The sequence below is a fragment of the Maricaulis sp. CAU 1757 genome, assembly GCF_054482675.1.
In genome coordinates this window covers 15550-72537 of record NZ_JBTLRI010000002.1, presented here as the reverse complement: position 1 = coordinate 72537, position 56988 = coordinate 15550, and the positions used below count along the sequence as shown (strand labels likewise).

Sequence of the window (56988 nt, the reverse complement as noted above, 5' to 3'; positions counted from 1 at the left end):
GTGTCCCGCAGCGCCGCCCGGCTGGTTTGGGTCAGGCGCACGCGCTGGCGCTGGGCGTCGATGGCATCGGGAAACCAGATCGTGTCGGCCAAGTCAGCCTCGTTTCGCTAAGTGGCAAGGGGTTCCGCGCCGGGTCACCGCTGGGCCGGCAGGCAGGAAATTCAGAAATGGTCGGCGCGGATGACCTGCGTGTCGGATACCGTGACGATACCGATCTGGCGGCTGACAAGGGCGTAGACTTCGTCGAGCACGGGCTCGAGGTCGGCCGCGTCCATCACCGCGAACAGGACGAACATCTGGCCGCTTTCACTGATGGCACCGCGTCGGGTCCAGCTGCCATTGCGCCCGCGCCCGGAGACCGCCGGACACACGGTGAAACCGGAAATCTCCAATTCGTCCAGCTTCGCCGTCAGGCGTTCGAGCATCGGCGCCTCGATGACGATCTCAAGTCGTTTCTTTGCAGTCGTTTTCATGCTCGCCTCACACCAGCGCCCAGGACGCCACCGCGTAGTAAAGCGGAATCCCGAGGATCAGGTTGAACGGAAAGGTTATGCCGAGCGACAGGGCAAGGGACAATGCCGGCTTCGCCTCTGGCAGGGCCAGCCGCATCGCTGCCGGCACGGCGATGTAGGAGGCACTCGCCGAGAGCGTCATCAGCAGCGCGCCATCGCCGGGTGAAAGGCCGATCAGGCGGGCTGCGAGCAGACCGGCAGCGGCGCCGATCAGCGGCATGTAGAGACCGTGCACCAGAACCGGCAGGCGCAGCTCGCCGGCCTGGGATCGCAGGCCCCGCCCGGCAATCAGGCCCATGTCCAGCAGGAAGAGGCAGAGCACGCCGCGGAAGATGTCGACAAAGAAGGGCTTGGTGACCTCGTAGCCGGACGGCCCCGTCGCCCAGCCGATGGCAAACGCGCCCACCAGGAGCAGGATCGAGCCGTTGAAGGCGATCTCCCGCACCATGCCGCGCGACTCGCCTCCCCCCTGGCGCGGACCGGCCAGGGTCAGCCCGGTGAAGATGGCCGGCGCTTCCATGGCCGCGGCGACCGCCACCATGAAGCCGGCGGCCACAAAGCCCAGCGCCACGCCGGCATCGCTGGCCGCGATGAAGGTAACGATGGAGATCGAGCCATAGTGAGCGGCAATGGCAGCCCGGTTGGTCCGGTCGAGCCGGCTGGTCAGGCCGAGCAGCAGAAAGCTGGCGAACGGCAGGGCGGCTGACAGTACCAGGCCCGCCAGGACGGCAAGCGCGGCGGCACTGAGCGAGGCCGAGGCCATTTCGACCCCGCCCTTGAAGCCGATCGCCATGACCAGGTAGATCGACATCGCCTTGGCGACGGATTCCGGGATTACCAGGTCGGAGCGGACCAGTGCGGCGGCGAGTCCCAGGGCGAAGAAGAGAATGGGCGGTGACACCAGGTTCGCCGCCGCCAGTTCAAACAGTCCCAAACCGTCTCCCTCCCCTTATCACTCGCCCCGTCTGCCGCGCCGCGCTGTTCAGGCTCCTGCCGCAGCGTCCGCCAGGGGCACGCTGCGGAAATCACCGTCTTCGCCCAGCCATTCAAGAACGCCGTCGGCGATTCCAAACCGGGCACCGTCCAGTCGCAGATCGCCCGACTCGGCGCGCGCGGCCACAAACGGATAGTTGAGCAGGCGTTCTATCGAGCGACGAATGGAGCACAGTTCCACCTTCTCGGCGACTGTTTCCGGGTCCGCATTCTCCGGAAGGCCCGAACGGGCGTCGGAGAGCGCCGCTTCAAGCGGCTCGATCCAGCGGTCGATGAACAGGGATTCCGGATCACGCTCGCCGGACACGCAAGCCTGCACACCCCCGCACTGGCGGTGCCCGAGAACCAGGATGTTGGGGACTTCCAGCTTCTTGACGGCAAATTCCAGCGCCGCGGACACGCCATGATGCGACCCATCCGCAACGAAAGGCGGCACGATGTTGGCCACGTTGCGCACGACAAAGAGATCGCCGGGATTGGCGGCGAAGATCTGGGCCGGATCGACGCGGCTGTCACAGCAGGCGATGACCAGGGTATGGGGCGCCTGCCCCTTCGCCAGTTCAGCGTAAAGTGACCTCTGGGCGGCGTAGCCCTCAGTGCGAAAACGACGATACCCATCAAGCAGGGTGCGCGGGGGCTGGGCCGGCATGGATACTCCTGGCTACATTTGAACCGGAGCGTTTGTAATGCCTTGCCCGGGCGGATTAAAGCCCGCCGTCTCAGCGACCAGAAAAATGGCCGGAGCGGGATCGCTCCGGCCACCAGGTTTTGCCGACTGGGGGCTTGTCCTTCCGGGAGGGGAAAGGACGGCGTCGGCAGGTCCTGTCAGGCTTTCAGCCTACCCGCACTGGGCCAGGGCCAGGTTGGCCGCCACTTCGTCCTCACCGGAGGACGCCGCCTCGGCCGCCTCGAAGCTGGCCACGGCGCTGTCGCGGTCGCCGTTGAGCCACGCCACGACACCGCGATTGTTGAGGGCGCGCCAATTGTCATCATCCAGCTCGAGGGCGGTGGCACAGGCCTCGGCGGCCTGGTCGAGCTCACCGCTGCCGGCATAGGCGGCGCACAGATTGGCCCAGGCGGCCCGCTTGTGCACCGGCGACATCCCGGACGCCGCGACTTCCTCGCCGAAATGGATGGCTTCCGGCCATTCCCCGCGTGTCACCGCATTGTACTGGGCCCGCACAACACCATTGGCAGTGCGATGGGCGGCGAACACCGGCTCGGCATCGCACGACTGGGCCAGGGCCGGAGCGGCCGACATCAGGGCGGCAGGAGCCAGGGCCAGGGCGGCCGCTACAGTCAGGATACGCATAATCTTCCCTCCGAAGTAAACGGCGTTCACGAATAGAACAAAGTTACGCGAATGGAATTGACAAATTCAGGATGGCAAGAATACAAATTTGAATGGAAGACTGGTCCGATTATCTGGTGTGCCTCGCCGTGTCCGAAGCCGGCAACCTGACCGCCGCTGCCCAGGAGCTCGGCGTCAGCCAGCCCACCGTGACGCGGCGCCTCCAGCATCTCGAACAGCGCTTCGGCGAGCCCGTCTTCGAACGTGAGAACGGGGTCTCCAAATTGACCCCGCTGGGCCGCAAGATCGTCGCCCACGCCATTCGCATGCGCGAGGAGGCCTCGGCCATCGAACGGGCTGTCATCGCCGAGGACCAGTCCCTGTCCGGCCTGGTGGTGATCTCGGCTTCCGAGGGTATCGGTGCCGACTGGCTGCCGCGCGCCCTGGTCAGCTTCCAGCAGGCCAATCCCAATATCGGCATCGAGATCTCGATCAAGAACCACCCGGCCAATCTGGCCGATCGCGAGGCCGACATCGCGCTGCGCTGGAACGGGCCGGGCAAACAGCAGAGCCTGGTCGGCCGGCGCGGCGCCACGGTCGGTGCCGGGCTGTACGCTGCCTCCAGCTATCTGGACAAGTTCGGCCGGCCCGACAGCGTCGAGGATCTCGCCGACCATGCCGGCGTGGCCTGGTCGATCGGCGATTATTTCGGCTGGCCCTCGACTGAGGCCGGCGCCGCCGTCCTGCCCAACCGCATCGCCTTCAAGGCCAACAGTCCAGCCAGCCACGTCAAGGGCCTGGAGGCCGGCTACGGCCTCGGCGTCACCTCGCACCGGCTGGCCCGCCGGTCCGATGCCCTTGAACGCGTCCTGCCCGAATTCTCATCAGCCCTCGACCTCTGGGTCGTGGCCCACGAAACCGTGCGCCGCTCGGCACGCGTGCGCGCCACTTACGACCACATCATCGCCCAGATGAAGGCCGACAGCGCCTATTTCAGCGATGGCGACGAGTCAAAATTGTAGAACCCGGTCAATTTCGCGGCCCGAGTTAACGGCGTGAAAATCCGAGGCGTGTAGTCTCCGCACCACGATGGGGACGAATTACATGTGGCGACGCTACTGGCCTGAAAGTGACAGTGAACGACATGTCGACATCGCGTCACAGCGCGCATTGTCGGCCTTCTGCAGCTTTGCCGGCCTGGCGGGCGTCGCGGTCACATTGATCAACTTGCGACAATTGCCGGACTACGCTCTCGCAGTGGGCCTGGGCGGTGTCATTTCCGTGCTCTGCCTGGTCTGTCCGCTCTGGATCAATCGCGATGGCGATTTTCGTGGCCGCGCCCGCATTGTCGGCTTTGTCACCCTGACCCTGCTGGCCGCCCTATCCTCGCTCAGCAATAATCTGGTGACCCCGAACAACATTCTGCTGGCGCCTGCTATACTCACCTTCACACTCGCCGTCGGCTGGCGCAGCGGGCTCGCCGTGCTGGTGGCGGTACTGGGCATTTACGGGTGGAATTATGCCCATACGCCGGCGCCGCTGCTGGCCATTTCGGACTATATCGACTTCACCACCATCCTCACGGCGCTGGTAATGAATGCGGTCTTCATTTTCTGCGGTGCCCTGATCTTCCTGCGCGAAATGACCCGCGCGGCCCGTGAACTGGAAGCCGCCAAGCGCGAGGCGGAAGCAACAATGCGCCATTTTCGTCAGCGGGCCGCCACCGACGCCCTGACCGGGGTGGCCAATCGGGGCGCCCTCGACGAACTCCTCGAGCTCCAGTTCGAGCGACACCAGTCAGGCCGGGCTCCGCTCAGCGTCATCATTCTCGACCTCGACCATTTCAAGCAGGTCAATGACCGCTACGGTCATGCCGTGGGGGACCAGGTTCTCGTGGAAGCCGCGCGACGCGTCGAATCCTGTTTGCCGGCCACCGACACCCTGGCCCGTCTGGGCGGCGAGGAATTCGCAATTGTCCTCCAGGACACCGGACATCGCGGTGCCGCCCGCCTCGCAGAAACCCTGCGCCTGGCCATCGAGGACATGAGTGTGAGGTCCGGCGATCAGCAATCGGTCCGCGTAACCGCCAGTCTCGGCCTGGCCAGCACCGAGGACAATCCGCGTCCGCGGTCCGTTGCCGAATTGATGGAGCTCGCCGACCAGCGCCTCTACCACGCCAAGCGAAGCGGTCGAAACCGCGTCGTGGCCTGGATCCCTCCGGCCGCCACGGGATACGCCCTGAGCGCCTAGAGCGCGCTCCCGTTCCTGCAAGGGAATCCGCCCTCGCAGGCAACAGCAACCGCCTTACCCCGCCGGCGGCGCCGGCACGGCCAGTACATTCATGGCAATCGATATCCGCTCGCGCGGTCCGTTATGCGGGCGCACCGCGTGCATCATCCAGGACGGGAAAATGACCAGCTTGCCCGGCTCCGGCGCGACGTGCTGCTGGGACAGCTGTTTCTGGCCCGCCTCGTCGCAATAGACGAGATCCGGCGCCACCATGCGCGGGGTCGGGAAACGCGGGTCCTGGGCCACGAACCGGCCGCCCTCGCTGTCTCCGCCGTCATCGACATAGAAGCTCGCCGACCAGAAAGAACCGGGGTGGCAGTGCAGTTGGTTGGAAGCGCCGGCCGGCGACATGTTGGCCCACATTTCCATGCCCATCTCGTAGCGCGACTGGCCCTGGGCGGCCTGGATGTCGCGCGTGAAGCGGCCACACACCTGCATGGTGGCCCGCGCCAGCGCCTGCGCCGCCTCGCCGCCCCAGGCCAGCATGTCCGTGTCGGAATGCCAGCCATGGATATTGGAGCGGGCGATGCCCGGCGATTCCATGCGGCGCGCCTGTATGGCGCCCTTGAGCGGCTTGATCCAGCTTTCCGCCTCGGGCAGACGGACCTCGATCAGGGGCGTGGCGAACAGGGAATGGACCCGGATGTCCGCCGCGTCGGTGTCAGCTGTCATGCGGGCCTAGTCCTCGTCGCCATAGATCGCCACCACGGGGTCCGAGCCGGCTGACTGGCGCGCCCGGTACATGCCCGGCGTGTTGAAGCTCCAGGCGATGTCGCCGTCGGCCGTCAGGGCCACGATGCCGCCATCGCCCCCCATCTCGGTGAGCTCCTCGCGGATCACCCGGTCAGCGGCGTCCTGCAGGCTCATCTCCTGCAGCTCGACATAGGCACAGATCCGGCTGGCCACGGTGAGGCGGATGAAATACTCCCCCGTGCCGGTCGCCGAGACGCCACAGCTGTCATTGTTGGCATAGGTCCCGGCGCCGATGATCGGGCTGTCGCCGACCCGCCCCCAACGCTTGGCCGTGGTGCCCCCGGTGGAGGTCCCCGCGGCGATGTTGCCGTCGCCATCGCGGGCCACCACGCCCACCGTACCAAACCGGTGCTCACGCGCATCGCGGCCCAGTTCGCCATGATCGACCGGCTCCGGCTCCGGCGCCCCTTCCGGACGCGGCGGCAGCTCAAGACCCTGCGAGATCAGCGCATTCTCAAGCGAAGCCCAGCGCCGCTCGGTGAAGAAATAGGCCGGCTCGACGATTTCCAGCTCCTGTTCGCGGGCGAAGGTCTCGGCCCCCTCGCCCTGCAGCATGACGTGCGGCGATTTCTCCATCACCGCCCGGGCCAGCGAGATCGGATGGCGCACCTGGGTAACCCCCGCCACCGCACCGGCCTGCAGGGTCGCCCCGTCCATGATCGAGGCGTCCAGCTCATTGCGGCCCGCGGCCGTGAACACCGCGCCGCGTCCGGCATTGAAGAGCGGGTCGTCCTCCATGCCATGGATAACCGCCTCGATGGCATCCAGCGCGCTACCGCCCTGCGCCAGCACGGCCTCGCCGCGTTCCAGTGCCGCGTGCATGGCGGCGCGATATTCCGCGTCGCGTTCCGGCGTCATGGCATCGCGCTCGATAACGCCGGCGCCGCCATGGATGACCAGCGACCAGTCCACCGGGATTTGGGCCTCGGCCGCCGATGATGCAGCAGCGCCGAGCGCGCCCAGCGCGACGGCGGCGGACAGGATGAAACGCGTCATGGAAATCTCCCCGATTGCTGCGGCGAGCTTTGCCCTCCAGGCCGCGCTTGGCAAGGCGGGAAAGCGGCGCACGAGGTCCGGCCCGCGCCTAGCTGTCGGTCAGGATGCGGACCCGCGCCCGTGTTGCCCGACCCTGCGCGTCAACGGCCACGACCTGGTAGAAGCCCGGCCCGGCTGGCTGCCAGACCGGTTCACCCAGCGGGTTCAGGGCGACCCGTTCGCCGTCCGCATACCAGGTGAGCTCGGAGCCGGCCTGTGCGGCGAGAACCAGGCCGGTCCCCTGCCCGGCGGCCCACACTTCTGACCCGTCCGGTGGAAACAGGATGTGCGGCGCCGCATCACGGGCAAAATCGCGCATGCTGTGGGGCAGAGGCCCGGAGGCCATGTCAATGTCGAGACGCTCGACCCGGCCCGGCAGGACGCCGTCAATCCCGTCGACGAGGCGGAACAGGAGTGGCAATGCCGCCTCGCGCCCGGTCGCCCCCTGGAGCGCCGCCCCATCGGCCCGACCGGTCCACACCACGACGGTGAAATCACCGGCGACCCCGGCAGCCCAGGCATCGCGGAAGCCGTAGGAGGTGCCGGTCTTGAAGGCGATGTCCGGTGCCCCCACGGCAAGGTGGCTGGGCATGCGCCCGCCCGGGTGCGGGGCCCGGCGCAGAATGTCGAGGATCTCGTCCGCCGATTCGGCGCTCATCACCGACTGGCCGGCGGCCAGTTCCGGGGCGTCCTCGAACCAGCGCAAGGGCCGCGCCACGCCACTATCGCCCAGCGCCGCGTAGAGAACGGCAACATCGCGCAGGGTCAGCCCGGCGCCGCCCAGGGCCACGGCCAGCCCGCTGTCCAGCCCGGCCTGGCGACGGCGCTGCGGCGCCGTGCCGGCGAAGTCCAGTGCCGCGTTGAAGCGCCGGGCACCGACCCCGTCCAGGGCCGCCACGGCCGGCACGTTGAGAGAGTGCTGCAAAGCTTCCGCCACCGTCACCTCACCGCGGAAGCGGCGGTCGAAATTGTCCGGCTGATAGCCGGCGAAGCGCTGCGGCAGATCGGCGATCCGGGTCCCCGCCGAGGCCAGGCCGTCATCAAAGGCGAGCCCGTAGATGAAGGGCTTGAGCGTCGACCCCGGCGAGCGCGCCCGGTCGGTCAGATCGATCCAGCCGCCGGGCCGGTCACGGTCGGCCGATCCGGCCATGGCGCGCACCAGCCTGCCCTCGGTTTCCACCACCATCGCTGCCACTTGGATGTCCGGCCCGGCCTCGACCGCGGCGCGCCGGACAGCGGCTTCCAGCATCGTCTGCAGCTCGGCATCAAGGCTGGTCACCAGATCGCGCGCCTGCGGGCGCTGACGCCGCACGGTGTCGGCGGCATGCCAGGCAAGAGCCGGGAAATCGGCGCGTGCCGGGACCGGGTCGCCGGCGGCATCCCGGGCCGCTTCGGGGCGCGCCAGTCCGGCCACTGCGAGGCGCTCCAGGACGCGGCCCCGCGCCGCCCGCGCGGCGTCCGGCCGACGGTCGGGCCGACGCGCTTCCGGCGATTGCGGCAGGGCCAGGAGCAAGGCGATCTCCTCGATCGTTAGCTCGCTCGGCTCACGCCCGAAATAAGCCCAGCTGGCGGCCCGCACGCCTTCCAGATTTCCGCCATAGGGAGCCAGCGTCAGATAGGCTTCCAGGATTTCGCGCTTGTCCAGGCGCAGCTCGATCTGCAGCGCCCGCAGCATCTGGATCAGCTTGGCGCCCAGCGTCCGCGGGCGCGGCTCGATCAGGCGCGCCAGCTGCATGCTCAGGGTCGAGCCGCCAGAGACGATGCGCCCGGCCGACAGGCCGTCGCGCGCTGCCCGGGCCAAGGCCACGGGATCAACGCCCGGGTGATACCAGAATCGCGCATCTTCATAGGCCAGCAGGGCCGTGACAAAGTCCGGGTCCAGCGTGTCGAGATCGGCAGCCAGGCGCCAGCGCCCGTCCTCGACCGGATAGGCGCGCAACACGTGCCCGTCGCGATCGCGCACGACGGTCGACAGCTCGCGCTCCAGCGGCGGTGGCAGGAGATAGTCCACGCCGAGCGCCGCCACCACGAGGCCGAGCCCGGCGACGACACTCCAATAGGCCCGCCCGAGGCCGAGCCCACGGCCGAAACCGGGCGCCGGCGCATCGCGCCCCGCACCGCTGTCCTGCCCGCCTTTGCCCAGCCCGATCATGGTCCTGTTGTCACCCCGCCTCTCCTGTCCCGGCGCCTCAATCGCGCGCCGCGATGACCACCTCGCCGGTCGCCGTCCGTGCGAACACGTCTGGCCGGTACATGTCTTCCGCCATCATACCGGGAAGCACATAGGTGCCGGGTGTGACGGCGCGCACGAGATAGGCCAGGCGCTGCATGCGCTTGTGGCGCAAATCGACTGCGGCCACGAAACGGTCGTCGCGGCTCTCCGCCATCTGCGCCGTGTCCAGGGCCTCGATCCAGCTATACACCCCGTCGCGGCCGACCTCGTCCGGCCGCACCACGGCCTCGATCTCGAAGCCCGCCGGCAGCAGATCCACGATCACCGCCGGCACCAGGCGCTCGCTGTAAGGCGAGATTTCCAGCTCGATCAGCAGTCGGTCGCCCTGGGTCACGCGGGAGGGGTCGACCTCGCGCCCGTCGACATGCCAGAGCCGTTTGCGCACTTCCAGTCCTTCCGCCGCCGGTCCCGGCGCTTGGCGGGTCTCACCATGCACGATCCGCGTCAGCCAGGCTGATCCGTCGCTTCCCACCGTGAACTCGATCCCCTCGCCCAGGGCCGAGGCCTCCAGCTCGAAGCGCATCGCCCCTTCGCTCGCGACCGGCGCCAGGGCGCTGTCGACCTCAACCGCCTCGGCACCGCCCGACAGGGCATGCGCCGCCATCAGCAGGAAAGCCTTTTCCTGGATCATCAGGCGGTCCGGCTCCGGCAGGTCGGTGGCGACAAGCTCGGCCAGGCGCTCGACCCGCTCGGTCTGTCCGGCCTCCGCTGCCAGCGCCAACAAGCCGGCCAGGTCACGCCTCGGCGACTGGTAATAATCGCCCTCGTTTTCATACCCCAGCGCCGCTTCCGCCGCGTCGAAGGCGCTGTTCATGCGCGCCCGGTCGCCGATCAGGTGCAGGCCCATGGCCAATTGCGCTAGGGCCAATGGACTGCCGATCTCCGCGAGCCGCTCGTCATGCATGTAGCGCAGCCGCGACCGATCCGCCTCGCCGGCCCGGGCCAGCACGTAAAGCGCATACGCCGCGCTGCGGTCGGCTAGGCGCTCCTCGGTGTCGCTCTGGCCCGGCCAGCGATACACCGTGCCGTCATAGCCGGTGGCCCGCCACATCTCGCGATTGGCGATGTGACGCAGCGGCCTGTAGGCGCGTTCCAGCGCCGCCTCCGGTACCGTATAGCCGGCCTCGCGGGCGCGGAGCAGGAAGTCGACCGCATAGGCGCCCAGCCACGGGCTGGCCTGTCCGTCACCCAGTCGCCACAAGCCGAACGCTCCGTCCGCGCCCTGGCGGTTGAGCAGGCTGCCCACGGCCTCCGAAACACGGGCTCGCGCGCCCGCGACCTCGTCCGCGCCGGAGCGTGCCGCGGCAGCGCCCGAATACAGCAAGGGCAAGGCCTGGCTGGTCTGCTGTTCGGTGCAGCCATAGGGATAACGCTGCAACGATTGCAGCAATGCCGCCTCGTCCAGCGGCGTCGGTGCGAAGCTCACACTGACCTGCGTCGATCCCGGCAGGTATCCCGCGATCACATCCGGCGTCAGCCGATAGGTCTGGCCCGCGGACAGGCGCCGCCGCTCGACTTCCGATGACGGCATCCAGCCGGTCCGGACCTGGATCGGATAGGATCGCGTCACGGCGAAACCGCCCGGCCCCTCGACCGCCAGCGAGACCTCTGCCAGCCCGGCGTCGCGCGCCGCCAGGTCGAGTCGGCGATCGGCCCGTTCATCTTCGCCCAGGTCGAGCGAGACCTCGGCATCAGTCGCAACGGCCCCGCTCGCGCTCATGCGGGCCACATAGGTTCCCGCCGCGCCATCGACATTGTCGATCGTCAGCGTCGCCGTGCTGGCATCGCCCGGTGCCAGGAATCGCGGCAGCACGAGTTCGGCCGGCACGTCATCGCGCACCGTCATCGGCTCGGCGGCCTGGCCCAGCGCCTCCTGCGTCCACGCCACGGCCATCAGGCGCAGCTCGCCATTGAAGTCGGGAATGTCCAGCTCGACCGTGGCGGTCCCGTCGCGGCCGACATCAACGAGCCCGCTGAACAGCGCCACTGTCCGCGTCGGCACCACGGTCAGCCCGGCCCCGCCGATCTGGTCACCGCCGGAGCGTATGGCCGCCGCCGCGCCCTGGTTTGGGTCGAGCAGGCGACCGTAATCATCATACATCTCGACATCGAGCGCCGTCTTGCCGAAGAAATGCCCGAGCGGGTCCGGCGACGCGAAACGGGTCAGGGCCAGGATGCCCTCATCGACCGCGGCCACGGTCAGGTACACCTCTTCCATGCCCGCCCCGTCAATTTCGACGTCAAGCGCCAGCGTCTGGCGCGGCAGGGCCCGTTCCGGCGCATTCAGGTCGAGCTCCAGGGTGCGGTCGCTGACATCAACGGCCAGATAGCTTACCCCGACCGCCCGGCGCGGCACCGGCCGGTCGACCGGGTCGCGCGGCGTGAACACGGAAACCAGTGCATAGGCGCCACCGCCCCAGTCCTCGGTCACTTCGAAGCTCAACTGGGCCCCGCCCTCCGGGATCTGCACGGCCCGTGTCTCGATCACCCGCTCGCCGGCAATCACCACTTCCGCCTCGCCCGGATAGGGCGGCAGGATGTTGATCGTCACCGTGTCACCGACCACCACCGGAGCCCCCGGCCCCGACACCGCGACCCGGTCAGGCGCTTCCAGGCCCGGCTCCGCGCTGGCGCCCCAGCCGACCCAGAAATCCTGGCTGGCCGACATGCCGGTGGCGTCATGGCTGACGAGGAGCTGGTAATTGCCCCAGTCGAGCTGGCGCAATTGCAGACGTTCGGCACCGCCGCCGTCGAGATTGAGAACGCCGTCCTCGACCTCGACCACGTGCCGTGACCGGCGCCAGCGCCACTGGCCCTCCTCGGTTCGGTACCAGTCGTAATTCCAGTCGATGCGGACCAGCTGCCAGTTCACCTCGGCGGCCCGGGCCTCGCCCGTCGGTGTTACCGCGACCACCTCAAAGGCCGGCGCCTCGTCCCGATCGGCCCGACCGGCAAAAGCCGGGTCGAGCCCGAGGTAGAGCTCGGCCGGGCGATAGGCGAGGCGGACATCATCGGCGACCGGCCGGCCACCCGGCTCGATGGCCGAGATGACCGCGCGCAGGCGCAGGGGCTGGGTTGCCCCTTCGCCCGCCCCGGCCGGATCAAGCCGCACCAAGGCCCGGCCCGCACCGTCTGCGACCGTGCCGTCCAGTTCGATGCTTTCCTCCCGGAAAGTTTCATCGCCACGCCCAAAACTGAAATCCGGCCAGGCCTCGAAGGGTGACGGATCGACCTCGACGCGCATGCGCGCCTCGACCGGCAAGCCGGCTCCGGGCGCGCCGTACAGGAAGCGCACGCGCGCTTCGACATCCCGCACATGGCCGGCCAGAAGCGGTGTCTCGCGGTCCGTATCGAGCTCCAGCGCCACACGCTGCGGCACGAAATCCTCGACCGAGAAGCGCACCGAACCGACCTGGCCGTGCCCGTCCAGACTGGCCTCGATGCGCCATTCGCCGCGCGCCGCGGCGTCGGACAGGTCATAATCCCAGACCACGCCACCGGCTGCGGCCGCGGTCTCCAGGCGCGCCCGCGCCACTTCGATCCCGTTGGGTCCGAACACGGTCAGCGTCACCGGTCGATCCTCGATGGCCACCGCCTGCGCGTCACGGACCAGACCGCCCAGATACACCGTTTCGCCGGGCCGGTAGATGCCGCGATCAAGATAGAGATAGGCATCCGCCGCGTCCGGTCGGTCCCGGCCGCCGATGCCCTGCGCGCTCAGATCGACCGGGTTTCGCGCCAGGTCGAGCACGGCGAAATCTCCGTCCGGCCCGTAAGCCAGCAGCAGCCGCGGCGCCAGACCGCCGCTACCCGCCAGCAAGGGGGCCGCGAAGCGCGCATGCCCGCTGGCATCGGTCACCGCTTCGGCCAGAACCTGATTGCCGTGCGCGATCAGCTGGACTTGGACATTGGCTTCCGGGCGCGCGCTGTTCAGCGACCTCACCGTGAAATCCAGCCCGTCAGCACCGCGATAGGCAGTCAAGGCAAGATCCGTAATTACCAGCCAGCGCACGGCCTGGGCCGGGGTGCTGCTCGCCTCGGCCTCGGCCGCGGCATCGGTCACTTCGACATAATAGGCGCCGGGGCGCAGCTCATCGATTGCCGCGGCGATCGGGAAAACCGTGGTCACCGGCGTGTTCGGTGCGCCTTGCGTGGTCATCTCGCCTTCCCAGAGGAGACCCCCGATATTGCGCCCGTCCTCGGAATCCGGGATCCAGTTCCAGTCGCCCTCCAGGCCATTGAAGCCGGCGGTAATCGAGCGGAAGGCCAGGGCCCGATCGGTGACCCGGTAGAGGCGAATGTCGACGGCATCGACATTCACCGTTTCCAGTGCCAGACCGTCCGCATCGAGGCGCGGCAGGATGACGCCGTCACCCGCGAATCCGACATAGGCCGGCCGGTCCTCGAAGGCGATGTCGACGCGCTCTTCGGCGGCCAGTTCCGAGCCGTCCGCCGCCGGCAGTCCGGCACGCAGGCGAACGCTCTGATGCTCGGCAAAACCGAGCCCGCCAATGCACAGGGTCTGGCCGCTCACCGACAGCGCCACCGGGCGGCGCGGTTCGACCACGACATAGGCGGAATAATCGACCTCGGGGTCGAGCGGTGCGGTAAAGCCTAGGCAGACCTCCGGCGTGTCGCCATCGACGCTCAGCTGGTAGCGCTGGAAGGCAAAGGCGAGCGGGGCGTCGGGCGCTGCCCGCGGTGCATCGGCCGGTCGCGTTTCAAAACTGGCTGTCGCCTCGTCTGGCGCCGAGCCGTCGGGCGAACCGCCATCATTGCCCGAACACGCCACCAGCACACCGGCCAGGGCCAGCGCCACGCCTGCATCACGCCAGCTTAACATCACAATCCCCCTGATTAGGATTGCAACCATAAGCCCTTACGCGTTGCAACGCACGGGAAAACAGGCTCGCTGCGGGGATTTCCGGATTCCCGGAGGCAGGCAATCTCGGCCCTCCCTCTCAGCCATGTAACGCGCCCGTGTTTTGCCCGTTATCAATCAGATCGATAGTCCCCAACCAACCCGCGCGAAAGGAAGCTCACCTTGCCCCGTCCGCTCCATATCGCTGTCCTGCTCTGGCTGACCGCCACGGCGCCGGCCCTGGCCGAGGACTGTCCCGCAAACTTTGGCGCCGGCGGCGCCAGCAATGCCGACATCGTTCACCGGTTCTACGACATGGCCTTCAATGACCGGCAGGTCGACCGGGCCGCCGACTGCTTTCTGGGCGAGACCTACATTCAGCACAATCCGTACGTGGCCGACGGCCGCGACGGCTTCGTCTCCGGACTGTCCGGGTTTCTCGCTCGGCATCCCGAGCTGACCACGGAGATCCGACGCACCATTAGCGAGGACGATCTGGTCGTGGTGCACGTGTTCTTCCGCCACCATCCGGAGGATCGTGGCAGCGCCGTCATCGACATCTTCCGCCTGGAGGACGGCCGAATCGTCGAACACTGGGATGTCGTGCAGGCGATCCCGGCGCAAAGCGCCAATCCCAACTCGATGTTCTAGGCGACCTACAGGATTGTTCTAGGCGACCTACAGGATTGTCTGCCCGGTCTTCTTCCAGTCGGCCAGGAAAGCATCCAGCCCGGCATCGGTCAGCTTGTGCCGGGCCAGCCCCTTGAGCACGGAAGGCGGCACCGTGACCACGTCTGCACCGATCAGGGCACACTGCTCGACATGGGCAGCACTGCGGATCGAGGCGGCAAGGATCTCCGTCTCGAAGCCGTAATTGTCATAGATCACCCGCAGGCTGGAAATCAGCTCCAGCCCGTCCACGCCCAGATCGTCGAGCCGTCCGATGAAGGGAGACACATAGGTCGCGCCGGCCTTGGCCGCGAGCAGGCCCTGATTGGCCGAGAAGCACAACGTCACATTGGTCTTGATGCCGTCCGAGGTGAGCGCCTGGCAAGCCTTCAGCCCGTCCAGGGTGAGCGGCAGCTTGACCACGACATTGCCCGCCAGCCCGGCCAGCTTGCGGCCTTCCGCAATCATCGTGTCCGCATCAGTCGCCGTCACCTCGGCGCTCACCGGCCCGTCGACCAGCTCGCAGATCTCGGCCACCACATCGAGGAATTTGCGTCCGGACTTGGCGATCAGAGAGGGATTTGTGGTGACCCCGTCGACCAGGCCGATCTCGGCCAGTTCGCGGATTTCATCGGTCTCGGCGGTATCGACGAAGAATTTCATGGCATCATCCCCTCGGCATCGGATCGGTTCATATCAAGACCAGACCTAATCGGCGTCGCGGTCCCGGCAAAGCTTCTTGGCCAGCCCGACGCTCCACGACGCTCAGCCGGCGGCGCCATAGGCTTGCTTCAGCCAGGCCTCGACATCCGCGTCGACCTCGTCCGGGGCGCTCAGCCGCACGCGATGCGTGACCATGGCATTGAAACTCCCGGCGGCCTCGAGCCGTCCCGCCGGCTCGACGCCTTTCAGGTTCAGGCCGAGATCGACCCGGGTCTTGGTCGATGGCTGGACCAGTCCGAACTGCTTGGCCCGGCGAAGCGACACATAGGCTTTCTTCGGCGCCAGCTCGACATCGTCACCCAGGTCCTGACAGAGCCCTTCGAGGCGCTCGTAGATCGGCTTTAACCCGGCCTTTGCGCCGCCATACTGGGTCGCCACCAGATCATCGCCGGCCGCCGGCGCACTGACCACGCCGCCACGCACCTCGTGCGCCACCAGATTGGCGAAGCCGTGTGTCATGTCGTGCTCGACCTTGAGCCATTTGACCATGTCACCATGCTTTTCCAGCTTCTCCCGGCGCACCAGCGCGACCCAGTCGGCCAGCGGCTTACCGGTTTTGGCCGGCATGTTGGCGATCATCGAACGGGTCATGTCTTCAGGTGACTGGGCCATGACAGGCCTCCCCTCTTGCTCGCCCCAAGCGGGCCACCGCGACCTCCGACTGTCAAGACGGATCGGCTTGCTGCAAGCGATTGGGCGCGCTAGCGTCCGGCCAAGGGAGATTGCCATGTCAAAACACCACTCGCATCGCTTCGTCCTGCTGGGTGCCACAAGTCTCGCCATGCTGACGGCCCTCACCGCCTGCTCGCAGCCGGTCGAAACGGAGACCGAGGTCGGTACCGATACCGAGATGGAAACCGGCACCGCCATCGATGATGCCGCAGGGCCCCGGCTTGCCGAGGACACCACCCGGCCCGCTGACGGCGTCACGCCCCCCGAGAATGACCGCGAACTGGCCGCCGTCGACATCCAGGAATGGAACGTGCCCTGGGAGGGCCGCCCGCGCGATCCCTACACGCTGGACGGCGAGACCGTCTGGTTTGTCGGCCAGGAAAACTCCTACATCGCCACCCTCGACGTCGCCGACGGCAGCTTCGACCGCATCGATCTGCGCGACGGTGCCGGACCACACAACCTGATCGTCGGCGAGGATGGTCGCGTCTGGTATGCCGGCAATCGCGACGCCCATATCGGCATCTATGATCCGCAGAGCGGAAGCTTCGACTATGTCGAGCTGGAAGGCGACGGCGTCGCCGATCCGCATACCCAGATATTCGACGACGAAGGACATGTCTGGTTTACCAGCCAGCGCGGCAACACCGTGTCCCGGCTCGACATGCAAAGCCGCGACTACGTCACCCTGGATGTACCGACCGCCCGCGCCCGTCCCTACGGCATCGTTCAGGCCCCCGACGGCACCATCTGGGTTGCCCTGTTCGGCACCAACAAGCTGGCCTCTGTTGATCCGCAGACCATGACCCTGACCGAGCACCAGTTACCCGATGACAGCGCCCGGCCGCGCCGCATCGGTGTCACCTCGGACGGACATGTCTGGTATGGCGATTACGAGAATGGCCGCCTCGGCCGTCTCGATCCCGCCAGCGGCGAAATCGAGGAATGGCCCCTGCCCTCGGCCGAACTGGCCCGCCCCTATGCCATGGCGATCGACGGGCGCGACCGGGTCTGGCTGGTCGAGACCGGCATCGAGCCGAATTACCTGGTCGGCTTCGACCCGGCCCAGAACGCGTTCACCTCGGTCACCGCCATCCCGTCGACCGGCGGGGTTGTCCGCCACATGCAATACCTGCCGCAGACCAACGAGATCTGGTTCGGCTCGGACATGGGCACGATCGGTCGTGCCAGCCTGCCCGACTAGGTCTCGCCGGTCGCCATGGCAGCCATTCGCCGGATGAAGGCCTCGGTCTCGTCCGGCGTCACCACGGGCGGCATGTGCCCCCGGCCCTCCAGCGTCTCCAGAACGATGTCGGGAAGCGCCGCCTTGAGCGCCTTGATCTGGGTTTCGGCATGCAGGATGCGGTCCTCCTTGCCGTACAGCATGCCGACCGGACAGGTGATGTCGCCATAGCGCTTTTCCTGGTCAGGCAAATCCTCGGCCACCGCCATCAAGTCTGTCGACGCGGCATAGAAGGCTTCCGGCCGCAGGGTCAGCACGCCGCCACCGCGCAAGGCGAAATCGTCCGGCGTCGGGTCCGGGCCGAAAATCACCGACAGCGTCTTCTCACTATTGCGGATCGACAGCGGCACCGCCAGCGTGCGGGCAATGAAGCGGCGCACGCCGGAACTGGCCACCACCAGTCCCTTGAACGCCCCGGCCGGCTCGCCCGGCAGGGAAACGAGCGGCGAGATCAGGGCCAGTCCGGCGGTTTTCTCCGGGTGATGCAGGGCCAGCGACAGGGCGATCGCCCCGCCCAGCGAATGCCCCACGATGAGAGCCTTTGCGATGCCTTGCTTGTCGAGGAATTCGGCGATCATGCGCGCCTGTTCGGGAATACGCGCCAGCCGGTCCTCGGCCCGCCGTGAATAGCCGCACCCCGGCCGGTCGATGGCGATGACACGGTGGTCGGCGGCCAACCGGTCGACCAGCGCATAGGTGAAATTGTGCAGATTGCCGCCGAGCCCGTGGATCATCACCAGCGGCGGCCCCTCGCCCTTCTCGACGAAATGGATATGTCCGCCTTCGACCTCGCAGAATTCTCCGGCCGGCGGCGCCGTCGCCTCCACCTTGCGAGCGACCCGGGCGGAAAACACGGCAGCTCCCAGCGACGCCAGTGTCACCAGAACGGCCAGTACCAGCACCACAATGACGATTGTCATCAGCATTCAGCTCTCCCCGCCTGTCGGCGCCTCGCGGCTCAGCCAGCGCTTCATCATCGTCCAGTAGCCGACCGGCCATAGCCGCTCGAACAGCGCCGCGCCATGGGCGTCCCGGCCAACCAGGATACGCGCCGCGCGGCGCTCGACCCCGCGCAGGATGATCTTCGCGGCTCGGTCCGGCGGCATGACCAACAGGCGCTCGGCCTCGCGCCGGCCATGCTCGACCTCCTCCGCGCTGACCGACTTGGGCAAGCGGGCCCGCGCCGCGATCGCGGTGTTGACCCCGCCCGGATGGACCACGCTGACCCGGACACTCGACCCGGCCAGCTCGTGGCGCAGCGCGTTGGAGAACCCGCGCACGGCAAACTTCGACGCGCAATAGGCCGTCTGCCCGGCCGGGGCGATGATGCCGAAAATGCTCGACACATTGACCAGCGCCGCCTCGTCCGCAGCCTTGAGGGCCGGCAGGAAAGCCCGTGTCATGCGCACCACGCCGTAAAAATTGATATCCATCAACCAGTCGAAATCGGCCGGCGCGACCTGCTCGAACTCTCCGCCCAGGGCAACGCCTGCATTGTTGAACAGAAGATCGATCGCCTCATGCCGCGCCGTGACCTCGCGCGCGAGTGCCTCGATCGCCGCCGCGTCGCCGACATCGACGACCCGCGTCTCGACCCAGTGGCCCGGCCGCTCCAGCTCCGCCCCGAGCCGGCTCAGCCCCGCCGCATCGATGTCGCACAGGATGAGGTTTGCGCCGCGCGCCGCCAGTTCCGTGGCCAGGGCCCGGCCGATCCCGCTCGCGGCACCGGTGACCAGCGCGATCCTGCCGTCAAACCGGAAGGGCCGGCTCATTCGGCCGCCGCCCGCTCACGCGGCGGCGTGGCCAGTTCCACCGCCTCGCCCGCCTTGGCGAAGCGCATATGGCCGTCTTCCAGCTTGCCATAGCGAATCGTCATCATGTCCTTGAGATAATTCTGATAGGTCTGCCAGGGTGCCTTGCTGCCCTGCTGCGGCAGCCAGCTCAGCGCCCGTTGCACATAGCCGGAGGAGAAGGTCAGCATCGGCGCCGGCTCGATATCATCAGGCACTTCCGCGACCGCGACCTGGGTTCCCGTCTTGGCCATATGGTTGAGCATGCGGCAGACCCGCTCGAAGGTGAGGTCGACCTTGAGCGTCCACGACGCATTGGTATAGCCGAAGGCCAGAGCCAGGTTCGGCACCCCGCCCAGCATCATGCCACGATAGGTGAAAAGGTCGTGCGGGTGCAGCATCTTGCCGTCCAGGCTCATGCTGGCTCCGCCGGCCAGTTGCATATCCAGCCCGGTCGCCGGGATGATGATGTCGGCCTCGACGTGCGCGCCGGATTTCAGCGCGATGCCGGTTTCGGTGAAACGCTCGATCTCATCGGTCACAATGTCTGCATCGCCCGATTTCAGCGTCTCGAAGAAGTCGCCGTCGGGCGCCAGACAGAAGCGCTGGTCCCACGGCTTGTAGTGTGGGGTGAAATGCCGCTCGACGTCGAAGTCCTCGCCCAGCTCGTCCTTGACCAGCTTGATCACCTGGCGCTTGACGAGGTCCGGCCAGCGCTGGGCCATCTGGTAGAAATAGATCGCGAAAGCGATGTTCTTGGCCCGCGACAACATGTAGGCGGTCTTCTCGGGCAGGATCTTGCGCAGCCCGTCGGCGATCCCGTCGCGCGACGGCCGGGCCGCGATATAGGTCGGCGAACGCTGGATCATGGTCACATGCTCGGCCGCTTGAGCCATGGCCGGAACCAGCGTGATCGCCGTCGCCCCGCTGCCGATGATGGCGATGCGCTTGCCGGCATAGTCCTTGCCCTCGGGCCATTGCTGCGGGTGGATGATCTCGCCCTTGAAGTCCGTCATCCCCGCGAACTCCGGCAGGTAGCCGTGTTCATAGCGGTAATAGCCCGAACACAGGATGACGAAGCGCGCCGTCAGCTCGACCTTTTCGCCTCCCTCGCGTAATGCCTGGACACGCCACACACCGGCAGCACTGTCCCAGTCGGCATGCTTGACCCGGTGCTTGAAGCGGATATGGCGCACGATATCGCCGTCTTCGGCCGTGTCGCGGATATACTGGCGGATGCTTGGCCCGTCGGCGAACACCTTGCCTCCGGTCCACGGCCGAAAGGCATAGCCGAACGTGTACATGTCGCTGTCCGAGCGGATACCCGGATAGCGGAACAGGTCCCACGTCCCGCCCAGGTCGGCGCGCGATTCCAGGATCGCGTAGGTGCGCTCCGGCGAGCGCATCTGAAGGTGATGCGCGGCCCCGATGCCCGACAGCCCGGCGCCGACGATGATCACGTCCAGGTCCGGTTCGACAGGTGATGCCCCGCCTTGGGATGCCGCGATACTCATGCCTTCACTCCTCGTCATTCCGGTCGAGTGAACCGGAAACAGCGCACGCCTGGAAAAAGTGAACACCGTTTTCTTATGATGGCAAGGCTCCCCCTCTTTTCCTGACGTCCTAATTGTCGCAATCTGTTCATCGAGTTTGCGCATGGGGCCGGACCGGATTGGTTCGCGGGGAAGCCAGTGACAGACACAGCCACGCAGGACCTGGCCGGCGCTGCTCACGCGCCAGAAGCCCTCGGCAAGCCACCAGCAGATCTCGAGGAAATTCTGGCGGCCGTCCCCGGCATGCTGGTCGTACTGGAGGGCGCCGAACACCGGCACCGATACATCCAGCATGGCGGTGACCCGGCCTATGTCGGCCGCGAGGCGCTCGGCCGACCGATGGCAAAGGTCTTTCCCGAACTGGTCGGCCAGGGCCTGTTCGAACCCCTCGACGGGACTTTCCGAACCGGCCGCCCCGGCGGGCCGCTGCGCCTGGAGTTGCGCCTGGCGACAGGTCCGGACCGCACCTCCATCCACCGCTGGTTCGAATTCCACATGCGGGCTTGGCGGCACACCGATGGCGACATTGCCGGGGTCGTCCTGCATGGCCGTGACATCACCGCCGAGATGCGCGCCCGCAGCCAGATCGAGATCAGCGAAGAACGCCTGCGCTGGGCAGCCGAGGCGGCGCGCGTCGGCACTTTCGGCATCGACTACCGCACCGGGGACGTGTTCTGGTCCCCGGTCATGCGCCGCATTGTCGGAATCGGCCAGGACGACCCGGCCGGCCGTCCCGGCGAAGTTCCCGGCTTCATTCACCCGGATGATCGCGAACGCTTCGGTGCCCTGATCAAGGACATCCACACCGCCGGCGGGGTCCGTCGCTTCGACATCCAGTTGCGCGTCCTGCGCCAGGACGGCAGCGAGGGCTGGATCGACATGCAGGGCAACATCTCCGTGGACGAGGCCACCGGCCAGCTCAAGCGCGGTCAGGGCGTCATCCTCGACATCACCGCGCGCAAGCAGGCCGAGCTGCACCGGGAACTGCTCCTCAACGAGCTCAACCACCGGGTCAAGAATTCCCTGGCCACCGTCAAGGCGATCGCCAACCGGACGCTGAACTCGGTCGAGAATCTCGAGGATTTCGAAGACCGCTTCGTGGGACGCCTCAATGCCCTCGCCCGGGCCCACGACGTGGCCTTCGGCAGCGGCGACGCCGAGGCAGATCTGGGGCGCCTCGTCGAGCACCAGCTGATGCCCTATGCCGGTGCCAACGGCGAGCGTATCGGCCTGTCAGGCGATGCCGTCAGCCTGCCGCCAGACCGGGCCCACGACCTCGGCCTGATCCTGCATGAGATGGCCACCAATGCAGCCAAGTACGGTGCCCTGTCGGCCCCGCAAGGCCGACTGGACGTCACCTGGCGCGTCGAGCCGACGGATCAGGGCATGCGCATCCTGGTCGACTGGCGTGAGAGCGGCGGCCCGCCCGTCGCGCAACCGAAACGGGTGGGTTTCGGTACCCAGCTCATCCGCGCCACGCTGGCGCACAGCCTGCACGGCTCCTGTGACATGACCTACCACCGGGATGGCCTGCACGCCCTGCTGACCATCCGCCTGCCGAAGCCCACCGCCTAGTTGCCGGGATCGCCCGCAAAGGCCCGTTCGATCAGCGCCGGCACCCGCAGCGCCTCATCGAGCCCGTGAAGGCCGCCGCCAAGGCTCGCCCGCCCCGGAGACCGCCGATTGTCTCCCCGCAAAATCCGACGCTCAATCACGCCAAGCCCGGCTGCCCCCGCCATTCCGGTGCAGAACTACACCATGCGCACCTCGGGGACGGGAACTATGAAACGCCCCCCGGCCTCCTTGTACTCGGACAATTGCTCGATGATTTCGTCCGCAAAATTCCAGGCCAGGATCAGCACATAGTCAGGCATGTCATCAAGCAGTCTGCGAGGAGCGAATATCTCGAGGTTCGGTCCAAGCATGATCTTGTCCTGCTTGAAAGGGCTCAGATCGACCAGGTAATCCAGTGTTTCCGCACCGATCCCGCAGACCGACAGCAATGTTGTGGCCTTGGCTGCAGCACCATATCCGACGATGGACGCACCTGCGGCCTTCAGGTCCTTGGTCAGCGCCCCTAGGCTGTCGGCCAATGCCGTGACCTTCTGCCCGAATTGCGAGTAGATCGCCTCGTCTGCGACACCCCTGCGCGCTTCCTCCGCCAAGTACGAGGAAAGCGACCCGTCCTCGCCCTTCACCTTTCTCACAAAGACCCTGATTGATCCGCCATGGATCGCGATCGGTTCAATGCGTGTGATGAATAATCCAGACGCTTCGAACAGCTGATTTAGAGCCGTAACGGAATAATAGAAAACGTGCTCATGATAGATTGTATCGAACTCGACCCCGTCGATAAGGTCCAACAGGTAAGGAACCTCAAACACGGCTGTCGCGTCCGAATGCATCAGAAATGCGATACCTCTGACAAAGTCATTGATATCGGGCACATGCGCCAACACGTTATTGCCCAGAACAAGGTCTGAATGCTTTCCGCATTCCTTCACGCACCTTTGAGCTACTTCCAATCCGAAGAAGTCATTCATTGCCGGAATACCGATTTCCCGGGAGCGTTGGCATTGGGAAAGCGCCGGCTCAACGCCAAAAACAGGGATGCCCCTCTCCAGGAAATGCCTCAGCATATAGCCGTCATTGCTGGCCACCTCTGTCACGAGAGAGGAAGCTGTCAGCTCCAGCTTTTCAATCAGGTGATGCGCACTGGATTTGAAATGCTGCATCAGCTGAGGAGAAACAGAAGAGAAATAATGGTAGTTTTCGTCGAAAAGAAACTCCGGGCTCACATCTATCGACAACTGCATCAGCGTGCAGGATTGGCAGACCAGAATATCAAGTGGCGCGGTCGGAATATCCGTCGGCGTTTCACACACTTTTGCCAATCTCGCGGCGATCGGCACATCGCCGAGATCGAAGGCCTCGAACAAGGACTTGTGACCACACGCCCTGCATTCCGCAATGCGGTTATACGCTAGATCCATTCCGGACTCGCCAGATCAGGATGGGCGTTTTTCCAGCGGAGACTGGAGGTAAGATGCCCCCGGTCCAGCAGATCCGAAATTCTTGCGACACGGTTGTAGCGGGCCCCCTCGAAATCACCTGATCGCAAGCCAATGCGCTCGAACCGCGAAATCAATTGCTTGATGCCCGCCTGCACCGTCCAAGCCGGACTGAACCCGGGCAGGTCCGACCGGGCCTTCTCGAAGCTCACTCGGTATGAACGCAGGTCAGCGGACGCACCTTCCGCAAACACGAGTTCGGAGCCCGGCACCGCCTCGACCACCATCTGGGCAATGTCCAGGATGCGGTAATTGTCTTCGGTTCGGCCGATGTTGAAGACCTGGTCGTGGACTGCATCAGAGTCGGCTGTCGCAGCAACAGCGCACGCCTGCCCCACATCATCTGCATGCACGAACGGCCTCCACGCCAGCCCGTCGCTTTTAAGAAGCACTCTTCCAGTGGTGATGGCGTGAGCGACGAGGTTGTTTATCGCCAGATCGAACCGGAGCATGGGCGTCACCCCGTAAACCGTGGCGTGCCGAAGCAGAACCGGGCTGAATTGGTCATCGGCCAAGCGCCGGATGCCGATCTCCGCATCAACCTTGGACCGGCCATAGGGCGTCAGCGGATTGACCGCGCTTTGTTCGTCGATCTGGGCGATCTGGGACAGACCGTAGGTCGAACAGCTGGACGACATGACGAATCTCTTGACGCCAGACGTCTTGGCCAGCTCCGCCAGGCGGATCGAGGCCTGACAGTTTATCTCGAAAGTCAGGTTGGGATCTATGTCACCAAGGGGATCGTTAGACAGCGCAGCCAGGTGGATAACAGCATCGAAACCCTCCAGATCACTGGCCTCGAGATCCCGGATATCCTTCTTCACCGACCGGCTCACCGGGTCAAATGCTCCATAGGAGCACCCTGCGTAATACTCTTGATCGATCCCGGAAACGGCATGACCGGAAGCCAGAAGCCTGGGCACCAGGATACTTCCCAGATAGCCTCTGTCCCCGGTTACTAGAATGTTGAGTCCAGTCACAAGCTTGCCTCGCATCGGGCGCTATCGCGCACAAATTCCAGTGAATTGATGTATTCCACGTCGGCCGGCGTATCGACGCACCGCCAGAACCCGTCGTGCCTGTAGGCCATCAATTGTCCTTCTGCGGCAAGCCGCTTGAGCGGCGCCCCCTCGAACGCCACGTCGTCGCCGTCAATATAGTCAATGACCTCCGGCTCCAAGACAAAGTACGCCCCGTTGATCCAGCCCTCGCGCGCGCTGGGCTTCTCTTCGAACGCCTCGACCTTGGCACCCGAGAGGCTCAAATGGCCGAACCGCGGGGGAGGCCGCACCGCCGTCACCGTGGCAAGGCGGCCGTGGGCCCTGTGGAAAGACAGCAGGTTTTTGATGTCGATATCCGCAATGCCGTCGGTATAGGTCAGCATGAACGTGCCGGGGCTCAAAAGCGCTGAAAGCCTCTTGATGCGCCCGCCGGTATTGGTCTCCTCGCCCGTGAAGACACAGCTAACTCCGGGATCGTTCGCGCTGCGGAAATGCGCTTCGATCTGGTCTGCCCGGTAACCGGTTGCAACGATGAAGCGGTCGAAACCGGCATTCCTGTAGGGCTCCATTACATGATCAATGAGGGCTTTCCCGCCGGCAGTGACCAGCGCCTTGGGCCCGCCTGCCGAAGCAAACCCCAAACGGGTTCCGCGCCCGCCCGCCAAGATTACCACGGGAAGCTTCGAGTCAGGATCCGGTTGCATTTTATGCATTCAGTGTACTTAGCCTCGCCCGCAATTCGCCAAGAGAACTGTTCTTGTACAAGAACTCGGTTTCATCGATTTTCCGCAGCGCCTGACGGATCAGCATGCGGTCCAGAAGGCCCCGGCCCTGATCGCCGCCAGTCGTTTTTGCAAGGGCGTCGACAAGCCCGGACAAGTGCCCGATCAGTCGTTCAGCATCTTCGGCAACCGCCTGCCCGAAACGCGCCATGAAGGCCCTGGTCCCGTTCACCACCAAGGCCCCTCGCTGTGCATGATCGATATCGGCCAGACGGAAGCACTCCATGTACCCTTGATGCATGTCCACATAGGGCGTGAGGTATTCCAGCGCCGACATTTTCGAGTTTCGGGGCAGACCTCTCTGGTGATCGAGGGAGAACAGGTTCAGCAGGTGCATCACCCGCGAACCGGCAGAGCCGGAGGCTGGCGGGACACTGCGGCCCGTGCTCACGTCCGAGCAGAACCGGATGGATCCGTATATCGCTGCCTCGGCAATGAAAATATGGTCCCCACCATAGCAGAAGAGTTGCGGCTGCATGCGATCGAGTGCGGCTTTCCGGTAAAGCGCAAAGAACGCGCCTGCCTGGCAGTATTTTCCGATGGCCTCGCACGCTCGCTGAACGGGGTCCGGACTCGAGATCGAAAAGAAATCCCAGTTCTGGGGTTGGTCCGGGAACGCCTCGCCCCGCTCGTCCACCAGCACGGAATGCCCATAGGCGAGAACGGCGTCGGGATCCTGCTCGAGCTCGCCCAGCAGCCCCTCCAGGTAGTTGTCGGAAACGATGTCGTTGCCGCTGACGATCGCGACATACTCGGACTTCGCGTTCAGGAAGCTGCGGTTGATATTGACCGTCTGGCCTGAATTCCGGGCCCGGGGGAAAACCTCGATATCCAGATCGCCGGCAAACCGCTGACACATGTCGATGGTGCCGTCGTCGGAATGGTTGTCGTACACCTTCACGACGAAGTCCTTGAAGGTCTGCCGCTGCAGAGCTTCGAGCACCTGGCCGATGCGCTCAGCTTCATTCCGGACGGGAATGCAGACTTCTATCTTCGGGGTCAAAACCGGTACTCCAGGTGTGATCGGCAGCCGCTTGCACGCAATATTCAAGCCAGCGCGCTGATTCTCGGATGCAAGCCAAGCTCCGACAGCGACTGCGCCACCTCACCCCGATAGACAGGGTTCATAACCAGAACTTCGTCGGGCGCGATGTCGTGCAGATCCGAAGGGCTGCTGACCCTGTGCCGGGTCAGGGGGAGAAACGTGCCCCACTTGTGCGGATTGATATCCACAACACCCGCCACCTCATCTGTCAGACCCAGCGCGGTCAAGAACGCCACCGCCTTCGATCCCCCTCCCCACAAGACCGATGACCGGCCCTCACGGTGGCGGGTTTCGAAAACCTGCCGCCACCGCGCGAGGGAGTCGTGAAACGCTCCAAACTGTTTGGGGGCTTCACGGGAAGCGCCCGCAACGCCCGGGCTGGCGTTTCCGCTCCGCGGGGAAGCCTTCGGCACCGCAAGAAGGTCAAGATACTGCCCGCCAAAATCGACTTCGCAGCGCTGGACCTCAAAACCATTGCGCTCGAACACCACACGCAAGGAGTCAGCGGTGAAATAGGAACAATGCTCGTAGAACACGTCCCAGAACGCGCCCTCTTTCAAGATCCGTCCAAAATCGGGAACCTGAAAGAAAACACGCGCGTCCGGCTGGTCTGCCAGGGCCGCCCGGAGGGTAGCGACAAATTCGCCGACATCGGCAATGTGCTCGAGCGTATTGCGACAGACCACAAGGTCCACCCGTGGCAATCGCGTATCACGGTCGAACAGTCGCGCCTCGACCGCGAACTGGCCGCGCGAAATGGTCGCAGCACGCTCCGGCAGGAATGCCGGGTCCAGCCCCAAGCCGGTGTTCTCGCCCGCTTCGCACACCGCTGCCAGGAATTCCCCGTGACCGCAGCCGATCTCCACAACCCGTTTGTGGTGCAGATCAAGGCTGGACACCAAGGCCTCGGCTTGCTTGCGCAGGAAGGCATTGTAGACGCCGGAATACGCCTGTGTCGCTTCGTAACCGGCGGAATAATCCACCAGCGCCGGATCGAACGCGGCGTTCCAGACGAAGCCGCATTCGCGACACTGCGCCAGGCGCAACAGGCCGCGCTTCACGCCGGCACTCTCGTCGCTCGAGCGCAGGATGCGCACGCAATTGGTCGGCACTGTGCCGGCCTCGTAGACCTGCTCTGTGTCCGAGCCGGCACACAGAGGGCAAGCCTCTCCGGTGCCGAGTATGCTGTGTATGCCCAATGGTTCCCCCAAACCCTCGCTTGGTTAACGATGCCCCTTGAAGACAGGGTGATCAACCGGTTTGGGTAGTCCAGAGGCAGTCGGCAAAGCGGCCGGTTTGCCTGCTGAGCCCGGGCGGGCAGCGTTGTCAGCTTGCACCACACCCCATAGAAGTCGGTACACGCAGCCGTGTCATCCAGTTTCATCGAGCCCCTTCATGGACATCAGAGTCAAGTTCAGCAGCCGCGACCCGGCCATCGACAAGGTTCTGGCCTTTGGCCGTTCGGGCAAAGTGCGGCAGGCCAAGTTATTCGCCGACCGCAGGGCGCAGACGAACCCGAACGCCGCCGATATCCTGGTCGCGCTCGCCACGGTGCAGATTGGTGCCCGGGCCTACACGGATGCTCAGGCGACACTCGAGAAAGCCGTTGAGCTCGATGGACAGGCCAGGCAGCCACGATTTCTCCTCGGCCATCTGCTTGCCGGTACGGGCCGGCACGGCGACGCCCTGGAGGTTTTCGAGAGCGCCTTGGAACTGGCTGCACCCGGGCCCGCCGACCTGTCGGTCCTGACCACCTGCGCCCTCAAGACCGGAAACGGGCCAAAGGCCAAGACGTATGCGCAGGCCTTGCTGCGCCACGATCCGTCGAACGCCCAAGCCAGGCAATTGCTCGAACAGGCACTCAAGCTCGCCAAGGACCCGCAACCTCATATGGTCGTGCGTCGCACCTCGGGTCTGTTCTACTACAAGGTCGGCAAGCTGAAGCAGGCCCTGAATGACCTCGGGGCGGCCACCGAACTGGCGCCTGCCGACGGCCAGTCCTGGAAGTATCTGGCGGTCGTCCACAGGGAGCTCAAGAACTATCAGTTGGCGGAGGACTGCATCCGGCGGGCCATCGATGAAATGGGCGAAGACTGGGAGTCAGCGAATATTCTCGGCCTGATCCTGCAGGAAACCAACCGGTTCTCCGAGGCTCTCGACTTCTTTGCCAAGGCCAGCGACCTCAACCCGGAGAACGAGACCGCCCTGGGCAATGCCGTTCTGGCCATGCACTACCTCCCGGACCAGGATATCGCTGGTATCCGCGAAACCATCGACCGTCACGCGGCCCGGGTCAGCGACGGCATCAAGGCCAAGGCCTGGCCGGCCCCCTCTATCGGTGAGGTGTCCGCGGCCCGACCGTTGCGCGTCGGCCTGCTGTCGGGCCGGTTCAAGCGTCACCCGACCTTGCATCTCGCGCTCGCCGGACTGGAACATCTCGACCATCAGCGCTTCCAGTTGATCGCGTACTCCAATGGCCCGTTTGAGGATGACTACACCCAGCGGCTGCGGGATATCTGCGTCGAATGGCGGCGCATCGACACAATGGCCGATGACCGCGCTGAAGCCCTGATGCACGCCGACGCGCTGGACCTGCTCATCGACATGGCCGGAACCACCCAGGGGCGCCCTCGCCTGATCGCGCGCAAGCCGGCCCCGGTCATCGCGAAATGGGTCGGTGGCCTCTACAACACGACCGGCCTGGACACCGTGGACTGGCTGATCGCCGATGGCACCGAGGTCCCTGAGGACCTGGACGGGCTTTATACCGAAACGGTCTATCGCCTGCCCGACGGTTACGTGGTGTACGAACTGCCAGAGCAGATGCCGGATGTCTCGGCCTTGCCGGCCCTGACCAACGGCCATCTCACATTCGCCTGCTTGAACAACGCGGCCAAGATCAACCGGCCCCTGGTGCGAATGTGGGCTGACATTCTTCGACAGGTGGACGGCTCGCGCCTGATGCTCAAGAGCGCTGGCTACTCGTCGGATTCCCTGGTTGAGCAAGTGACCGGCTGGTTCATCTCCGAGGGCATTGCCGATGACCGCCTGCACATCGAGGGACCGTCACCACACCGGGCCCTGCTGCGAACCTACAACCGGACGGACATAGCCCTCGACACCTCACCCTATTCGGGCGGACTGACCACCTGCGAGGCCCTGGCCATGGGAAATCCCGTCGTGGCGCAACCGGGGCTCACCTTCGCCGGCCGCCACTCGGCCAGTCATCTGGCCAATATCGGGCGCCGTGAATGGATCGCCGCATCGCCGCGGGAATATGTCGAGAAAGTCGTCGCCCTCGCATCGGATCGCGACCGGCTGGCGGACATCCGCGCCAATCTCCGCGACGAGGTGTTGGAGTCGCCCTTGTGCGATCCCGCCCGGTTTGCCCGCAATCTCGAGGAAGGCTTGCTGCACATGGCCCAGGGACCGGCCAAACTTGCCTGACGCACCGCAAGAGCGGAGGCCGCATGTCTTCAGCTAAACATCGGAAATGGTGCCCGGGGGCGGATTCGAACCACCGACACGCGGATTTTCAATCCGCTGCTCTACCAACTGAGCTACCCGGGCACCGGGCGATGCGGGCCTCAAGAAGGCCGCGATCGAGAGCGCGGTTTATAGGGTCTGGCCGGGCCGGTGTCCATGACCCAATTCAGCACCTTGTGCACCTCGCGAAAGCGAGGCGCAGGGAGTGCCCTACTGGTCTTCCTCGGCTGGTGGATTGTCTTCGGCGACATCGGCCGGTTCACCGGGAATGGCATAGCTGCCCGTGACCCATTTGCCGAGATCGACATCGGCACAGCGCTTCGAGCAGAAGGGCTTGAAGTCGGGATGGGCCGGCCGGCGGCAGATCGGGCATTTCATGGGCATAAATCGTCGTCCTCGCGTCTATTTGGCGCGCCGCACCTGGGCCGTGTCGCGGCCGGCGCCAGCGACCGTCTTGATCTCGAAGCGCGCACCGATGCGCTCGGTCAGGGCCGGACGCCAGTCGATGACATCGCTGTCCAGCCAGCCGGCGACCTCGTCGGAGACTTCCAGCACGAGGCGCCGGGCCCTATCGGAGCGGGCCTCGCCTTCCAGTCGGCGCAGCGCCGCCAGGGCGCAGCTTTCGACCGACAACCGCCCGTCCGCGTCACACAGCATCTCGGCCAGCGAGCGGGTCTTGCGCTGGCGCGCCATCTCGCCGACGCAGAATTGCGACAGCGGCGCCACGTCGCAGCGGGCGCGGTCGCGCCGGCAAGCCCCCCGCAGGGCCTGTTCGACGGTCTTGCGGTCGGGCTGGCCGCGCATGTTGACGAAATCGATGGCGATGATGCCGCCGAGCCCGCGCAGGCGCACCTGGCGCGCCGCCTCCTTGGCCGCGGAGACATTGAGCGCCACGGCCAGCTGGGCCGCATTGCCCTGGCCCTTGCGGCCGTCGGCGTCGACATCAATCGTGGTCATGGCGCGCGTCTGCTCGATATAGAGCGAGCCGCCGCCGGGCACCGCCGCGCGCGGCTCGAGCGCCTCCTCGAAGGCGGCGTCGATATCCTGGTCGCTTTCGTCGGCCCAGACGGCTTCGGCATCGCCGAACAGCTTGACCAGTCGCTGGGCCAGGATCGGTGCCGGTTCAAGGCATTCCGGGGCGTCGCCGGGCTCGACCTCGACCAGGGCCAGATTGGCGCCCTTCTCGGCATGCGCCTCGCGCGCCACGCGCACGCCGATTGCAGCACCTTCGTGCAGGCCCTTGGGCCGGCCGGACTTGCCGAAGGGCAGGAATCCGTCCTCGGCATGGCCGATATCGACAAAGGCGGCATTGAGCGCCGGCTCGACCCGGCGCACCCGGCCGCGATAGATCTCGCCCTCGACGGCGCGCTGTCCCAGCTCGCTCCAGCGCTCGACGTGCAGCTCGACTATGCGACCGCTCTCGGTCACCGCGGCGCGCGTCTCGCCAACGCTTTCTTCCACCAGGATCTGGCGCTTCATGGTGTTGTCTCCGTCGGCGCGCTCTGTGCGTTCACCGGATAGCCCAGCCCGCCCAGCAGCAGCGTCGTTTCATAGATGGGCAGGCCGACCACGGCGCTGTAGGAGCCGATCAGATTGATCACGAAGCGCCCGGCCATGCCTTGTATACCGTACCCGCCCGCCTTGCCGCGCCATTCCCCCGAGGCGATATAGGCCTCGGTTTCCGCCGCGCTCAGGCGCTTGAACTTGACCCGGGTCTCGACCAGCCGGTCGGCCGTCTCGCCGTCCGGATTGCGCGCCGCAATGCCGGTGAAGACGCGGTGACTGCGACCCGACAGCAGGGCCAGGCAGCGCCGCGCCTCGGCCTCGGTCTCGGTCTTGGGCAGGATGCGTCGGCCGACCCCGACCACCGTGTCGGCGGCCAGCACGAAGGCGTCGCCGCCGGGATGGGCCGCCGCCTTTTCACGCGCCAGGCGCAGCGCCAGAGGCCCGGGCAGCTCGCCGGGGATCTCGTTTTCGTCGATATGGGTGGGTTCCACGGCGTCCGGCGCCAGCCCGGCCTCGCTCAGCAGCGCTTGGCGGCGCGGCGAGGCGCTGGCCAGGATCAGCCGGGCGCCGGGACGCGGAATGCCGGGACGCGGGATGTCGGGACGCGAAGTCTCGGGGCGGGCCGGGCCCGCTTCAGGCTCGTTCATGGCATCACCACGCCGGTTGCGGGCCTCGGGCCTACTTGAAGCGATAGGTGATCCGGCCCTTGGTCAGGTCATAGGGCGTCATTTCGACAAGCACCTTGTCACCCGCCAGCACGCGGATGCGGTTCTTGCGCATCTTGCCCGCCGTGTGGGCAATGATCTCGTGGTCGTTCTCGAGCTTGACCCGGAAGGTCGCATTCGGAAGCAGTTCCGTGACTTCGCCCGGGAACTCCAGCAATTCTTCTTTCGCCATGCGGCTCCTCATTACCAGCCCGTCGGGGGCCGTATTCTGCGGGTAAGTGACCGGTCCGGCAGCCAGGCTGCGCACCGGAGCGCGCTATATAGTCCCGGTCCGGGGGCAAAGTCGAGACTCAAGCACTCCTCGCCTGGTCCGCCCATTCGGCGATGCGTGCGGCGATGGCGTCACGGGTCCGGCGGTAGGCCGCCAGCTTGTCCTCGCGGCTGCCTTGGGTCTCGGACGGATCGGCGATCGGCCAGGCCAGGAATTGCGCCCCGGTCGCGCCGGCATACTCGCGCGCCAGCCGGTCGGCCGCGCTCGACAGCGACACCACGAGCTGCGGCACCGGTTTGCCGACCCCGGCCAGCGCCATTGGCGCAACTTCTTCCGCCTCGATGCCCAGCTCGCCCATCACCGCGACCATGTAGCCGTCCACGAAGGCCGCCGGGATGACGCCACACGAGCGGGCACGGGCCGCCTCCCCGAAGCGCTGACGCCACAGCGCCTCGCCCATCGGCGAGCGGATCGCATTGCGCCCGCATACGAAGAGCACGTCGGGCGGCGTCATGAGGTGGCCCGCCGGTGCAGGGCGCAAATCAGCGTGAACAGGCGCCGCGACGTGTCGAAATCGACCTCGATCTTGCCGCTCAGCCGCTCGCGCAGCAGCGTCGAGCCCTCATTGTGCACCCCCCGGCGTCCCATATCGATGGCCTCGATCTGGGCCAGCGGGGCGTCGCGCACGGCCTCGTAATAGCTTTCGCAAATCAGGAAATAATCCTTGATGATGCGGCGGAGCGGCCCCAGCGCGAACACGAAGGCGCGCACCGGTGCATCGTCTTCCTGGCGCACGTCGAAGACCAGCCGGTCCTCCTCGATCGCCAGGCGCAGGGCATAGGGCCCGTCCTCGACCTCCGCCGACGGCCGGAAGGAGTTGCTTTCCAGCAGGTCGGCAATCGCCACCCGCCGCTCGTGATCGGCATTGACGTCACCGGGGCCCAGGCTGGCCCCGTCGAGGTCGATGCGCACGATACGGTCACCATCCCGGGCCATCATCCGGCCTCGTCATGCCGCGGTCGGCGTACTGCCTTCCACGATGCCGTCAGGTCGGCCATCACCAGGTCGATGCAGGCAACATCGAGTCGCAACTCGCCGCCCCCGGAGAAGGTGAACACCAGGCTGCCCGCCGGCGCCTGCTCGGCGTCCTCGTGCGGCTCGAACCCGATCGCCAGCAGCGACACCACGGCATCCCTGGCACCCTGGCGGATGTTCTGCGACCGCGCGGCCAGGACCTCGCCGACCTGGATGCCGGTGCGCACGCGTTCACGCCGCTTGCCGGCTTCCCAGCGATAGCGGTTGAAGGCCATGGTGAACTGCTTGCGGCGGGCAGAGAATTCGAAATCCCCCAGCAGCGCCACGGCATCCTGCAGCGTGGCAGAGATCACTGGCAGATCGTCGGCGTCCAGGGCGACCAGGCGCAGCGGCGAAGGCTGTCGGCTCACGTGACGGGCTCCCCTCGCGATCGGTCGGCGCGTTCGGCCCGCCTCAATCGCTTTGACGTTCCACACGGGCACCGCACCCGCGCAGCTTGGCTTCGAGGCGTTCAAAGCCCCGATCCAGATGGTAGACCCGGTTGACCACGGTTTCACCCTCGGCGGCAAGCCCGGCGATGACCAGCGACACCGAGGCGCGCAAATCCGTGGCCATGACCGGGGCGCCGCGCAATTGCCCGACCCCGCGCACCACTGCCTCATTGCCGCGCACGGAGATGTTGGCGCCTAGCCGGCTCAGTTCGGGCACGTGCATGAAGCGGTTCTCGAAAATCGTCTCGCGAATCACCGACGTGCCCTCGGCCAGCGACATCAGCGCCATGAATTGCGCCTGCGCGTCGGTGGGAAAACCCGGATAGGGCTGGGTCTCGATGTCGACGGCGTCCAGCCGGTCGCCATTGCGCGCCACGCGCACGCCCGTCGGCAGCTTCTCGCCGGCGACGTCCTCGACGCTCACGCCCGCCTTGCGCATGGCCGACCACAGCGCCTTGTTGTGACCGTACACCGCCCCGTCCAGCAGCACTTCGCCCCCTGTCGCCGCCACAGCCAGCGCATAGCTCGCCGTTTCGATGCGGTCGGCCACGACACGGTGCTCGACGCCGTTCAGGCGTTCCTTGCCCTGGATGCGGATGGTCGACGTGCCGGCGCCCTCGATCTCGGCGCCCATGGCGTTGAGACAATCGGCAAGGTCGGCAATCTCCGGCTCGCGTGCCGCGTTCTCGATGGCGCTTTCGCCCCGTGCCAGCACGGCCGCCAGCATGGCGTGCTCGGTGGCCCCGACCGAGGCAAACGGAAGATCGACCTCGCCGCCTCTGAGGCCGCCCTTGGGCGCCCTGGCGTTGACATAGCCGTCGGCCAGTTCGATCTGGGCCCCAAGCGCCTCCAGCGCCTGCAGGTGCAGGTCCACCGGCCGCGAACCGATGGCACAGCCGCCCGGCAGCGACACCTTGGCCTCTCCTTCGCGCGCCAGCAGCGGTCCGAGCACGTTGAAGGTTGCGCGCATCTTGCGCACCAGGTCGTAGGGCGCATAGGTCGAGCGGATGGTGCCGGCATGCAGCTTCAGCGTCGCCGGGTCGCTCTCCTCGACCAGCACGCCGAGGCTGGCCATCAGATAACCCATGGAACGGGCGTCCGCGAGACGCGGCATTTGCGTCAGTTCGACCGGCTCGTCGGTCAGCAGGGCTGCGGCCATGAGCTTGAGGGCCGAGTTCTTGGCCCCGCTGATGCCAATGCGCCCGTTGAGGCGCTCGCCGCCCTGAATGACAATCCGGTCCATGATCTCTCCCTGAAAGCCCGCAAGGGGCATTGTGTTATCCGCACGGGCGCGTCGGCCTGCCCGTGCTGTTGATCCAGCCGGAATGCGTCAGCCTTGCGGCGAGTCGTCCGGTTCGTCCGTCTTGGTGTCAGCAGCTTTCCTGGCCGCAGCTTTGCGCCGGCGCAGATTCGCACGCAGCGCTTCGGCCAAACGCGCCTCCTTGGAACCGGGTTCCGGGCGCGTCGCAGTCTTGCGGGACGGGGCTTTGGAGGGCGGTGTTTCTGGATCGCTCATGCAAAAGGTCATGTCGAATGCAGCTGACAACGTCAAGACGCCCTTGGCGGATCGAAATGTCTGCGCTATAGCCCCGGTCCTCGACGCCGAAAGGCGACACCGAGCGCCGCTATAGCTCAGGGGTAGAGCGTTCCCTTGGTAAGGGAGAGGTCGAGTGTTCAATTCACTCTAGCGGCACCATTCCCCCCCTTTTCCCAGCCGGGCCCGTCAGCGCTTCTCGCGCTTCGGCCAGTTGAGCTTGAGCTCCGGCTTCACGACATCGGGCCGGTTCTCGCTCTCGAAGCTGATGGCCACCATCCACGGCTTGTAGTCGGGGTGATCGGCGGAGAACTCGGCCACCACCTCGTTCAGGTAGATGTCCTTGATCGGATCGCCGCGCCCCGGCCAAATGCGGAACTTCATGCGCAGGATCTCGCGCCCAGAGCTCAGCGTGATGCGCGCTTCCTTGGACGGTCGCGACAGGAAAATGCCGGGAAATTGCTCGTGGAACCCCTGCATCAGTCGCAGCGCGGTGCGCTCGCCGGCATCGCGCTGCTCGGCATCCCCCGGCAGGGTGACATCGACAATGCAGCGTACATAGCTGCGCGGATAATTGATCACATTGTTCACGGTGCGATTGGGAATCAGCACCTTCGCCCCCAGCGCATTCTCCAGCACCACGAAGCGCATGGTGATCGCCCGCACGATGCCGGTCTGGCCGGAGATCTCCACCAGATCCCCGACATCGAGCAGGTCGGAGAAGATGAAGGTGAGGCCGTTGACCACGTCCTGCACCAGGCCCTGCGAGCCGAATCCGATGGCCAGCCCAATCACCGTGGCGCTGGCCAGATAGGCGGTCAGCGACACACCGAGCTGCTGCAGGATGAATCCGATGGTCAGGAAGTACAGCGTGAACACGCCGATACTGGCCGCCAGCGAGGTCACCGAGCGCAGCTTCTGGTGTCGCCGCTCGGGAAACCGCCCGGCCGTGAACCAGGCGAGAAAGCGGATCAGCCGCACCAGCAGGTGTACCGCCGCGGCGATGCCGACAATTGCCAGTAGCCGCCAGCCCAGCGGCAGCTCGGGAATCGCACTCAACAGTTCAGTCACGTCGCCCCTCCGGTCGGCTTTCGATTGCCAATCGACCGGATGCTACACGACCCCGGCGGCACCGGGACAGCGGATCGACGCAGCGCGCCCGGACCTAGCGCTTCTTGCGCGCCTTGCGGGCGGCATACTTGCGGTCGCGCTCGGCCTTGCGTTCGGCTTCCTCGCGCAGCGCCTGCTCGGCAAACTCGGCTTCCGCCTTGGCCTTGGCCTCGGCCTCTGCAGCCGCGTCCTCGGCCGCTTTCTTGGCCTCGGCTTCCGCCTTGATGCGGGCCGCCTCGGCTTCTTCCGCCTTGACGCGCTCGCGTTCGGCGCGGCGTGCCTCGCGGGCTTCGGCGACCTGACGGCGCTTCTCCGCCTTGGCGGCAGCGACCGGGTTGTCAGGGTCCTGTGCGGACTTGAACTTGTTCAGCAGTGCTTTCTTGGCGTCGGCAGCGGCCTTGCGGCGATCGGCAAAGTTATTCGGGTCGGCGTGTTTCAAGGAAAGTCCAATTCATTCGTGTTGGGTCCGCCGGGCCAGGCGGAAAGCGGCGCACCATAGGGCAAAGCTTGGCAAAACGACATGCCCGAAACTGCTCAGCCCGGGATAAAACATTCAGGCCCGGGATTTGCGCCCCCACGGCTTTGACAAATCAGCCCTGATGGGGAAGGTCTTGGTGTATGCGCAAACCGTCTCCCCGTTCCGTTGCCGCCGTCAGCCTCGTTGGGTTGGTCGCTGTTTACATTGCTGTTTTCCAGCTGGCCGTTGTTTTGCCGCTGGACGAGGCGATCATTGGCGGCCTCGCCCGCCTGGACGGGGCATGGCTCAAGCCGATCTTCACCGCGATCACCATGACAGGCGATTTCGAAGTCACCATGCCGATCGACGTGGTGATTGTCGGCGTTCTGCTGATCCAGCGCGACTGGCGCAGCGCCATCTCCGTCACTGTTCTCTTCCTCGGAGCCTGGGGCATGGTCAAGCTGCTCAAGGGCCTGACCCTGCGCGATCGGCCCTTTGTCGAGCTGTATGGCGGAGTGGAGAATTTCAGCTTCCCCTCCGGCCACGCCACCAATACCGCAGTCACCATTTTCGTCCTGATCTGGCTGGGGCTGTCGGTGCTGCGCGGACAGGCGCGCAAGATCTATGCAGGTGCCCTGATCGCCTGGCTTGGCCTGATGGGCCTGTCGCGCATGTATCTGCAGGCGCACTGGCCCAGCGACGTCCTGGCCGGCTACCTGCTGGCCGCCCTCCTGTTCGCTGTTGTGGCGCTGTTCAAGGGCAGTCTCGCGCCGCTGAAGCGGCCCGGCTATCTCGGTCTCATCGGGGCCGCCTGGCTGCTTATCGCCGGCTGGCACGTGACCACCCAATTCCCCGAAACAATCGAATTCTACGATCCGGAACGGTCCTACGAACAGGTCGACTGAAATCGGCCGCACGCTCCCCTTGCCCCGGCCTGCCGGACCGATAGGGTCGGCGTCATGACTCACCTGTTTCCCGATACCCAGCCCCGCACATCCGGTCACCTCTCCGTCGGTGAAGGCCACAGCCTCTACTGGGAGCGCTGCGGGCGCCCAGACGGCCTGCCCGTACTGGTCCTTCACGGTGGTCCCGGCTCGGGCATCTCGCCGCGCCTGCGCCGCCTGTTCGACCCGGAACGCTTCGACATCATCCTGTTCGACCAGCGCGGCTGCGGGCGCTCGACGCCGCACCTGTCGGTCGACAACAACACCACCGCCGAGCTGATCGCCGACATCGAGGCCCTGCGCGGTGAGCTCGGGGTCGAGCGCTGGATCGTGTTCGGCCCGTCCTGGGGCTCCACGCTCGCCCTCGCCTATGCCGAGGCCCATCCCGACCGCGTCAGCGCCCTGGTGCCCGAAGCCGTCTTTCTGGGGGGCGAGGCCGACCTGCGCTGGATGTTCGACCCGGAACAGGGCTCGCGCGCCTTTCCTGACGCCCACGCCGACTTCATCGACCCGGTGCCGCACGAATGGCGCGGCTCGGTCAACCTCCTGCTCGCCTGGTGCAATGACGCCATGGCCGCGGAGGTAGAGGCCGGCTTTCCGGTCCTGCGCCGTCTCGCCGACCCTGACGCCACTCGCGAAGATCTGCGGGCCTCGACCATCTATCGCTGGAACGAGTATGAGGACCGGCTCTCCTACCTGGATCTCGGACCGCAGGAGGCTCTCGCGGGGCTGCGTCAGAAAGGCGCCGACCAGCTGGCCTCCCGCGCCCTCGTCGAGATGCACTACTTCCGGCACAACTGCTTCCTCGAACGCGACCAGCTGATCCGTCAGGCCGACGCCCTCAAGGACATCGAAATGCACATCCTGCATTCGCGCTACGACATGGTGTGCCCGATCGAGAACGCCTTCCGCCTGGCCGAGGCGTGCCCGCACGCCAAACTGCACATCGTGCCGGTCAATGGCCATGCCATGACCGAAGCGACCCAGGGGCCGCTCAACGCCATCATGGACGAGATCGCCGGACATCTGGATGACAGTGCTCACTGACCCCTAGGCCCCTGGTGCCCGGGGGATCCAGGCATGTATCCCCAGCCTTACCCGTCCGGCGGTGAAACCCCCGCCATTGGCGGTCAGGACGATCGGCGTGTCGGCATAGAAGGGGGTCGGCGACACCACGCCGAGATTGCTGTCACCGGGATTGATCCCGAGCATGCCACCGAATTTCGCCGGGTCCCCGGGCAGGCCGCAGTCAAAGCTGCTGGCGCCCGCAATCGCCTCCGACACGGTCACCGACACCGCCATCAGGACCGCGCGTTGCGGAATGACCGGCGCGGTCGAGACCGTGGCTCCCGAGAGGCCGGTCAGCTCGGCCTCGATGACAACCGCCTCGGTTGCCGCACCGAGCGCGCCCTCGGCGATCCAGTGCCGGGACGCGGCAACGTGCCAGCCCGCGCTGCCAAAGCGCACCTCATGGTCCTCGTCCGCCACATGCACCCGCCTCCCGCTTGCCGGCGTCACCACGTGCCAGCTGCCGTCGCGCCAGTATGCAATCTCCCCTGCCGGGACGGTCGACCAGTCCGCGCCACTCGCGCCGGCCGGAACGATCCAGGCCTGCCCCTCCAGCGGCCCGGTCGGCTGCTCTATCACCGATCGGCTTTCCACCGCCGTCATGACCAGCGCGTCGAGCGCGAGCAGCGCTTCGTTGACGGTCACATGCTTCTGGGCTTGGGCGGGCTGGATCAGCGGCAGTCCCAGTCGGGGCGTTGTTTCGGCCATCGGTTCATCCTCGCATTTCACCATCATCCGGGGCGCATTCTACACCCGCCAGAGGGGGGTGGGGATGAACGGGCCAACTGCCGATACAAGCGACGCGCCCTTGACGCCCGCGCCCCACGTGCTTTTTCTCCGCGCCTGCATGGACTTCCGGCGAAGGGATGAACCCGATATGAGCGACAGCGACAAAGTCTCGGACCGGGGAAAAATTTTTTCCGCGGCGGAATCCTGGCGTCCCCTGGCCGAAAAAGCCCTGCGCGGTGCTGCCCTGTCGACGCTGGATCGCCGAACCGTGGACGACATCCTGCGCGGCCCGGTCTTCTTTGACCGCCCCGCCGAAAGCCACGCCGTCGACACCGCGCCGCGCGATCTCCACCTGCCCTGGGGCATGCGCCAGACCATCGTCGAGCAGACACCCTCATCCGCCAACGAGGCCGCCCTCGCCGACCTCATGGGCGGAGTCTCGGAACTGGAATTGCGGCTCGACCCTGAAGGCCGCTTCGGCCTCAAGGCCAACGAGCTCGACCTGCTGGACGCCGCCCTGAAGGGCGTCGACCTGTCGCTCGCCCCGGTCCATCTCGACTGTATTGCCGGCCAGGGCCACCACGCCCGCCTGGCGCTCAGCCTGTTCGCCCGCCGTCGCCTGGACGGAGAGCTCCTCGAGGGCGGCCTCGGCCTCGGCCCGATCGAACGGGCAGCCCGTCAGGGCGTGGCCCTCGACCCGGACTGTTTCACCAAGGCGCGCGAAATCACCGAACTGTCCCAGGCCGCCTTCCCGCGTCTCAAGGTCTATCGCCTCAATGCCGCCCTCGCCTTCGAGGCTGGCGGAAGCGAAGTCCAGGAACTCGCCGTCATGGCCGCCGCCGGCGCGGCCTACATGCGTCACCTGCTCGACTGGGGCTTCGACGCCGATACCGCGGCTGGCCTGATCGAGGCCCGCCTCGCCGCCGACAGCGACATCCACCTGACCATCGCCAAGCTGCGCGCCGCGCGCCGCATCTGGGCCCGCATCGCCGACGCCTTCGGCGTCGCCCCCGACCAGCGCCGCCTCGCCCTGCACGTGCGCACCGCCGGTCGCATGCTGTCGGCCAGCGATGCCTGGACCAATCTGATCCGCACCTCCTGCGCCGGCTTCGCAGCCGCCGCCGGCGGCGCCGATGCGATCACCGTGCGGCCGCTCACCGCGGCCATCGGCCGGCCCAACGCCTTCGCCCGCAGGGTCGCCCGCAACCTGCACATCCTGCTGGCCGAGGAGAGCCATCTCGGCAACGTCACCGATCCGGCAGCCGGCGCCTTCCTGCACGAGCATCTGAGCGACCAGCTGGCCCACCAGGCCTGGGCCCTGTTCCAGGACATCGAACGCCGCGGCGGGCTCGCCGACGCGTTTGCCGACGGCTGGCTGCAGGGGCTGATTGCCGACAAGCGCGAGCAGCGCCTGGTCCGCATCCGCGACGGCCAGGATCCGATTCTCGGTGTCACCCAATACGTCGATCCCGATCCCCGCCCGGTCCCGGTCGAGGATGAATGGCCCGAGGAGGAGGACGTCCCCGACACCGCCCTCGCCCCGGTCCGCTTTGCCGCCGAGTTCGAAGGGAAACAAGCATGACCCGCCCCGATTTCACCCGTCTCGACCTTGGCGAAGCCCAGAGCCCCGGCACCGGTTCGCGTGACCCGTGGACTCCGGCAGAAGGCATTGCGATCCAGGCCCAATACCGGGCCGAGGACACCGCCGACCTGGACACACTCGAAGTGCCGCCCGGCGCCGCGCCCTTTGTCCGCGGCCCCTATCCGACCATGTTCCTCCAGCGCCCCTGGACGATCCGGCAATATGCCGGCTTCTCCACCGCGGAGGATTCCAACGCCTTCTACCGGCGCAATCTCGCGGCCGGCCAGAAGGGCCTGTCCGTGGCCTTCGACCTGGCCACCCACCGCGGCTATGACAGCGACCATCCGCGCGTCTCCGGCGATGTCGGCATGGCCGGCGTGGCCATCGATTCGATCTACGACATGCGCACCCTGTTCGACGGCATCCCGCTCGACGAAATGTCGGTGTCGATGACCATGAACGGCGCCGTCCTGCCGATCATGGCGCTCTACATCGTCGCCGCCGAGGAACAGGGCGTGAAGCCGGACCAGCTCTCCGGGACCATCCAGAACGACATCCTCAAGGAGTTCATGGTCCGCAACACCTACATCTATCCGCCCTCGCCCTCGATGCGGATCATCTCCGACATTTTTGCCTACACGTCGGAAAAAATGCCGCGTTTCAACTCGATCTCGATCTCCGGCTACCACATGCAGGAAGCCGGTGCCTCGGCTGACCTCGAGCTCGCCTACACCATCGCCGACGGGCTGGAATACATCGCCACCGGCATCGAGGCCGGCCTCGATGTCGACGCCTTCGCGCCGCGCCTGAGCTTCTTCTTCGGCATCGGCATGAATGTCTTCATGGAGATCGCCAAGCTGCGCGCCGCGCGCCTGCTGTGGGCCCGGCTGGTGAAAGAACGATTTGATCCCAAATCGGAAAAATCGATTTCCCTGCGCACCCACTGCCAGACCTCCGGCTGGTCGCTGGCGGCCCAGGACGTGTTCAACAATGTCGGACGCACGACCCTCGAGGCGATCGCCGCCGTCGACGGTCACACCCAGTCCCTGCACACCAATTCGCTCGACGAGGCGCTCGCCCTGCCGACCGATTTCTCCGCCCGCATCGCCCGCAACACCCAGCTCCTGCTGGCCGGCGAGGCGCATCTCTGCGACGCCATCGATCCGTGGGGCGGCAGCCACTACATCGAGCGCCTGACCCACGACCTGGCCGACCGGGCGATGCAGCATATCGCCGAGATCGACGAGCTCGGCGGCATGGCCAAGGCCATCGAGGCCGGCATCCCCAAGCTGCGCATCGAGGAAGCCGCCGCGCGTACCCAGGCCCTGATCGACAGCGGCCAGCAGACCATCACCGGCGTCAACAAGTTCCGCCTCGACGAGGAAGAGGACGTGCCGGTCCTCAAGGTCGACAATTACATGGTCCGCAAGCAGCAGATCGAGAAGCTCGAAAAGCTCCGGGCCGAGCGCGACCAGGCCCGGGTCGACCGCGCCCTCGACGCGCTGACCAAGGCCGCCGAGACCGGCGAGGGCAATCTGCTCGCACTGTCCGTCGATGCCGCCCGGGCCAAGGCCACGGTGGGCGAGATCTCCGATGCCATGGAACGCGCCTTCAACCGCCATGTGGCGGAAATCAAGGGCGTATCCGGCATCTACGCCGCGGCCGCCGGCGATGATGACCGTGTGGTCCGGGCCTGCCGCCTCGCCGAGAAGTTCAAGGAGCTGCACGGCGAGAAACCGAAGATCCTGATCGCCAAGCTTGGCCAGGACGGTCATGACCGGGGCCAGAAAGTGGTCGCCTCGGCCTATGCCGACCTCGGCTGGGACGTCGTTATCGGCCCGCTCTTCCAGACCCCGGCCGAAGCGGCCAAGCTGGCCGCCGAGGAGAAGGTCCACGCCGCGGCCGCCTCGTCGCTGGCGGCCGGCCACCTCACCCTGGTGCCCGAACTGCGCGACGCCCTGCGCGATGTCGGCCGCGAGGATGTGCTGGTCATTGTCGGCGGCGTCATCCCGCCGGACGACGAGCCGGTGCTGCGCCAGATGGGCGCCGCCGCCGTCTTCCCCCCCGGCACCATCATCGCCGACAGCGCTGTCGTCCTGCTCGAACGCATGGGGGTGAGCGAGCCGGAAGAGGCCTGATTGGAGGTTCTGCGGACGCCCGAGGCGGGCCGCGCGATTTTCGTTGCTAGGGCGAGCGTTTCCGTCAATATCGCCGAATGATAACGGCTTTCGCCGGACTGCTCGATACCCATTCGGCGTGGATTGCCCTCGCCCTTGTCGGCTTGCTCCTGGCGGCATTCATCACCGAAGCCTACCCCCCGGAAGTGATCGCCGCTGCCGGGGCCGCTGCCTTTTTGACGCTCGGCCTGGTCGACACTTCAACCGCCCTCGCGGCCTTCGCCAACCCGGCCCCGATCACCATCGGCGCCCTGTTCGTGATCACCGGCGCGCTGCTGCGAACCGGCATCCTGGAGGCGGTCAGTAGACGGCTCATCGGGCTGGCCAGCACGGCGCCGGCTGCGGCGCTTGCCAGCATGTTCGGGGGCACATTCGCGGCCTCGGCCTTTCTCAACAACACGCCGGTGGTGATGATCATGACGCCGATCGCCCGCCGGCTCGCCGAGCCCTTGCGCACCCTGCCCTCCAAGCTCCTGATCCCGGTTTCCTACGCCGCAATTCTCGGTGGCACCTGCACCCTGATCGGCACCTCGACGAACCTGCTCGTGGACGGTCTGGCCCGCGATCTGGGACTGCCCCCGTTCAGCCTGTTCGAGATTACCGGGCTGGGCCTTGGCGTCGGCCTGGTCGGTGGTCTCTACCTGCTGCTGGCCGGCCCCCTCATGCTGCCCATGCGCCCGTCACTGTCCGACACGCTGGAGCGCCGTGAGCAGTCCCGTTTCATTGCCGAAGTCGTGGTACCGATGAATTCGGCGCTCATCGGCCAGCCACCGCGCCAGGCCGCACCATTCCGCCACCCCGACGTCAGCCTCGTGGATCTGCTGCGCGACGGACGGTCGTTTCGCGCCGAACTGGACGCGACGCGGCTTCGCGCCGGCGACCGCCTGGTCGTCGAGACCTCGGCCGGCGAACTTCTCGGCCTGCGCGAGACCCTGGGGCGCCAGAGCGAAATCCAGCCCCTATCCTCGCGCAAGCTGGTCATTGTCGAAGCCTTGGTCGGCCCCGGCCGCGGCCTGGTCGGCCGCACGCTCGCCGATCTCGACCTGCCGACCCGCTACGGTGTGTTTGCCCTGGCCCTGCACCGGCGCGGACGCAATTTCGGCGGCGGGTTCGAGCACGAACACTTGCAGGTCGGCGACACGGTCCTGTTCGAGGGCGCGCCGGACGCGATAGCCCAGCTGTCCGCCCGCATCGACCTGCTCAGCCTGAACCAGACGGCCGCCCGGCCCTACCGGCGGCGGCGCGCGCCGGTGGCCCTGCTCATCCTGGCCGGCATCGTCCTGCTCGCGGCCTTCGATATCGCGCCGATCGCCGCCCTGGCCCTGATCGGCGCTGCCCTCGTCCTGGTCACCCGCTGCATTGATGCCAGCGAGGCCATGAGCTCGATCGACGGACGACTGCTGACGCTGATCTTTGCCATGCTGATCGTCGGCAGCGGGCTGGAACAATCCGGTGCCGTCGAACTGGTCATCGGCCAGGTCGCGCCGGGGCTGGCAGGCGCCCCGCCCTGGCTCGTCCTGGCGCTCGTTTACGGCCTCACCTCTGTCCTGACCGAAACCGTCACCAACAACGCCGTCGCGGTCATCATGGTCCCGCTGGCGGCGGCCCTGGCTGCCCAGCTGGGGCTCGATCCACGGCCCTTCCTGGTAGCCGTGATGTTTGCGGCCAGCGCCAGTTTCGCCACCCCGATCGGCTACCAGACCAACACGCTGGTCTACATGGCCGGCGGGTATCGCTTTGCTGATTTCCTGGTCATCGGGTTGCCGATGAATATCGTGGTCGGCATCGCCACCATCTTGCTGACCCCCAGATTCTGGCCCCTGGCCTGACCGAAATCTGAAGCCTGGCCCTTGCAAACTACTGCGGCGACCACAGGTTAGGAGTCCCCCCAACACGAACCCCGGAGCGCTTCCTGATGAATATCCTGATGATCCTGACCTCCCACGACAAGCTGGGCGACACTGGCAAGAAGACCGGTTTCTGGCTCGAGGAGTTCGCCGCGCCCTACTACGTGTTCAAGGATGCCGGTGCCGAGATTACCCTGGCCTCGCCCAAGGGCGGACGCCCGCCGCTTGATCCGATGTCGGACGATGAGGACGCCCAGACCGAGGCGACGCGGCGCTTCAAGAGCGACAATGAGGCCAATGCCGCCCTGGCCCATACCGAGCGCCTGGCCACGGTCTCCGAAAGCGATTTCGACGCCGTCTTCTTCCCCGGCGGACATGGACCGCTTTGGGACCTGGCCGAGGACAAGGACAGCCAGGCCCTGATCGAGGCCTTCGCCGCCGCTGGCAAGCCGATCGCCGCTGTCTGCCACGCGCCGGCCGTGTTCCGCCATGTCAAGACCGCCGACGGCGAGCCTTTCCTCAAGAACCGCCAGGCGACCGGCTTCACCAATTCCGAGGAAGAAGCGGTCGGCCTGACCGATGTCGTGCCCTTCCTGATCGAGGACATGATCCGCGAACAGGGCGGCAGCTACGGCAAGGGACCGGACTGGGGACAATTCGTCGTTTCCGACAATGGCCTCATCACCGGCCAGAACCCGGCATCCTCGGCCCCCGCGGCCAGCGACCTGGTGGCCCTTGTCCGCGACCGCGAAGCCGCACTGGCCTGATCAGGCCGGCGTGACCCGAGACGGGCGACCACCTGACTGGCGGTCGCCCGCTTCTGACCGAAACCAGGGAACACCGAATCCAGGGAACAGGGGCGCGCAAACCTCGTTACACGCTTGCATGCGCCCGTTCAGTTCGGCGTCATGCGGTCCGTGTCAGACTGTCCAATGCGATTGTGCAAAGGAAATCCACCATGCGCCCCGTCCTTGTCGCCCTTGCCCTGCCCCTGCTTCTGGCCGCCTGCGCGTCCGGTCCCAGCCCCTACGCGCCCGCCAGTGGCGATGAGCGCGGCTGGTCGGTGCGCCAGATCGAGGCGGACCGGTTCCGGGTGCGCTATGCCGGCGGCCGCGACATCTCATTCGAGGAAGCGGAAAACCGCGCCCTGCGCCGCGCCGCCGAACTGACACTGGAACAGGGCGGCGACTGGTTCATGGTCACCGGGCGGACCGGCGACGGCGATGACCGCAACCCGGTCCGCGTCGGCGGATCGCTCGGCCAGTCCTGGGGCTCCGGCGGTTATTCCGGCCGCAGTGTCGGCCTCGGCCTGCGTTTCGATGCCGGGGCAGGCGAAAAGTCCGTGACCCTGGAAATCCTGGTCCGCAGCGGTGAAATCCTCGACATTCCCGACGCCTACGACGCCCGGGATGTGCTGTCTTACAGTCCCTCCGCGCGCGCTCGCTAGGCCGGTTATGATGGCGCTTCGAACCGCAAACGGGAGCAAGTGTCATCATGATCGTCACCACCACCCCCTCCGTCGAAGGCCATAGCATCACCGCCTACAAGGGCGTCGTTACCGGCGAGGCCATTCTCGGCGCCCACCTGTTCCGCGACCTGTTCGCCGGCATCCGCGACATTGTCGGCGGCCGCTCCGGCTCCTACGAGAAATCGCTGCGCGAAGCCCGCGAGATCGCCCTCAAGGAACTCGAGGACGAAGCCCGAAAGCTGGGCGCCAACGCCGTCGTCGGCGTCGACCTCGACTACGAAGTGATCGGCGAACAGGGCTCGATGCTGATGGTCTCGGCGTCAGGGACCGCGGTCAGTCTCGACTCGTGAGCTGTTTCGCCTGACCGACCCAGTCGTCGCGGCGGATGCGGCCACGACCGTTGATCTCGGCATCCCAGCGGTCGATGTCGGCATCGCTCCAAGCGGCTATGTCCGCCAGGCGCGAGACACCGCCCTTCTTCAGGGCGGCCTCCGCCTTGGGACCCAGTCCTTTGATTTTCTTGAGGTCGTCGTCGCTGCCTTTGGGCATGCCGGCGACTGAATCCTGGCTGGACGCTTCCGGGGTCACCGGATTGGCCGGGCTGACCAGCGCCGGTTCTTCCGGCTCGGCATCGAGCGCGGCCTCACTGTCGGAGGACTCCAACTCCATTGGTTCATCGTCTTCGCTGTCCGGAACGACAGGGTCGGCCGGCGCGGCGACGGCCTTGCCGGGATCATCTTCGGGCTCGGACCGATCGGCTGACCGTGACGCCCCCGTCTCTCCCAGCCGTCGCGCCAGCGTTTCGTTCTCGCGCCGCAGTTCAGCCGCTTCCTCGCGGGCCTCGACCAGTTCGTCCGAGCGCCCCGGACCACTCCAGATCCGGTAACCCAGGAGCACGCCGAGACCGACGGCGATCAGCAGGAGCAGGCCCATTTGCCAGATCAGGAAGAGCATGTCTCAGTCCTCGGTTGAAGTGATCGAAAACACGATGCCGGGCTCGCCCTCGCCCAGCACGGCAACGTCGACACGGTCGGCTGCCGGCGTCGTCCGGAACGCATTGCGAACCGTCGCGATGCGCCCCTGGTCTAGCTGGGCCAAGCCACTACCACCCGTCAGGGTGATAGCCAGACGGGCATTGTCCGGACAGGCGGCAAAGGCCCGGGCAATCCGCCGCAGGGCCACTGCGGTCAACGGACTGGCGGCCGGGCCATCGCGCTCGAAGCGCAGCGCCTCGGTGCCCTGTGCCGCCCGAATGACGGTTGCGCAGGCGGCCACGGAAGGGATGCGCGACACGGAAGGCGCTCCGGCCGGGGTGACCAGGCTGGCGGCGGTGAACGGCAGCGGCATGTTGGCCAGCGCATTGGCCACAGATTGGGCGATCTGCGGATTGGCCGCCTCCCCGACCAGCGCGGCCTGGTTGCCCTGCAGCACCACCGCACCGCGTTCTAGCCTCGCCAATTGTCCCAGGAGGCGGCGCGCCGCCACTTCCCATTCCGGCGACACCGCGCCGCCTGGAACCAGGGTCAGGTCGGTGTCCGCACCCTGGCTGAAATTGGCTTCGGCAAAGCGTGTTATGGCATCGCGGGCCTGGGCGTCGCTGGCATCGCCGCGAATCTGCACCCGCCCGTTGAGGCTCATGTCGGCGCGGAACAGAAAGCCGCGTTCGACCCGGGCCGGAATGGTCTCGTCGATGACGCGGGTGACCCCGCCGGCGATCATGCCGCCCGCCCAGGTCGAATTGGCCACGGCATCAACTGCATCAATGCGATCAAGATCACTCGGCGCAGCTCCGGTCAGGACTGCGACCTGGCCGTTCATCCGCACCGTCGCCCAATCATGCCCCCGGGTCTCCAGCGCAGCCATCGCATTGTCGCGCAACCGCCCCTCGATGGCGCCCACCGAGAACGGCCCGACCGACAGGACGAACGCCGTGCCGAGCACGAATAATCCCGCCGCGATCAAGAGCAGCTTGCGGACACGTGGGCTGGCGGTCATGACGGTCATCAGGGCGGTTCCAAGGGACGCGGCAAACCCGGTCCAACTCGTGGCCGAGTCACAGGTTCGAGCTCTAAACACCATTAAAGATTAGGCATCTCAAGAACGCAATCGGTGAGGTGTTAAAGCATTAAAAAAGGGGCCGGAGCGATCGCTCCGGCCCCTCTCCAGTTCTACGGGACCTGGTCCTAGCGGCGCGCGCGCAGGGTCAGGCCATAGGTCCGCGGCTGGCCGAGGAAGGCGTTGAACGAGCCCGGCTGGAAGGGACCGTCGAAGCCGACCTGGATGTAATCCTCGTCGAACAGGTTGCGGCCCCACAATTCCAGCGACCAGGATTCGTCGCCGGCACCGATGCCGACCCGGCCGTTGAAGATGGCGTAGGCGTCCTGGACCTTTTCCGGATCCAGGTCCGAGCCGGTATTCTGCTCCGACATCCAGCGCCCGTCGAGGTGCGCCAGCCACATCATGCCATTGTCGAAATCACCGTTGTAGGTGACCGAACCGGAGGCATACCATTCCGGTGCCAGCGAGAAGTTCTGACCCGACAGACGGTCGACGTCTGGCGTCCCCGTCGGGGAGAATTCGTCGTAACTTGCATCGGCATAGGTGATACCACCCTGCATGGTCAGGCCCGGAATTTCATCCGGCAGCCACAACAGTTCCAGCTCGGCGCCCTGGGTCGAGGCCCCGTCAATGGAGGTCACGAAGAAGGCGATACCGTTGAAGGTGTTGAGCTGGTAGGTGCCGAATTCCGAGCGGAACAGATAGAAGTTGGCGAGCAGGCTGTCATTGAGCCATTCGGTCTTGAAGCCGAGCTCATAACTGTCCACCGTCTCCGGGTCGAAACGCGCCGGATAGCTTTCCGGATTGGCCAGAACGCTGGTGAAATTCACCGCCGACGAGCCTGCCTGGGTAAAGCGGTCGAGGTTGAAGCCGCCCGCCTTGTAGCCCCGCGAATATGTGGCGTACGCCAGCAGATCCTCGTTGAAGCGATGCGACAGCGAGAGCAGGCCGGAGACCTCGTTCTCTTCCAGGGACTGGGTGTTGTCGATCCGTGAGAAGACATCACGCGAGAATGGCAGGCAGGTGAAGGTACCGAACTGGACCAGGCTGGCCACGGGCACGCCCGACCCGCCGGAGAAGCCGGCCAGGATGGCCTGGTTGGTCGGGGTCGAGAAGTCCAGCGCGTCGCCGAACACCGCTTCCCAGACGTCACAGGCCGGCACGGCGCTGTCGGCAAAGTCGAAGGTCGCCGTCTTCTCCGTCGAGGTGTGACGCAGGCCGAAGGTCAGGTCGGTATTGTCACCCAGACGCCAGGTATTGTGAGTGAAGAAGCTGAGACTCTCGCCCTCCTGCGTGTACACATCCCCCAGCGGATTGCCGCCATTGAGCGGCGCGCCCTGGCCCGGGGCCAGGCCGGTAAAGCCCGGAATGAAGGTGAAGCCGAGCCCGTTGGCCAGGTCGGTGACCAGGGTCGGGCTGCCGCCCAGCAGGCCGAGATAGGGTTCGAACTGGGCGCCCATCACGATCGCATCGGCGCGCAGCAGCGACTCGTCCGAGTAGTACATGCCGAACAGCCAGTCGAAGTCCTCGGTCTCGCCGGCGATCCGCGCCTCGAAGGTCAGGTTCTCGAACTCGAACCGGTTTTCGTCGGCATTGCGGTAGACGATATCGGCGCCGGTGAAGTCGGTGTCCTGGCCGGACCGCAAATCATAGCTGCGGTCGGAAATGATCGCGGTCAGGTCGAAATTGTCGAACTCCCAGTTGAGTTCGGCCTGCATTCCGCTGTCTTCGATCTCCTGCTCGGTTGGCCGGTTGGACTGGATGACGCGTCCGAACGGGTCCTCATTGCCCGGCGTCGGCCGGGCCCCGGGAACCAGCGCGTTGATGGCCAGCGAGGTCGGCCCCGAGACGATGCTCGGCGCGCCGCAGCAATCTTCATCGCGCTCGGTATAGTCCCCTCCGACCAGAAGGCTGACGCGGTCATTGAACTCGAACAGAACCTGGCCGGTGACGGTGTGGAAGTCCTGGTTGGCATCCTCGGTCTCGGTGCGCGGACCGTTGAAGGTCTGCACGGTCTGGAAGCCGTCGCGCTGGCGCCGGGCGCCATAGAGGCGGAAGGCGACCTGCTCGGCCACCGGGCCTGTAACACCACCCGACAGGCCCCAGCCGTCGGCTCCGCCGCCCTGAATGGTTGCTTCACCATGGGCCGCGAACTCGAACTCGGGACGCTTGGTCACGATATTGATGATACCGGCCGACGTGTTCGCCCCGAACAGCGTACCCTGGGGGCCGCGCAGCACTTCGATGCGGGACAATTCGCCGAGATCGTTGAAGCCGACGCCGGTCCGGGCACGCGGGACACCGTTGATGACAACACCGACGGAGGATTCAAGACCCGGATTGTCGCCCACAGTGCCAATGCCGCGGATACGGGCCGTGGTGACAAATTCGTTGGAGGTGGAGGTCACGTTCAGGCCCGGCGCGATCACGGCCAGATCCTTGAGGTCACGCACACCGGCGTTGGTCAGCAATTCCTCATTATAGGCGGTCACAGCGACCGGGACATCCTGGATGCCCTGTTCGCGTTTCTGGGCGGTCACGGTGATGACGTCAACCGACCGGGTTTCCTGAGCCGCGGCCTGGCCGGCGCAGAGCGCCGTTGTCGAAGCAGCCGCAAGCAGCAGTGTACGGTAAAATGCAGTTCTCAAGGATCTTCCTCCCGTTTGGGGGCGGACAGATCCGCCCAAACAGCTCGCCAGTTCTTGTGCCCCACTGGTCAAGCTCGATCAGCTTGCGCGAATTCCTCAACAGGGTGAAGAAAAATCAGGGTTGGAAATCAGGCCCATTGCCATACCGGCGGCTCAAACGCGTTATTTCTAACTGGGTGTTGCCGTTTGAACACAGCAGGAATACTTGCCGGATCGCTCTGGCCCGTGCCTGATACCGCACCGCGCAACCGGAGACCGATCCGTGCAAAATTCCCGTCCGAAACTCAACCTGACCGCCGGGGTCGCGCTGCTGGCTGCAATCGTCCTGTCGGGCCTCGCCGCCGCCCAGCCGCTACAGCCCGCGGACATCTTCCGTCTCGAAGCCGCGGCCGACCCGCGCATATCTCCGGACGGGACGCGCATCGCCTATATCCGCCGCAGCAATGACATCCGGAACGACGAGACGCTGGAGGCGGTCTGGCTGGTCGAGGTGGATGGCACCGCACACCGCCCGCTCCTGACGGAACCGGGCACTGCCAGCCTTCCGCGCTGGTCGCCCGACGGCGCACGACTGGCCTATCTTCATCAGCTGGATAGTACCACCACCCTGCGGGTCTTTGAGCCCGCTACAGGCGCGCACCGAAGCATCACCACCCTGGAAATCGGTCCCGGTGAAATGGCCTGGTCGCCGGATGGAAGCCGTCTCGCGGTGGCTGCATTCCTGCCGGGTCAGGGTGTCCCCGCCGCCGCCCTGCCGCAGCGAGAGGATGATATGGACTGGGCCGCCGGCGCCCAGGTTGTCCAGCGTCTGGGTTACCGCTTTGACGGCGTCGGCCCGATGCCGGTCGGTTCCCAGCAGTTATTCCTCATCGACCTGGCAACTGGCCGGATCGGCCAGCTGACCCGTGACAGCGTAGGAGCGTCCGGCGATTTTGCCTGGACGGCCGACGGCCGCGCCCTGGTGTTCGCCGCCGACCGGCGTCCGGCATCAGGTACACTGGCCCCCGACAGCGAACTCTTCCGTCTGGATATCGCCACCGGCCGCACGACACCACTGACCGGGCGCACCGGCCCCGACACCAGCCCCCGCCCGTCCCCCGATGGTCGCCACCTGGCCTGGCTGGGTTTTGATGACCAGCGCCTTGGCTATCACAATGTCGAGCTTTATGTCGGCTCGGCCGATGGCTCTTCCCCGCGCAGCCTGAGCCACGCCCTGGACCGGTCGGTTGCGGCACCGGTCTGGCGCGCCGACGGTCAGGGGCTGCTGGTTCTGGTCGAGGATCACGGCGATACGCGGATCGCCGAGGTGTCTCTGGACGGCACCACGCGATACCTGACCGACGGCCTGATCGGCGCCACCTTCGGCCGCCCCTATACAGGCGGCAGCTTCAGCCTCTCAGACACCGGGCTTGTCGCGGCCACCTTGGGTTCGAGCACCTCACCATCCGATATTTACGTCGGCGAGCCAGGCCGCCCGTTATCGCGGCTGACAAGCCTGAATGCCGACATTCTGCCCCAGCGCCGGCTCTCACCGGCCGAACCGGTCAGCTGGACGTCGCCACATGACGGCCGGCAGATCGATGGCTGGGTGCTCTATCCGCCGGGCTTCGACACGCGACGGGAATGGCCGATGATCCTGGAGATCCACGGCGGTCCGTTCTCCGCCTATGGTCCATCCTTCTCGGCAGAGCTCCAGCTCATGGCCGCCGCCGGCTATGTCGTCCTCTTCTCGAACCCCCGCGGTTCAACGAGTTACGGTCATGAGTTCGCCAACCTGATCCATCATGACTATCCCGGTGACGACTATGACGACCTGATGGGTGGGGTGGATTTCATGCTCAGCCGCGGGTTCGTCGATCCCGACCGCCTGTTTGTCACCGGCGGTTCGGGCGGCGGCGTGCTGACCGCCTGGATCATCGGCAAGACCGACCGTTTCGCTGCCGCGGCGGTCGTCAAGCCGGTCATCAACTGGGCCAGCTTTGTGCTCTACTCCGACCTGCCGCAATACTTCTATCGCTACTGGTTTGCCGGCCCGCCCTGGGAAATCCCGGACGAATACTGGCGCCGTTCGCCGCTTTCACTGGTCGGCGAGGTGTCGACGCCGACGCTGTTGATGGTCGGTGGCTCGGACCTGCGCACTCCGGTCGCGGAGACCGAGCAATACTACGCCGCACTGCAGTTGCGTGGCGTTCCGAGCCGGCTGGTCACTATTCCGGAGACCTATCACGGCATCGCCAATTCCCGGCCTTCACGCCTTCTGACCAAAGTGGCGGAGATCCTGCGTTGGTTCGAGGAGTATGATCCGGCGCCAAACGCCACGGGCACCGCTCGGCCCGCTGCCGAATAGCGCCGTCAACGAACGGGAGTGCACAGATGCCGGAAATCACCATCGCCGCCATTCAGGCAGCCCCTGTCTTGTTCGACCGCGAGGCGTCTTTGGACAAGGCCTGCGACCTGATCCGGCAGGCCGCTGCAGGAGGAGCCCGTCTGGCAGCCTTTGGGGAGACCTGGCTGCCCGGCTACCCTTTCTTCATCGAGGCCCCCTTGAGCCCGCTCTGGTGGGAGGCGGCAGCGCTTTATCTGGAGAATGCCATCCAGGTTCCGGGGCCGGAGACCGAGACACTGTGCCGGGTGGCGAGGCAGGCCGGAATCGATGTCGTGATCGGCGTCGCCGAGCTCGACCCGACAACCCGCGGCAGTGTCTATGCCAGTCTCGTCTTCATCAGCCGCGACGGTGAACTGCTCGGGCGCCATCGCAAGCTCAAGCCGACGCATCATGAGCGGTCGGTGTGGGCCGACGGCGACGCTGAGGGCTTGCAGGTCCACGATCGGCCCTATGGCCGCCTGTCCGGCCTCAATTGCTGGGAACACAACATCCTGCTGCCCGGCTTCACCCTGATCAGTCAGGGCACCCAGTTCCACGTTGCCGCCTGGCCCGGCCGCGAGCCGGAAAGCGCGCCCGACAACCCGGTCTGGTCACGCCAGGTCCTGCTGTCGCGGGCATTCGCCAGCCAGGCCGGCGCCTACGTGGTCGCGCCAGCCGGGCTACGCCTCAACGAGCACGTCCCCGAGCGGTTTCGCGAACTGTCCAGCTTTGAGCATACCGGCCAGAGTGTCATCATTGACCCGCGCGGCGAGATTATCGCCGGCCCCGCGGAAGGCGAGACCATCCTCTATGCGCGGGCCGACACGCGTGAGATCGCCAAGGCCAAGTCGGCCTGCGACCCGGCCGGGCATTACTCGCGTCCCGACCTGTTTGAGCTGCGCCTCGCCGGCCGCCGTATTTTTCCGCCGGACCCGACAGGCAAGTTCAAGAATTAGGCGGATGCGCTGGGGCGTGCGGCCACAGCCTCATACCAACGGGCCAGGTGCACCTGGTCCTCGCTCGCACGGATCTTCACCCACTTCGCGAAGTCGACGAATACGAAGGCCGCGATGTCGGCGGCGCTGAAGCGCTCACCCGCCAGATAAGCCTCGTTGCCCAAGCGCTGGTTCATTTCTGCAAGGAAAGCGGTCGCCCGTTCACGCCCCCGTTCGGCCAGTTGGGGAATCTGCTCGTAGGGGCGCGGCCCAGGCAAGGCAGCCTTCTGGAAAAAGTCCGAGGTGTTGCGCAACACCTCGGCGACCGCCATCAGGCCTTCCCATTCGACCCGGCTCCACCATTCCGCAACCAGCGCTCGCTCCACGGGATGAGTACCCAACAGCGGCGGTTCGGGAAACATGTCTTCCAGGTAGCGGGCAATCGAGGCATTGTCGCACAGCACGATACCGTCATCGAGTACCAGACTGGGCACCGTACAGCGCGGATTGACGGCCCGGTAGGCGTCACTGAACTGGGCCCGCGCGGCCAGATCGACCTGCTCGGTTTCTACCTCCAGCCCCTTCTCGGCCATGAAAATACGCGCGCGGCGCGGACTGGGCGCGGTCTTGCAATCGTAGAACTTCATCTAGCCGTCTCCGAAGACTGGCGGTCGCTGGTCGGCAACACCCAGTCGCGCTTCCAGCTCCCGTCCAAGGGTGATCAGGCGCCCTTCTTCGAACAATGGAGCCCACAGACTGGTGGTCTGCGGAACCCGGTGGATGCCCTCGCCGTCGCCCTCGCTACCGAACAGGGAGCGGGTTGCCTGCTGGTTGAACCCTGACCGGAAGGCCAGCTGGGGGTGACCTGTGAAATTCGTGATCAGCAGTAGGGCTCCCGCGAAGTTCGGGCCGATCATTGCGTCGACATTGTCAAAGGCGTCCTCCATGACCTGCATCACCTGGCGGCGAAACCGGTCGATATTGATCAGATCGACTGCCGAGATGAAACGGGCCCGACGCCAGGTGTTCGGCCAAGCGGCGGCATCCTGCCAGACCAGCTCATCGTCGCGATTGCTCAAGGTGAGTTCTTCAAAGGCCGCCGCGGCCTCGGCCTCCACGACCGCAAACAGGGCATCATAGGGCAGGTCTGGGAGCTCGACCTCGACCAGCTCCACTCCCGCGGCCCTGGCGGCATCCAGCGCAGCCCTGTCTGCGTCGGTCCCGGCTTCGAACCAAGCTGGAGCATATCCCAGCCGCATGCCGCGCGGACTGGCTGCAAGGTCCGCCTCGAACCCGACATCAAGACTGGCCGGGTCGGCCGGGTCGTGACCATTGAGGGCTGCCAGCACATAGGCGGTGTCATCCACGGACCGGGTCATCGGGCCGATCTTGTCGAGACTCCAGCACAGGGCCATGGCGCCATGGCGGGACACCCGCCCGAAGGTAGGGCGAAGTCCGGTATTGCCGCAGCGGTTCGAGGGCGAGACGATCGACCCCAGGGTTTCCGTACCGATGGCAAAGCCAACCAGGCCTGCCGCCGTCGCCGACGCCGACCCCGCGCTGGAACCGGACGAGCCCTCCTGGATGTTCCATGGATTGCGCGTCGTGCCTCCGAACCAGCGGTCGCCATAAGCGATTGCGCCATTCGTGGTCTTGCCGAGCAGGACCGCGCCGGCTTCACGCAGTCTGCGTGTCACCGTGGCGTCGCTGTCCGCGACGCGGTCGCGATAGGGCATGGCCCCCCAACTGATCCGCACGCCCTCGGCATCGATGATATCCTTCAGCCCATAGGGAATGCCGTGCAACGGCCCGCGAATCTGACCTGAAAGTCGTTCCCGGTCTCGAGCGTCGGCCTCGGCCCGCGCCTGGTCGGCCATGACGGTTACGAAACATTCCAGCAGGCCGGCATGGCGCTCGATCCGACGGAGATAAATATCGGTCAGCCGCCGCGACGTGAGTTGTCCGTTTGCTATCCAGGCTGACAGCTTCCACACCGGGGCGAACGCGATATCGGTCTCCCCGGCGGGAAGTGGACCGGCCTCGCCATTGCCGCCCGAGACCCTGTTGTCCTGACCACGATAGGTCCGTCCAGGCAG

The 56988-nt window shown here is 66.0% G+C and carries 51 protein-coding genes and 2 tRNA genes (1 of these 53 only partly in view); 17 read left to right on the top strand and 36 right to left on the bottom strand.

The genetic code is table 11. The features are described from left to right. From ACXYMR_RS06590 to ACXYMR_RS06570, 5 genes are all read right to left on the bottom strand, one after another. Positions 1–92 carry the 5' portion of a hypothetical protein gene (locus ACXYMR_RS06590; RefSeq protein ID WP_458941994.1) on the bottom strand. It extends 904 nt beyond the left edge of the window, so the window shows 92 of its 996 coding nt (coding positions 1–92); it begins with the start codon at positions 90–92; the stop codon falls past the left edge of the window. A 69-nt stretch (positions 93–161) separates the two neighbouring features. Beyond that, positions 162–473: a DUF190 domain-containing protein gene (locus ACXYMR_RS06585; protein ID WP_458941993.1), complete on the bottom strand. Its 312-nt coding sequence runs from the start codon at positions 471–473 to the stop codon at positions 162–164. Positions 474–480: 7 nt separating this feature from the next. Then, on the bottom strand, positions 481–1446 hold the full coding sequence (locus ACXYMR_RS06580; protein ID WP_458941992.1) for a sodium-dependent bicarbonate transport family permease: 966 nt from the start codon (positions 1444–1446) through the stop codon (positions 481–483). A 48-nt stretch (positions 1447–1494) separates the two neighbouring features. Continuing rightward, positions 1495–2154: a carbonic anhydrase gene (locus ACXYMR_RS06575; protein ID WP_458941991.1), complete on the bottom strand. Its 660-nt coding sequence runs from the start codon at positions 2152–2154 to the stop codon at positions 1495–1497. A gap of 189 nt (positions 2155–2343) precedes the next feature. After that, positions 2344–2817, bottom strand: coding sequence for a hypothetical protein (locus ACXYMR_RS06570; RefSeq protein ID WP_458941990.1), 474 nt, complete (start codon positions 2815–2817; stop codon positions 2344–2346). A 92-nt stretch (positions 2818–2909) separates the two neighbouring features. Here ACXYMR_RS06570 and ACXYMR_RS06565 point away from each other — a divergent pair, with 92 nt between their 5' ends. Beyond that, entirely contained in the window at positions 2910–3818 is a 909-nt protein-coding gene (locus ACXYMR_RS06565) for a LysR family transcriptional regulator (protein WP_458941989.1), read from the top strand. Between the two features lie 82 nt (positions 3819–3900). Next, positions 3901–5046, top strand: a complete 1146-nt coding sequence (locus ACXYMR_RS06560; protein WP_458941988.1) for a GGDEF domain-containing protein — start codon at positions 3901–3903, stop codon at positions 5044–5046. 54 nt (positions 5047–5100) lie between these two features. On the opposite strand, the gene ACXYMR_RS06555 is transcribed toward ACXYMR_RS06560, so the two are convergent. The 4 genes from ACXYMR_RS06555 to ACXYMR_RS06540 form a co-directional block, all read right to left on the bottom strand. Next, positions 5101–5757, bottom strand: a complete 657-nt coding sequence (locus ACXYMR_RS06555; RefSeq protein WP_458941987.1) for a TIGR02466 family protein — start codon at positions 5755–5757, stop codon at positions 5101–5103. Positions 5758–5763: 6 nt separating this feature from the next. Continuing rightward, positions 5764–6834: an isoaspartyl peptidase/L-asparaginase family protein gene (locus ACXYMR_RS06550; protein WP_458941986.1), complete on the bottom strand. Its 1071-nt coding sequence runs from the start codon at positions 6832–6834 to the stop codon at positions 5764–5766. An 88-nt stretch (positions 6835–6922) separates the two neighbouring features. Beyond that, on the bottom strand, positions 6923–9025 hold the full coding sequence (gene pbpC / locus ACXYMR_RS06545; RefSeq protein ID WP_458941985.1) for a penicillin-binding protein 1C: 2103 nt from the start codon (positions 9023–9025) through the stop codon (positions 6923–6925). Positions 9026–9062: 37 nt separating this feature from the next. Further along, positions 9063–13949 (bottom strand): alpha-2-macroglobulin family protein, encoded by a 4887-nt coding sequence (locus tag ACXYMR_RS06540; protein WP_458941984.1) that lies wholly within the window; start codon positions 13947–13949, stop codon positions 9063–9065. Positions 13950–14150: 201 nt separating this feature from the next. Here ACXYMR_RS06540 and ACXYMR_RS06535 point away from each other — a divergent pair, with 201 nt between their 5' ends. Then, on the top strand, positions 14151–14618 hold the full coding sequence (locus ACXYMR_RS06535) for a nuclear transport factor 2 family protein (protein WP_458941983.1): 468 nt from the start codon (positions 14151–14153) through the stop codon (positions 14616–14618). 27 nt (positions 14619–14645) lie between these two features. Here the strand turns inward: ACXYMR_RS06535 and fsa are convergent, their stop codons facing one another. Together fsa and ACXYMR_RS06525 are read right to left on the bottom strand one after the other, a co-directional pair. Then, a complete protein-coding gene (fsa, locus tag ACXYMR_RS06530) occupies positions 14646–15299 on the bottom strand; it encodes a fructose-6-phosphate aldolase (RefSeq protein WP_458941982.1) in 654 nt (217 codons plus the stop codon). A 102-nt stretch (positions 15300–15401) separates the two neighbouring features. Then, complete coding sequence (locus ACXYMR_RS06525; protein ID WP_458941981.1) at positions 15402–15971, bottom strand: DUF4287 domain-containing protein; 570 nt, start codon at positions 15969–15971, stop codon at positions 15402–15404. A 115-nt stretch (positions 15972–16086) separates the two neighbouring features. On the opposite strand from ACXYMR_RS06525, the gene ACXYMR_RS06520 reads away from it, so the two are divergent. Next, the gene (locus tag ACXYMR_RS06520) at positions 16087–17235 is read left to right on the top strand and encodes a Vgb family protein (protein ID WP_458941980.1); all 1149 of its coding nucleotides are present in this window, start codon (positions 16087–16089) and stop codon (positions 17233–17235) included. Here the strand turns inward: ACXYMR_RS06520 and ACXYMR_RS06515 are convergent. The 3 genes from ACXYMR_RS06515 to ACXYMR_RS06505 are packed head-to-tail and all read right to left on the bottom strand — an operon-like array spanning position 17232 to position 20578. After that, a complete protein-coding gene (locus ACXYMR_RS06515) occupies positions 17232–18200 on the bottom strand; it encodes an alpha/beta fold hydrolase (protein WP_458941979.1) in 969 nt (322 codons plus the stop codon). The two genes, ACXYMR_RS06520 and ACXYMR_RS06515, sit on opposite strands and share 4 nt — an antisense overlap. Then, positions 18201–19046, bottom strand: coding sequence for an SDR family NAD(P)-dependent oxidoreductase (locus ACXYMR_RS06510; protein WP_458941978.1), 846 nt, complete (start codon positions 19044–19046; stop codon positions 18201–18203). Then, the gene (locus ACXYMR_RS06505; protein ID WP_458941977.1) at positions 19043–20578 is read right to left on the bottom strand and encodes a flavin-containing monooxygenase; all 1536 of its coding nucleotides are present in this window, start codon (positions 20576–20578) and stop codon (positions 19043–19045) included. Before ACXYMR_RS06505 ends, ACXYMR_RS06510 begins: the two co-directional genes overlap by 4 nt. Before the next feature lie 177 nt (positions 20579–20755). Between ACXYMR_RS06505 and ACXYMR_RS06500 the strand changes: the two genes are divergently transcribed. Beyond that, positions 20756–22192 carry a sensor histidine kinase gene (locus ACXYMR_RS06500; RefSeq protein WP_458941976.1) on the top strand — a complete coding sequence of 479 codons (1437 nt, stop codon included), beginning with the start codon at positions 20756–20758 and terminating at the stop codon, positions 22190–22192. A 176-nt stretch (positions 22193–22368) separates the two neighbouring features. On the opposite strand, the gene ACXYMR_RS06495 is transcribed toward ACXYMR_RS06500, so the two are convergent. Genes ACXYMR_RS06495 through ACXYMR_RS06475 form a run of 5 tightly spaced genes read right to left on the bottom strand, consistent with a single transcriptional unit; the run spans position 22369 to position 27613 of the window. After that, positions 22369–23610 carry a class I SAM-dependent methyltransferase gene (locus ACXYMR_RS06495; RefSeq protein WP_458941975.1) on the bottom strand — a complete coding sequence of 414 codons (1242 nt, stop codon included), beginning with the start codon at positions 23608–23610 and terminating at the stop codon, positions 22369–22371. After that, positions 23601–24683, bottom strand: coding sequence for an NAD-dependent epimerase/dehydratase family protein (locus ACXYMR_RS06490; protein ID WP_458941974.1), 1083 nt, complete (start codon positions 24681–24683; stop codon positions 23601–23603). Before ACXYMR_RS06490 ends, ACXYMR_RS06495 begins: the two co-directional genes overlap by 10 nt. Beyond that, entirely contained in the window at positions 24665–25393 is a 729-nt protein-coding gene (locus tag ACXYMR_RS06485) for a sugar phosphate nucleotidyltransferase (RefSeq protein WP_458941973.1), read from the bottom strand. Before ACXYMR_RS06485 ends, ACXYMR_RS06490 begins: the two co-directional genes overlap by 19 nt. Position 25394: 1 nt before the next feature. Continuing rightward, complete coding sequence (locus tag ACXYMR_RS06480) at positions 25395–26474, bottom strand: glycosyltransferase family 2 protein (protein WP_458941972.1); 1080 nt, start codon at positions 26472–26474, stop codon at positions 25395–25397. A gap of 44 nt (positions 26475–26518) precedes the next feature. Next, positions 26519–27613 carry a class I SAM-dependent methyltransferase gene (locus tag ACXYMR_RS06475; protein ID WP_458941971.1) on the bottom strand — a complete coding sequence of 365 codons (1095 nt, stop codon included), beginning with the start codon at positions 27611–27613 and terminating at the stop codon, positions 26519–26521. Between the two features lie 298 nt (positions 27614–27911). Here ACXYMR_RS06475 and ACXYMR_RS06470 point away from each other — a divergent pair, with 298 nt between their 5' ends. Further along, complete coding sequence (locus ACXYMR_RS06470; RefSeq protein WP_458941970.1) at positions 27912–29963, top strand: O-linked N-acetylglucosamine transferase, SPINDLY family protein; 2052 nt, start codon at positions 27912–27914, stop codon at positions 29961–29963. Positions 29964–30010: 47 nt separating this feature from the next. On the opposite strand, the gene ACXYMR_RS06465 is transcribed toward ACXYMR_RS06470, so the two are convergent. The 9 genes from ACXYMR_RS06465 to murA all read right to left on the bottom strand — a co-directional run bounded on the left by ACXYMR_RS06465 (position 30011) and on the right by murA (position 35213). After that, positions 30011–30086 (bottom strand) — tRNA-Phe (locus ACXYMR_RS06465). 126 nt (positions 30087–30212) lie between these two features. Continuing rightward, positions 30213–30380, bottom strand: a complete 168-nt coding sequence (locus ACXYMR_RS06460; RefSeq protein ID WP_458941969.1) for a DNA gyrase inhibitor YacG — start codon at positions 30378–30380, stop codon at positions 30213–30215. A gap of 24 nt (positions 30381–30404) precedes the next feature. Then, positions 30405–31481 carry a ribonuclease E/G gene (locus ACXYMR_RS06455; RefSeq protein ID WP_458941968.1) on the bottom strand — a complete coding sequence of 359 codons (1077 nt, stop codon included), beginning with the start codon at positions 31479–31481 and terminating at the stop codon, positions 30405–30407. After that, a complete protein-coding gene (locus ACXYMR_RS06450; RefSeq protein ID WP_458941967.1) occupies positions 31478–32155 on the bottom strand; it encodes a Maf family nucleotide pyrophosphatase in 678 nt (225 codons plus the stop codon). The genes ACXYMR_RS06455 and ACXYMR_RS06450 overlap by 4 nt, the downstream gene beginning before the upstream one ends. 31 nt (positions 32156–32186) lie before the next feature. Beyond that, positions 32187–32405, bottom strand: coding sequence for a translation initiation factor IF-1 (gene infA, locus ACXYMR_RS06445; protein ID WP_019961978.1), 219 nt, complete (start codon positions 32403–32405; stop codon positions 32187–32189). Positions 32406–32523: 118 nt separating this feature from the next. Then, on the bottom strand, positions 32524–32958 hold the full coding sequence (locus ACXYMR_RS06440; RefSeq protein ID WP_458941966.1) for an arsenate-mycothiol transferase ArsC: 435 nt from the start codon (positions 32956–32958) through the stop codon (positions 32524–32526). Then, on the bottom strand, positions 32955–33440 hold the full coding sequence (locus ACXYMR_RS06435; RefSeq protein WP_458942515.1) for a UPF0262 family protein: 486 nt from the start codon (positions 33438–33440) through the stop codon (positions 32955–32957). The genes ACXYMR_RS06440 and ACXYMR_RS06435 overlap by 4 nt, the downstream gene beginning before the upstream one ends. Next, a complete protein-coding gene (locus tag ACXYMR_RS06430; RefSeq protein ID WP_458941965.1) occupies positions 33440–33889 on the bottom strand; it encodes a DUF2948 family protein in 450 nt (149 codons plus the stop codon). Before ACXYMR_RS06430 ends, ACXYMR_RS06435 begins: the two co-directional genes overlap by 1 nt. Before the next feature lie 43 nt (positions 33890–33932). Next, positions 33933–35213: a UDP-N-acetylglucosamine 1-carboxyvinyltransferase gene (murA, locus tag ACXYMR_RS06425; RefSeq protein ID WP_458941964.1), complete on the bottom strand. Its 1281-nt coding sequence runs from the start codon at positions 35211–35213 to the stop codon at positions 33933–33935. 378 nt (positions 35214–35591) lie between these two features. On the opposite strand from murA, the gene ACXYMR_RS06420 reads away from it, so the two are divergent. Beyond that, positions 35592–35666 (top strand) — tRNA-Thr (locus ACXYMR_RS06420). Between the two features lie 27 nt (positions 35667–35693). Here the strand turns inward: ACXYMR_RS06420 and ACXYMR_RS06415 are convergent. Then, positions 35694–36575 carry a mechanosensitive ion channel family protein gene (locus ACXYMR_RS06415; protein ID WP_458941963.1) on the bottom strand — a complete coding sequence of 294 codons (882 nt, stop codon included), beginning with the start codon at positions 36573–36575 and terminating at the stop codon, positions 35694–35696. Between the two features lie 94 nt (positions 36576–36669). Next, the gene (locus ACXYMR_RS06410; RefSeq protein ID WP_458941962.1) at positions 36670–37053 is read right to left on the bottom strand and encodes a DUF6481 family protein; all 384 of its coding nucleotides are present in this window, start codon (positions 37051–37053) and stop codon (positions 36670–36672) included. Positions 37054–37232: 179 nt separating this feature from the next. Between ACXYMR_RS06410 and ACXYMR_RS06405 the strand changes: the two genes are divergently transcribed. Next, the gene (locus ACXYMR_RS06405) at positions 37233–37976 is read left to right on the top strand and encodes a phosphatase PAP2 family protein (RefSeq protein ID WP_458941961.1); all 744 of its coding nucleotides are present in this window, start codon (positions 37233–37235) and stop codon (positions 37974–37976) included. Positions 37977–38030: 54 nt separating this feature from the next. Beyond that, positions 38031–39062 carry a prolyl aminopeptidase gene (pip, locus tag ACXYMR_RS06400; RefSeq protein ID WP_458941960.1) on the top strand — a complete coding sequence of 344 codons (1032 nt, stop codon included), beginning with the start codon at positions 38031–38033 and terminating at the stop codon, positions 39060–39062. Between the two features lie 3 nt (positions 39063–39065). On the opposite strand, the gene ACXYMR_RS06395 is transcribed toward pip, so the two are convergent. After that, positions 39066–39791 (bottom strand): DUF2793 domain-containing protein, encoded by a 726-nt coding sequence (locus ACXYMR_RS06395; protein ID WP_458941959.1) that lies wholly within the window; start codon positions 39789–39791, stop codon positions 39066–39068. A gap of 169 nt (positions 39792–39960) precedes the next feature. On the opposite strand from ACXYMR_RS06395, the gene ACXYMR_RS06390 reads away from it, so the two are divergent. The 6 genes from ACXYMR_RS06390 to ACXYMR_RS06365 all read left to right on the top strand — a co-directional run bounded on the left by ACXYMR_RS06390 (position 39961) and on the right by ACXYMR_RS06365 (position 47236). Beyond that, positions 39961–41394 carry a methylmalonyl-CoA mutase family protein gene (locus ACXYMR_RS06390; RefSeq protein WP_458941958.1) on the top strand — a complete coding sequence of 478 codons (1434 nt, stop codon included), beginning with the start codon at positions 39961–39963 and terminating at the stop codon, positions 41392–41394. Continuing rightward, positions 41391–43532, top strand: a complete 2142-nt coding sequence (gene scpA / locus ACXYMR_RS06385; protein WP_458941957.1) for a methylmalonyl-CoA mutase — start codon at positions 41391–41393, stop codon at positions 43530–43532. The genes ACXYMR_RS06390 and scpA overlap by 4 nt, the downstream gene beginning before the upstream one ends. Before the next feature lie 77 nt (positions 43533–43609). Further along, positions 43610–45400 carry an SLC13 family permease gene (locus tag ACXYMR_RS06380; protein ID WP_458941956.1) on the top strand — a complete coding sequence of 597 codons (1791 nt, stop codon included), beginning with the start codon at positions 43610–43612 and terminating at the stop codon, positions 45398–45400. A gap of 86 nt (positions 45401–45486) precedes the next feature. Beyond that, positions 45487–46185: a type 1 glutamine amidotransferase domain-containing protein gene (locus ACXYMR_RS06375; protein WP_458941955.1), complete on the top strand. Its 699-nt coding sequence runs from the start codon at positions 45487–45489 to the stop codon at positions 46183–46185. Between the two features lie 191 nt (positions 46186–46376). After that, on the top strand, positions 46377–46865 hold the full coding sequence (locus ACXYMR_RS06370) for a CC0125/CC1285 family lipoprotein (protein WP_458941954.1): 489 nt from the start codon (positions 46377–46379) through the stop codon (positions 46863–46865). 47 nt (positions 46866–46912) lie between these two features. Continuing rightward, complete coding sequence (locus tag ACXYMR_RS06365) at positions 46913–47236, top strand: heavy metal-binding domain-containing protein (protein ID WP_458941953.1); 324 nt, start codon at positions 46913–46915, stop codon at positions 47234–47236. On the opposite strand, the gene ACXYMR_RS06360 is transcribed toward ACXYMR_RS06365, so the two are convergent. The 3 genes from ACXYMR_RS06360 to ACXYMR_RS06350 form a co-directional block, all read right to left on the bottom strand. Next, entirely contained in the window at positions 47220–47840 is a 621-nt protein-coding gene (locus ACXYMR_RS06360; protein WP_458941952.1) for a hypothetical protein, read from the bottom strand. The two genes, ACXYMR_RS06365 and ACXYMR_RS06360, sit on opposite strands and share 17 nt — an antisense overlap. A 3-nt stretch (positions 47841–47843) precedes the next feature. Next, entirely contained in the window at positions 47844–48890 is a 1047-nt protein-coding gene (locus ACXYMR_RS06355; RefSeq protein WP_458941951.1) for a hypothetical protein, read from the bottom strand. Positions 48891–49069: 179 nt separating this feature from the next. Then, a complete protein-coding gene (locus ACXYMR_RS06350) occupies positions 49070–51592 on the bottom strand; it encodes a TonB-dependent receptor (protein ID WP_458941950.1) in 2523 nt (840 codons plus the stop codon). Positions 51593–51854: 262 nt separating this feature from the next. Here ACXYMR_RS06350 and ACXYMR_RS06345 point away from each other — a divergent pair, with 262 nt between their 5' ends. Both ACXYMR_RS06345 and ACXYMR_RS06340 read left to right on the top strand, forming a co-directional pair. Beyond that, the gene (locus tag ACXYMR_RS06345) at positions 51855–53939 is read left to right on the top strand and encodes a prolyl oligopeptidase family serine peptidase (RefSeq protein ID WP_458941949.1); all 2085 of its coding nucleotides are present in this window, start codon (positions 51855–51857) and stop codon (positions 53937–53939) included. A gap of 26 nt (positions 53940–53965) precedes the next feature. Next, complete coding sequence (locus tag ACXYMR_RS06340; RefSeq protein WP_458941948.1) at positions 53966–54913, top strand: carbon-nitrogen hydrolase family protein; 948 nt, start codon at positions 53966–53968, stop codon at positions 54911–54913. Here the strand turns inward: ACXYMR_RS06340 and ACXYMR_RS06335 are convergent. After that, complete coding sequence (locus tag ACXYMR_RS06335; RefSeq protein ID WP_458941947.1) at positions 54910–55539, bottom strand: glutathione S-transferase family protein; 630 nt, start codon at positions 55537–55539, stop codon at positions 54910–54912. The genes ACXYMR_RS06340 and ACXYMR_RS06335 overlap by 4 nt on opposite strands. Next, on the bottom strand, positions 55540–56988 hold a 1449-nt coding region (locus ACXYMR_RS06330), incomplete at its 5' end, for an amidase (protein ID WP_458941946.1).

Excerpts from the sequence above, each read along its gene's own strand:
- ACXYMR_RS06540 (WP_458941984.1), bottom strand. The coding sequence starts at position 13,949 with ATGTTAAGCTGGCGTGATGCAGGCGTGGCGCTGGCCCTGGCCGGTGTG.
- ACXYMR_RS06525 (WP_458941981.1), bottom strand. The coding sequence starts at position 15,971 with ATGGCCCAGTCACCTGAAGACATGACCCGTTCGATGATCGCCAACATG.
- ACXYMR_RS06505 (WP_458941977.1), bottom strand. The coding sequence starts at position 20,578 with ATGAGTATCGCGGCATCCCAAGGCGGGGCATCACCTGTCGAACCGGAC.
- ACXYMR_RS06440 (WP_458941966.1), bottom strand. The coding sequence starts at position 32,958 with ATGACGCCGCCCGACGTGCTCTTCGTATGCGGGCGCAATGCGATCCGC.
- ACXYMR_RS06450 (WP_458941967.1), bottom strand. The coding sequence starts at position 32,155 with ATGAACGAGCCTGAAGCGGGCCCGGCCCGCCCCGAGACTTCGCGTCCC.
- ACXYMR_RS06485 (WP_458941973.1), bottom strand. The coding sequence starts at position 25,393 with ATGCAACCGGATCCTGACTCGAAGCTTCCCGTGGTAATCTTGGCGGGC.
- ACXYMR_RS06365 (WP_458941953.1), top strand. The coding sequence starts at position 46,913 with ATGATCGTCACCACCACCCCCTCCGTCGAAGGCCATAGCATCACCGCC.
- ACXYMR_RS06405 (WP_458941961.1), top strand. The coding sequence starts at position 37,233 with ATGCGCAAACCGTCTCCCCGTTCCGTTGCCGCCGTCAGCCTCGTTGGG.
- ACXYMR_RS06395 (WP_458941959.1), bottom strand. The coding sequence starts at position 39,791 with ATGGCCGAAACAACGCCCCGACTGGGACTGCCGCTGATCCAGCCCGCC.
- ACXYMR_RS06560 (WP_458941988.1), top strand. The coding sequence starts at position 3,901 with ATGTGGCGACGCTACTGGCCTGAAAGTGACAGTGAACGACATGTCGAC.
- fsa (WP_458941982.1), bottom strand. The coding sequence starts at position 15,299 with ATGAAATTCTTCGTCGATACCGCCGAGACCGATGAAATCCGCGAACTG.
- ACXYMR_RS06570 (WP_458941990.1), bottom strand. The coding sequence starts at position 2,817 with ATGCGTATCCTGACTGTAGCGGCCGCCCTGGCCCTGGCTCCTGCCGCC.
- pip (WP_458941960.1), top strand. The coding sequence starts at position 38,031 with ATGACTCACCTGTTTCCCGATACCCAGCCCCGCACATCCGGTCACCTC.
- ACXYMR_RS06380 (WP_458941956.1), top strand. The coding sequence starts at position 43,610 with ATGATAACGGCTTTCGCCGGACTGCTCGATACCCATTCGGCGTGGATT.
- ACXYMR_RS06490 (WP_458941974.1), bottom strand. The coding sequence starts at position 24,683 with ATGCGAGGCAAGCTTGTGACTGGACTCAACATTCTAGTAACCGGGGAC.
- ACXYMR_RS06495 (WP_458941975.1), bottom strand. The coding sequence starts at position 23,610 with ATGGATCTAGCGTATAACCGCATTGCGGAATGCAGGGCGTGTGGTCAC.
- murA (WP_458941964.1), bottom strand. The coding sequence starts at position 35,213 with ATGGACCGGATTGTCATTCAGGGCGGCGAGCGCCTCAACGGGCGCATT.
- ACXYMR_RS06550 (WP_458941986.1), bottom strand. The coding sequence starts at position 6,834 with ATGACGCGTTTCATCCTGTCCGCCGCCGTCGCGCTGGGCGCGCTCGGC.
- ACXYMR_RS06370 (WP_458941954.1), top strand. The coding sequence starts at position 46,377 with ATGCGCCCCGTCCTTGTCGCCCTTGCCCTGCCCCTGCTTCTGGCCGCC.
- ACXYMR_RS06375 (WP_458941955.1), top strand. The coding sequence starts at position 45,487 with ATGAATATCCTGATGATCCTGACCTCCCACGACAAGCTGGGCGACACT.
- ACXYMR_RS06340 (WP_458941948.1), top strand. The coding sequence starts at position 53,966 with ATGCCGGAAATCACCATCGCCGCCATTCAGGCAGCCCCTGTCTTGTTC.
- ACXYMR_RS06355 (WP_458941951.1), bottom strand. The coding sequence starts at position 48,890 with ATGACCGTCATGACCGCCAGCCCACGTGTCCGCAAGCTGCTCTTGATC.
- ACXYMR_RS06565 (WP_458941989.1), top strand. The coding sequence starts at position 2,910 with ATGGAAGACTGGTCCGATTATCTGGTGTGCCTCGCCGTGTCCGAAGCC.
- ACXYMR_RS06455 (WP_458941968.1), bottom strand. The coding sequence starts at position 31,481 with ATGAAGCGCCAGATCCTGGTGGAAGAAAGCGTTGGCGAGACGCGCGCC.
- scpA (WP_458941957.1), top strand. The coding sequence starts at position 41,391 with ATGACCCGCCCCGATTTCACCCGTCTCGACCTTGGCGAAGCCCAGAGC.
- ACXYMR_RS06470 (WP_458941970.1), top strand. The coding sequence starts at position 27,912 with ATGGACATCAGAGTCAAGTTCAGCAGCCGCGACCCGGCCATCGACAAG.
- ACXYMR_RS06360 (WP_458941952.1), bottom strand. The coding sequence starts at position 47,840 with ATGCTCTTCCTGATCTGGCAAATGGGCCTGCTCCTGCTGATCGCCGTC.
- ACXYMR_RS06585 (WP_458941993.1), bottom strand. The coding sequence starts at position 473 with ATGAAAACGACTGCAAAGAAACGACTTGAGATCGTCATCGAGGCGCCG.
- infA (WP_019961978.1), bottom strand. The coding sequence starts at position 32,405 with ATGGCGAAAGAAGAATTGCTGGAGTTCCCGGGCGAAGTCACGGAACTG.
- ACXYMR_RS06555 (WP_458941987.1), bottom strand. The coding sequence starts at position 5,757 with ATGACAGCTGACACCGACGCGGCGGACATCCGGGTCCATTCCCTGTTC.
- ACXYMR_RS06520 (WP_458941980.1), top strand. The coding sequence starts at position 16,087 with ATGTCAAAACACCACTCGCATCGCTTCGTCCTGCTGGGTGCCACAAGT.
- ACXYMR_RS06335 (WP_458941947.1), bottom strand. The coding sequence starts at position 55,539 with ATGAAGTTCTACGATTGCAAGACCGCGCCCAGTCCGCGCCGCGCGCGT.
- ACXYMR_RS06510 (WP_458941978.1), bottom strand. The coding sequence starts at position 19,046 with ATGAGCCGGCCCTTCCGGTTTGACGGCAGGATCGCGCTGGTCACCGGT.
- ACXYMR_RS06575 (WP_458941991.1), bottom strand. The coding sequence starts at position 2,154 with ATGCCGGCCCAGCCCCCGCGCACCCTGCTTGATGGGTATCGTCGTTTT.
- ACXYMR_RS06515 (WP_458941979.1), bottom strand. The coding sequence starts at position 18,200 with ATGCTGATGACAATCGTCATTGTGGTGCTGGTACTGGCCGTTCTGGTG.
- ACXYMR_RS06460 (WP_458941969.1), bottom strand. The coding sequence starts at position 30,380 with ATGAAATGCCCGATCTGCCGCCGGCCGGCCCATCCCGACTTCAAGCCC.
- pbpC (WP_458941985.1), bottom strand. The coding sequence starts at position 9,025 with ATGATCGGGCTGGGCAAAGGCGGGCAGGACAGCGGTGCGGGGCGCGAT.
- ACXYMR_RS06390 (WP_458941958.1), top strand. The coding sequence starts at position 39,961 with ATGAGCGACAGCGACAAAGTCTCGGACCGGGGAAAAATTTTTTCCGCG.
- ACXYMR_RS06435 (WP_458942515.1), bottom strand. The coding sequence starts at position 33,440 with ATGGCCCGGGATGGTGACCGTATCGTGCGCATCGACCTCGACGGGGCC.